General features: G+C 43.4%; 62 protein-coding genes and 1 pseudogene. 47 read left to right on the forward strand and 16 right to left on the reverse strand.

The genetic code is table 11. The annotated features are described in order from the left end of the window. Nucleotides 1-190 precede the first annotated feature (190 nt). Both narQ and OH455_RS10440 read left to right on the forward strand, forming a co-directional pair. Nucleotides 191-1924 carry a nitrate/nitrite two-component system sensor histidine kinase NarQ gene (gene narQ, locus OH455_RS10435; protein WP_269981312.1) on the forward strand — a complete coding sequence of 578 codons (1734 nt, stop codon included), beginning with the start codon at nucleotides 191-193 and terminating at the stop codon, nucleotides 1922-1924. After that, nucleotides 1911-2543: a response regulator gene (locus tag OH455_RS10440; protein WP_269981313.1), complete on the forward strand. Its 633-nt coding sequence runs from the start codon at nucleotides 1911-1913 to the stop codon at nucleotides 2541-2543. The genes narQ and OH455_RS10440 overlap by 14 nt, the downstream gene beginning before the upstream one ends. A 60-nt stretch (nucleotides 2544-2603) precedes the next feature. On the opposite strand, the gene dcuC is transcribed toward OH455_RS10440, so the two are convergent. The 3 genes from dcuC to OH455_RS10455 all read right to left on the reverse strand — a co-directional run bounded on the left by dcuC (nucleotide 2604) and on the right by OH455_RS10455 (nucleotide 5968). Then, entirely contained in the window at nucleotides 2604-3971 is a 1368-nt protein-coding gene (gene dcuC / locus OH455_RS10445) for an anaerobic C4-dicarboxylate transporter DcuC (protein WP_269981314.1), read from the reverse strand. A gap of 481 nt (nucleotides 3972-4452) precedes the next feature. Beyond that, nucleotides 4453-5241 (reverse strand): lipase family protein, encoded by a 789-nt coding sequence (locus OH455_RS10450; protein ID WP_269981315.1) that lies wholly within the window; start codon nucleotides 5239-5241, stop codon nucleotides 4453-4455. Between the two features lie 91 nt (nucleotides 5242-5332). After that, nucleotides 5333-5968: a hypothetical protein gene (locus OH455_RS10455; RefSeq protein ID WP_269981316.1), complete on the reverse strand. Its 636-nt coding sequence runs from the start codon at nucleotides 5966-5968 to the stop codon at nucleotides 5333-5335. Between the two features lie 102 nt (nucleotides 5969-6070). On the opposite strand from OH455_RS10455, the gene OH455_RS10460 reads away from it, so the two are divergent. The 3 genes from OH455_RS10460 (at nucleotide 6071) to OH455_RS10470 (ending at nucleotide 7587) form a co-directional block, all read left to right on the forward strand. Then, a complete protein-coding gene (locus OH455_RS10460; RefSeq protein WP_045976940.1) occupies nucleotides 6071-6319 on the forward strand; it encodes a DUF2164 domain-containing protein in 249 nt (82 codons plus the stop codon). Nucleotides 6320-6481: 162 nt separating this feature from the next. After that, nucleotides 6482-7021, forward strand: coding sequence for a cytochrome b (locus OH455_RS10465; protein WP_269981317.1), 540 nt, complete (start codon nucleotides 6482-6484; stop codon nucleotides 7019-7021). After that, nucleotides 7018-7587 carry a YceI family protein gene (locus OH455_RS10470; RefSeq protein WP_269981318.1) on the forward strand — a complete coding sequence of 190 codons (570 nt, stop codon included), beginning with the start codon at nucleotides 7018-7020 and terminating at the stop codon, nucleotides 7585-7587. Before OH455_RS10465 ends, OH455_RS10470 begins: the two co-directional genes overlap by 4 nt. A gap of 85 nt (nucleotides 7588-7672) precedes the next feature. Here OH455_RS10470 and focA read toward each other — a convergent pair whose 3' ends face one another. Further along, entirely contained in the window at nucleotides 7673-9127 is a 1455-nt protein-coding gene (gene focA, locus OH455_RS10475) for a formate transporter FocA (protein WP_269981319.1), read from the reverse strand. Nucleotides 9128-9352: 225 nt separating this feature from the next. Between focA and OH455_RS10480 the strand changes: the two genes are divergently transcribed. Both OH455_RS10480 and OH455_RS10485 read left to right on the forward strand, forming a co-directional pair. Further along, nucleotides 9353-10258 (forward strand): LysR substrate-binding domain-containing protein, encoded by a 906-nt coding sequence (locus OH455_RS10480; protein ID WP_045976944.1) that lies wholly within the window; start codon nucleotides 9353-9355, stop codon nucleotides 10256-10258. 164 nt (nucleotides 10259-10422) lie between these two features. Then, nucleotides 10423-10908 carry a DUF1097 domain-containing protein gene (locus OH455_RS10485; protein WP_045976945.1) on the forward strand — a complete coding sequence of 162 codons (486 nt, stop codon included), beginning with the start codon at nucleotides 10423-10425 and terminating at the stop codon, nucleotides 10906-10908. 79 nt (nucleotides 10909-10987) lie between these two features. On the opposite strand, the gene OH455_RS10490 is transcribed toward OH455_RS10485, so the two are convergent. After that, entirely contained in the window at nucleotides 10988-12619 is a 1632-nt protein-coding gene (locus tag OH455_RS10490; protein WP_269981320.1) for an ATP-dependent endonuclease, read from the reverse strand. A gap of 233 nt (nucleotides 12620-12852) precedes the next feature. Here OH455_RS10490 and OH455_RS10495 point away from each other — a divergent pair, with 233 nt between their 5' ends. The 6 genes from OH455_RS10495 to OH455_RS10520 all read left to right on the forward strand — a co-directional run bounded on the left by OH455_RS10495 (nucleotide 12853) and on the right by OH455_RS10520 (nucleotide 20746). Next, on the forward strand, nucleotides 12853-14598 hold the full coding sequence (locus OH455_RS10495; protein ID WP_269981321.1) for a bifunctional metallophosphatase/5'-nucleotidase: 1746 nt from the start codon (nucleotides 12853-12855) through the stop codon (nucleotides 14596-14598). A gap of 452 nt (nucleotides 14599-15050) precedes the next feature. Next, nucleotides 15051-16010, forward strand: a complete 960-nt coding sequence (locus tag OH455_RS10500; protein WP_269981322.1) for a TerC/Alx family metal homeostasis membrane protein — start codon at nucleotides 15051-15053, stop codon at nucleotides 16008-16010. A gap of 286 nt (nucleotides 16011-16296) precedes the next feature. Next, entirely contained in the window at nucleotides 16297-16485 is a 189-nt protein-coding gene (locus tag OH455_RS10505; RefSeq protein ID WP_006961027.1) for a hypothetical protein, read from the forward strand. Nucleotides 16486-16609: 124 nt separating this feature from the next. Continuing rightward, complete coding sequence (locus OH455_RS10510) at nucleotides 16610-17308, forward strand: DUF1223 domain-containing protein (RefSeq protein WP_269981323.1); 699 nt, start codon at nucleotides 16610-16612, stop codon at nucleotides 17306-17308. 90 nt (nucleotides 17309-17398) lie between these two features. Next, nucleotides 17399-18193 (forward strand): substrate-binding periplasmic protein, encoded by a 795-nt coding sequence (locus OH455_RS10515; protein ID WP_269981324.1) that lies wholly within the window; start codon nucleotides 17399-17401, stop codon nucleotides 18191-18193. Nucleotides 18194-18268: 75 nt separating this feature from the next. Next, nucleotides 18269-20746, forward strand: coding sequence for a bifunctional diguanylate cyclase/phosphodiesterase (locus OH455_RS10520; protein WP_269981325.1), 2478 nt, complete (start codon nucleotides 18269-18271; stop codon nucleotides 20744-20746). A gap of 317 nt (nucleotides 20747-21063) precedes the next feature. Here the strand turns inward: OH455_RS10520 and OH455_RS10525 are convergent. Then, nucleotides 21064-21342: pseudogene (locus tag OH455_RS10525) on the reverse strand (alkylphosphonate utilization protein); the annotation flags it as partial. Between the two features lie 187 nt (nucleotides 21343-21529). Between OH455_RS10525 and OH455_RS10530 the strand changes: the two are divergent. After that, nucleotides 21530-22816, forward strand: coding sequence for a hypothetical protein (locus OH455_RS10530; protein WP_269981326.1), 1287 nt, complete (start codon nucleotides 21530-21532; stop codon nucleotides 22814-22816). Nucleotides 22817-22848: 32 nt separating this feature from the next. Here the strand turns inward: OH455_RS10530 and OH455_RS10535 are convergent, their stop codons facing one another. From OH455_RS10535 to OH455_RS10570, 8 genes are all read right to left on the reverse strand, one after another. After that, nucleotides 22849-24558 carry a hypothetical protein gene (locus tag OH455_RS10535; RefSeq protein WP_171354821.1) on the reverse strand — a complete coding sequence of 570 codons (1710 nt, stop codon included), beginning with the start codon at nucleotides 24556-24558 and terminating at the stop codon, nucleotides 22849-22851. Nucleotides 24559-24612: 54 nt separating this feature from the next. Further along, complete coding sequence (locus OH455_RS10540) at nucleotides 24613-25689, reverse strand: DUF4297 domain-containing protein (protein ID WP_269981327.1); 1077 nt, start codon at nucleotides 25687-25689, stop codon at nucleotides 24613-24615. A gap of 98 nt (nucleotides 25690-25787) precedes the next feature. Next, nucleotides 25788-27005 (reverse strand): site-specific integrase, encoded by a 1218-nt coding sequence (locus tag OH455_RS10545; RefSeq protein WP_269981328.1) that lies wholly within the window; start codon nucleotides 27003-27005, stop codon nucleotides 25788-25790. Then, entirely contained in the window at nucleotides 26984-27184 is a 201-nt protein-coding gene (locus OH455_RS10550; protein WP_043010286.1) for a hypothetical protein, read from the reverse strand. The genes OH455_RS10545 and OH455_RS10550 overlap by 22 nt, the downstream gene beginning before the upstream one ends. A gap of 63 nt (nucleotides 27185-27247) precedes the next feature. Further along, nucleotides 27248-27433 carry a hypothetical protein gene (locus OH455_RS10555; RefSeq protein WP_043011049.1) on the reverse strand — a complete coding sequence of 62 codons (186 nt, stop codon included), beginning with the start codon at nucleotides 27431-27433 and terminating at the stop codon, nucleotides 27248-27250. Next, complete coding sequence (locus OH455_RS10560) at nucleotides 27430-27684, reverse strand: hypothetical protein (protein ID WP_269981329.1); 255 nt, start codon at nucleotides 27682-27684, stop codon at nucleotides 27430-27432. Before OH455_RS10560 ends, OH455_RS10555 begins: the two co-directional genes overlap by 4 nt. 199 nt (nucleotides 27685-27883) lie before the next feature. Next, the gene (locus tag OH455_RS10565) at nucleotides 27884-28147 is read right to left on the reverse strand and encodes a hypothetical protein (protein ID WP_269981330.1); all 264 of its coding nucleotides are present in this window, start codon (nucleotides 28145-28147) and stop codon (nucleotides 27884-27886) included. A gap of 133 nt (nucleotides 28148-28280) precedes the next feature. Continuing rightward, nucleotides 28281-28967, reverse strand: coding sequence for a S24 family peptidase (locus OH455_RS10570; RefSeq protein ID WP_269981331.1), 687 nt, complete (start codon nucleotides 28965-28967; stop codon nucleotides 28281-28283). A 115-nt stretch (nucleotides 28968-29082) separates the two neighbouring features. Here OH455_RS10570 and OH455_RS10575 point away from each other — a divergent pair, with 115 nt between their 5' ends. From OH455_RS10575 to OH455_RS10600, 6 genes are all read left to right on the forward strand, one after another. After that, complete coding sequence (locus OH455_RS10575; protein ID WP_269981332.1) at nucleotides 29083-29277, forward strand: hypothetical protein; 195 nt, start codon at nucleotides 29083-29085, stop codon at nucleotides 29275-29277. Nucleotides 29278-29356: 79 nt separating this feature from the next. After that, nucleotides 29357-29905, forward strand: coding sequence for a toxin YdaT family protein (locus tag OH455_RS10580; protein WP_043010290.1), 549 nt, complete (start codon nucleotides 29357-29359; stop codon nucleotides 29903-29905). A 44-nt stretch (nucleotides 29906-29949) separates the two neighbouring features. Continuing rightward, nucleotides 29950-30108, forward strand: a complete 159-nt coding sequence (locus OH455_RS10585) for a hypothetical protein (RefSeq protein WP_269981333.1) — start codon at nucleotides 29950-29952, stop codon at nucleotides 30106-30108. Beyond that, complete coding sequence (locus OH455_RS10590) at nucleotides 30105-31034, forward strand: helix-turn-helix domain-containing protein (RefSeq protein WP_269981334.1); 930 nt, start codon at nucleotides 30105-30107, stop codon at nucleotides 31032-31034. Before OH455_RS10585 ends, OH455_RS10590 begins: the two co-directional genes overlap by 4 nt. After that, the gene (locus OH455_RS10595; RefSeq protein ID WP_269981335.1) at nucleotides 31021-31440 is read left to right on the forward strand and encodes a hypothetical protein; all 420 of its coding nucleotides are present in this window, start codon (nucleotides 31021-31023) and stop codon (nucleotides 31438-31440) included. The genes OH455_RS10590 and OH455_RS10595 overlap by 14 nt, the downstream gene beginning before the upstream one ends. After that, complete coding sequence (locus OH455_RS10600; protein ID WP_269981336.1) at nucleotides 31440-32039, forward strand: hypothetical protein; 600 nt, start codon at nucleotides 31440-31442, stop codon at nucleotides 32037-32039. The genes OH455_RS10595 and OH455_RS10600 overlap by 1 nt, the downstream gene beginning before the upstream one ends. 133 nt (nucleotides 32040-32172) lie before the next feature. On the opposite strand, the gene OH455_RS10605 is transcribed toward OH455_RS10600, so the two are convergent. Both OH455_RS10605 and OH455_RS10610 read right to left on the reverse strand, forming a co-directional pair. Beyond that, complete coding sequence (locus OH455_RS10605; protein ID WP_269981337.1) at nucleotides 32173-33177, reverse strand: hypothetical protein; 1005 nt, start codon at nucleotides 33175-33177, stop codon at nucleotides 32173-32175. Next, nucleotides 33177-34877: an AAA family ATPase gene (locus OH455_RS10610; RefSeq protein ID WP_269981338.1), complete on the reverse strand. Its 1701-nt coding sequence runs from the start codon at nucleotides 34875-34877 to the stop codon at nucleotides 33177-33179. The genes OH455_RS10605 and OH455_RS10610 overlap by 1 nt, the downstream gene beginning before the upstream one ends. Nucleotides 34878-35095: 218 nt before the next feature. Here OH455_RS10610 and OH455_RS10615 point away from each other — a divergent pair, with 218 nt between their 5' ends. From OH455_RS10615 to OH455_RS10745, 27 genes are all read left to right on the forward strand, one after another. After that, nucleotides 35096-35308, forward strand: a complete 213-nt coding sequence (locus tag OH455_RS10615; RefSeq protein WP_171354809.1) for an HP1 family phage holin — start codon at nucleotides 35096-35098, stop codon at nucleotides 35306-35308. Next, nucleotides 35289-35816, forward strand: a complete 528-nt coding sequence (locus OH455_RS10620) for a lysozyme (protein WP_269981339.1) — start codon at nucleotides 35289-35291, stop codon at nucleotides 35814-35816. Before OH455_RS10615 ends, OH455_RS10620 begins: the two co-directional genes overlap by 20 nt. An 8-nt stretch (nucleotides 35817-35824) precedes the next feature. Next, nucleotides 35825-36169, forward strand: coding sequence for a DUF2570 domain-containing protein (locus OH455_RS10625; protein ID WP_095570738.1), 345 nt, complete (start codon nucleotides 35825-35827; stop codon nucleotides 36167-36169). Beyond that, nucleotides 36126-36365, forward strand: coding sequence for an Rz1-like lysis system protein LysC (gene lysC, locus OH455_RS10630; protein ID WP_052126582.1), 240 nt, complete (start codon nucleotides 36126-36128; stop codon nucleotides 36363-36365). The genes OH455_RS10625 and lysC overlap by 44 nt, the downstream gene beginning before the upstream one ends. A 306-nt stretch (nucleotides 36366-36671) precedes the next feature. Further along, nucleotides 36672-37886: a tyrosine-type recombinase/integrase gene (locus OH455_RS10635; RefSeq protein ID WP_269981340.1), complete on the forward strand. Its 1215-nt coding sequence runs from the start codon at nucleotides 36672-36674 to the stop codon at nucleotides 37884-37886. Nucleotides 37887-38315: 429 nt separating this feature from the next. Beyond that, a complete protein-coding gene (locus OH455_RS10640) occupies nucleotides 38316-38879 on the forward strand; it encodes a terminase small subunit (RefSeq protein ID WP_043010303.1) in 564 nt (187 codons plus the stop codon). Between the two features lie 13 nt (nucleotides 38880-38892). Continuing rightward, complete coding sequence (locus OH455_RS10645) at nucleotides 38893-40827, forward strand: terminase gpA endonuclease subunit (RefSeq protein ID WP_269981341.1); 1935 nt, start codon at nucleotides 38893-38895, stop codon at nucleotides 40825-40827. Beyond that, the gene (locus OH455_RS10650) at nucleotides 40824-41357 is read left to right on the forward strand and encodes a hypothetical protein (protein ID WP_171354803.1); all 534 of its coding nucleotides are present in this window, start codon (nucleotides 40824-40826) and stop codon (nucleotides 41355-41357) included. The genes OH455_RS10645 and OH455_RS10650 overlap by 4 nt, the downstream gene beginning before the upstream one ends. A 2-nt stretch (nucleotides 41358-41359) precedes the next feature. After that, complete coding sequence (locus tag OH455_RS10655) at nucleotides 41360-42823, forward strand: phage portal protein (protein WP_269981342.1); 1464 nt, start codon at nucleotides 41360-41362, stop codon at nucleotides 42821-42823. Next, complete coding sequence (locus OH455_RS10660; protein ID WP_269981343.1) at nucleotides 42753-44627, forward strand: phage major capsid protein; 1875 nt, start codon at nucleotides 42753-42755, stop codon at nucleotides 44625-44627. The genes OH455_RS10655 and OH455_RS10660 overlap by 71 nt, the downstream gene beginning before the upstream one ends. A 59-nt stretch (nucleotides 44628-44686) precedes the next feature. Beyond that, nucleotides 44687-44941, forward strand: a complete 255-nt coding sequence (locus OH455_RS10665; protein WP_269981344.1) for a hypothetical protein — start codon at nucleotides 44687-44689, stop codon at nucleotides 44939-44941. Next, entirely contained in the window at nucleotides 44938-45282 is a 345-nt protein-coding gene (locus tag OH455_RS10670) for a head-tail joining protein (RefSeq protein WP_269981345.1), read from the forward strand. The genes OH455_RS10665 and OH455_RS10670 overlap by 4 nt, the downstream gene beginning before the upstream one ends. After that, entirely contained in the window at nucleotides 45245-45862 is a 618-nt protein-coding gene (locus OH455_RS10675) for a hypothetical protein (RefSeq protein WP_269981346.1), read from the forward strand. The genes OH455_RS10670 and OH455_RS10675 overlap by 38 nt, the downstream gene beginning before the upstream one ends. Next, entirely contained in the window at nucleotides 45859-46413 is a 555-nt protein-coding gene (locus tag OH455_RS10680; RefSeq protein ID WP_269981347.1) for a hypothetical protein, read from the forward strand. Before OH455_RS10675 ends, OH455_RS10680 begins: the two co-directional genes overlap by 4 nt. Beyond that, nucleotides 46413-47078 (forward strand): phage baseplate assembly protein V, encoded by a 666-nt coding sequence (locus tag OH455_RS10685; protein ID WP_269981348.1) that lies wholly within the window; start codon nucleotides 46413-46415, stop codon nucleotides 47076-47078. The genes OH455_RS10680 and OH455_RS10685 overlap by 1 nt, the downstream gene beginning before the upstream one ends. A gap of 3 nt (nucleotides 47079-47081) precedes the next feature. After that, nucleotides 47082-47432, forward strand: coding sequence for a GPW/gp25 family protein (locus OH455_RS10690; protein WP_171354795.1), 351 nt, complete (start codon nucleotides 47082-47084; stop codon nucleotides 47430-47432). Then, nucleotides 47429-48316: a baseplate assembly protein gene (locus OH455_RS10695; protein ID WP_269981349.1), complete on the forward strand. Its 888-nt coding sequence runs from the start codon at nucleotides 47429-47431 to the stop codon at nucleotides 48314-48316. The genes OH455_RS10690 and OH455_RS10695 overlap by 4 nt, the downstream gene beginning before the upstream one ends. Continuing rightward, on the forward strand, nucleotides 48316-48867 hold the full coding sequence (locus OH455_RS10700) for a phage tail protein I (RefSeq protein ID WP_269981350.1): 552 nt from the start codon (nucleotides 48316-48318) through the stop codon (nucleotides 48865-48867). Before OH455_RS10695 ends, OH455_RS10700 begins: the two co-directional genes overlap by 1 nt. Further along, the gene (locus tag OH455_RS10705; protein WP_269981351.1) at nucleotides 48868-49827 is read left to right on the forward strand and encodes a hypothetical protein; all 960 of its coding nucleotides are present in this window, start codon (nucleotides 48868-48870) and stop codon (nucleotides 49825-49827) included. It begins immediately after the preceding gene. 9 nt (nucleotides 49828-49836) lie between these two features. Continuing rightward, a complete protein-coding gene (locus tag OH455_RS10710) occupies nucleotides 49837-50394 on the forward strand; it encodes a hypothetical protein (RefSeq protein ID WP_269981352.1) in 558 nt (185 codons plus the stop codon). A gap of 68 nt (nucleotides 50395-50462) precedes the next feature. Beyond that, a complete protein-coding gene (locus OH455_RS10715) occupies nucleotides 50463-51941 on the forward strand; it encodes a phage tail sheath subtilisin-like domain-containing protein (RefSeq protein ID WP_269981353.1) in 1479 nt (492 codons plus the stop codon). Then, nucleotides 51934-52437, forward strand: a complete 504-nt coding sequence (locus OH455_RS10720; protein ID WP_043010318.1) for a phage major tail tube protein — start codon at nucleotides 51934-51936, stop codon at nucleotides 52435-52437. The genes OH455_RS10715 and OH455_RS10720 overlap by 8 nt, the downstream gene beginning before the upstream one ends. Before the next feature lie 65 nt (nucleotides 52438-52502). Continuing rightward, nucleotides 52503-52841: a phage tail assembly protein gene (locus OH455_RS10725; protein WP_269981354.1), complete on the forward strand. Its 339-nt coding sequence runs from the start codon at nucleotides 52503-52505 to the stop codon at nucleotides 52839-52841. A gap of 115 nt (nucleotides 52842-52956) precedes the next feature. After that, on the forward strand, nucleotides 52957-54639 hold the full coding sequence (locus OH455_RS10730; RefSeq protein ID WP_269981355.1) for a phage tail protein: 1683 nt from the start codon (nucleotides 52957-52959) through the stop codon (nucleotides 54637-54639). A 15-nt stretch (nucleotides 54640-54654) separates the two neighbouring features. Then, nucleotides 54655-55044 carry a phage tail protein gene (locus OH455_RS10735; RefSeq protein ID WP_269981356.1) on the forward strand — a complete coding sequence of 130 codons (390 nt, stop codon included), beginning with the start codon at nucleotides 54655-54657 and terminating at the stop codon, nucleotides 55042-55044. Beyond that, complete coding sequence (locus OH455_RS10740; protein ID WP_269981357.1) at nucleotides 55022-55231, forward strand: tail protein X; 210 nt, start codon at nucleotides 55022-55024, stop codon at nucleotides 55229-55231. Before OH455_RS10735 ends, OH455_RS10740 begins: the two co-directional genes overlap by 23 nt. Further along, complete coding sequence (locus OH455_RS10745) at nucleotides 55219-56226, forward strand: contractile injection system protein, VgrG/Pvc8 family (protein WP_269981358.1); 1008 nt, start codon at nucleotides 55219-55221, stop codon at nucleotides 56224-56226. The genes OH455_RS10740 and OH455_RS10745 overlap by 13 nt, the downstream gene beginning before the upstream one ends. Nucleotides 56227-56838 lie beyond the last annotated feature (612 nt).

The following is a 56838-nucleotide window of genomic DNA, read 5'->3' on the forward strand; positions in this document are numbered from 1 at the left end:
ATAAATTGTCATTTAACCTCACATAAATTGTAGTTTTTGACATATTTGTATAAATAACCCTTAGGGGGTAAATGGAGGGTGTTCTTGTTCTGGATCAATAAATTTAGCCACACATCATCAGATATTGTCACTGTGGGTGTATCAAACGGTAAGTATTGATAGTTGCTAAAAGATGTGTGCAGGAGAATGAGTGTTTAAAAGTGCCAAGACATCGGTGACGAGTGCGATTGCGAAAGCAATGGTGCTCATATTGTCATTGTCGGTCGCAACAACCAGCTTTGCTATCATCACTTTAGCGTCAAGTTTAAATGATGCAGAAGCGGTTAACGTTGCGGGTTCAATGCGCATGCAAAGCTATCGGTTGGCGCATGATATTCATATCATGTCAGTTGATTACTCGTCGCATATTGATATGTTCGAGCGTTCGATTTACTCATCTTCAATGAAAGCGCTCCAAAGTTGGACAGTGCCTGAAGATATCAAGCATGACTACTCCAGTTTGCTCATACGCTGGCATGAATTAAAACAAGTACTTGAGAGCAGTGAGAGAGAACGCTACGTGGTCTTAGTGGCTGGATTTGTCAATCAAATTGATGCGTTTGTGTATAAATTACAGGACTTTTCTGAACAAAAGCTCATTAAGTTGGCTTGGGCTGGAGGCATGGGGTTGGGCGGTATCCTGATTGTTAGTATTTTTGTCGTTCATTACATTCGCAAGCAAATTGTTAGACCTCTGAATGCCTTAGTGACTGCGAGTGAGCAGATAAAGTCACGTTCGTTTAATGTTTCTCTCAATGTCTCAAGCGATAACGAAATGGGTATTCTAACCCGAACTTTTAATAATATGGCCTCAGAATTGGGTAAGTTTTATCGTGGCCTAGAGGAGGCGGTTAACGAGAAAACTCAAAAACTGCAGCATGCAAACGAATCACTAAAAGTGTTGTATCTCTCTTCTCAGGAACTCACTGCGTCTAGGATTACTCAAGAAAACTTCGAAGCAATACTTCAGCACCTAGCCAGTCTTGAAGGAATACGGTCCGTCAGATTAGAAATCAGAGAAAAAAGCGAGAAAGCTATGATTCTCACTCAGGGGGAAGAGTGTTTGGACTATGACAAGGTTTATCATCGAAAAACATTGACACTGGATGATGAGGAGTTGGGTACCTTGTATTGGCAAGTTGTTCTTCCTTGTCCAGACCCAGTGTTAATTGACAGTTTTGCCCAAATAATTTCCCGTGCTATTTACTATAATCAAGCCCAGAGGCAAGCTGAACAATTATTACTGATGGAAGAGAGAGCGACGATCGCGCGTGAACTGCATGACTCACTGGCACAAGCACTTTCTTATCTAAAAATTCAGGTTGCTCTATTAAAGCGTAGTGTGAACAAACTGCCAGATTCTGCTCAATTGGAAAAAACGCAACCGATCCTTCTTGAGCTAGATACAGGTCTTTCTTCGGCGTATACACAGCTCAGAGAGTTACTGACGACGTTCCGACTGACAATCCGAGAGGGAAGCTTCGGTCATGCTTTACAACAGATGGCGGCGCAACTGGGGGAACAAGCTGAATCAAACATTGTCTTGATCAATGAACTTTCGTCAATTGAATTGGAGGCAAACCAGCAAGTGCACTTGCTGCAATTAATTCGTGAAGCCACCATTAATGCGATCAAACATGCTCAAGCTTCAATGATAGAAATTCGGTGCAGTGAGAATGATATTACCATTACCGTTTCCGTGAAAGATAATGGTGTCGGATTTGATAAGAGTGTAGAAAAAGTGCACCACTATGGTTTAAACATTATGCAGGAGAGAGCTTCGCGTCTGAATGGAAAACTGGAAGTGAGAACTGCGCCACACTCTGGCTGTGAAATTTTATTAGAGTATCCAAAGGTTAAGGAGCATACCATTGACAGAGTGTAGAGTGCTGCTAGTGGATGACCATCCACTAATGAGAAGAGGTATTAACCAGCTATTAAGCTTTGAAGATGAGTTCACTGTAGTCGCTGAATCCAGCAATGGCACGGATGCAGTCGCACAAAATCATGAGTATAAACCTGACTTAATCTTGCTTGATCTTAATATGAAAGGCATGTCTGGGCTAGATACCCTTAAGGCTCTGCGTGCCGACGAATGCGACGCCGCTATTGTCATTCTTACGGTTTCCGATAGTCCCGGCGATATTGAAGCTATCGTCAAGGCGGGCGCGGATGGTTACCTGCTCAAAGATACTGAGCCTGATGAGTTGGTCGAACTGTTGAAATTTTCGTTACAAGGTAACAAAGCGTATAGCAAAGAAGTTGCCAAATACTTGGCTGAAAGAGAAAACATAAGTGATGTGTTTGACGACCTTACTGATCGCGAAATGCAGATTTTGAGAGAGGTCGCAAAGGGCTATCGCAACAAACAAATCGCGGATAGTTTGTTCATTTCTGAGTCTACAGTGAAGGTTCACATGAAAAGCTTGCTAAAAAAACTTAAGGTTCCATCGCGCACCGCGGCAACCGTCTTATATCTTGAGCGTTACGGCGAAATAAAATAATTGGTTTTAGACATTATCAAAAAGGGCGCTCAACGAGCGCCCTTACTGTTTTTGTCTAGGTCATGCTGACATTGGAACTAAGACTAATGTTCCTAAGATAACCGTGATTAAGCCACATAGAACGGGTACTGACGTACGTTTAACAACCTCAAATGGGCTTATTTTACCCATCCCCGATGTGGCAACAACGACACCAGATACTGGCGAAACAGTGCGGCCTAAGTTAGACGCTTGAAGCATCGGTATAATCAAGAAGGCTGGGTTTAACCCCATTTTTGCTGCAAGCGCAGGTGCTAGTTCTACAAACGCATAGAAAGGCGCGTTACCTGAACCCGTTGCGATTGCTGCGGCGACGGTCAAGCCTGTCAGTATCAGCATCAGTGCAATACCTCCAGCTCCTGCTGTCTCCGCAAGGTGAAGTAGGTTATCAATGGCTCCAACCGACATCAGACCTTGGGCGAATACACCAGCCGCAACGAGTAGCATTACCACGCCCTTAAATGCGTCGGCCATTCCTTGATAGCAAGACTCTAAGTCCTCTAGCGTCTCTTTGCCTTTGAATCGTTTGGTGACAAAGTCGACCACTGCACCAATGAAAATCGATAAAACAACAATGGTATAGATGTCCAGTTTTAGGCCCGGAATGGTTCGTCCGTTGAACAGAAAAACACCGATGATAGGCAGGAACGGCAGCACTGCGTAATACGCTGGGGAATTAACTTCGATTTCAGAAACGTCAACGCGTTCCATTGGTGAGTTATCTTTCTTATCTAGATATTTGTTCCAAAAGAATGCCGCAGCCGCCATAACGATAATGGCACAAATAGACACTGGTAGAACGGTTTGAACGGCAAACACATCCAAATCCAATCCTGACTTTTCTGCAGCGATGACGACATCGCCCGAAGTCGGGGAAAGAATGATCGCTGCTGGCGACGCACATACCGCTACCGCTGCTGGACGTGAGATCCCCATTGCTGTCATCATTGGAAAGAGGGTTGCCATTAACAGGACGCCCAAACCAGTGGCAGAACTTACCGCTAGTGACATTAGACACGCAACGATATAAGCGGCGACAAGTAGAACGTAAGGGGATTTGATGACAGAAAGAGGCTTAGAAAACTGTTTAACAACGACGTTATTAGCACCAATATGTGTCATGTAAGAAGCAAAACCACAAAGCAACATGATTTGCATCCCTAAGCCGCCACCGCGGTATTGGAGCATATATTTCACGTACTCCAGAGCATCTGTAAACATATTGCCAGTCGACGTTATTTTTGATGGTAGAACCGTGTGGCCAATGAGGCCAGTAACAATAAGTAGTAAAACACCTGCTGTTAAAAGTACACCCGCAGGTTTGTAACCTTTAACAATGAAATAGCCGACCGCCACAGTAACGACTAACCCAATGAAGAGCTCCAGCATAGATATCACCCTAAGATATGAAAATTATATAAAAACTGTTTCAAACTATGACAAGGAATGTACATAAAACTATGCTGTAGCACGAGTGCTAGTTAAACTTCTGATGATCTAGAGCAATAAATGGATAGTCTTAATTATAGTGGCGATTAATGTTGTAAAAGATTGGTGTTTTAGATGTTATTAATAGTTTGAAAGCCATATCTGGATGGTTCAATATGCCAGAATTAATGCATCTTGTGGCCTCAATATTACTTAAAGAACGACATTCATTTCTATTTGTTATCAGGTGAGTCTGTTCAATTGATGTAAGGCAAATTGCTTCTGATTTGACTAGAAAAGAGCTTGATGCCTGTCGAGCCCTATATCTTTCGTTGATTTTGTATCTCCATTCCTTCTACTGTGACTCGTTCGTGTTGCTCAATGTGAGAAACCAATGCGTCCCTAACCGTCAATATCATGCAAAAGCAGTAAGTGATAAGTGTTATCTTTCGTCAAAGAAGTCTTTGTTACGAATATATTTTGCCATCAAGTGGTATGAAAATGGGCGGATAAGCCAAGATCCGAGCGAACGGCCTAGTCTTATAAAAGTGGGCGTGTTCTCATAAATACGACCATTGTACAGCCAAAGTACTTTGCCTACATGCCAGTAAAGCAATGGTATTGGAGGAAGGAATGTCACGATATCGAGATCGCAGCAAATTCGATACGTCTTATGGCCGAGCTTGTAATTAGTTCTGAATCCGTACCCTCCAATAGACGGTTGACCAAAGGTGACAACACGTTTGATTGATTTGGGAAATTTTTCTTCAAACGCGTCGGCTAATACACATCCTATCGCACCTCCCGAAGAATGACCGGTAAAGGTGAGGCGTTTTCCCTGCTCAATAAGAGGTACTAGGACAGAAGAGAGTTGCTCGTATACGCTCGCACCGAGTTTGTCATTCTTGTGCAGCGGTAAACTCTCTTGAAACATTAGGTAGTGGTAGCCTGCATGAATGGCATAGTTGAGAGCAAGAGGTTTGCACGTTCGTTGCCACAATGCAAGATTAAGTATCCAGTCCCAAATATTATGGGAACCTTTGATAACAACAATGACTTCTTCACTTTCTTTAGACCAGAGCACGCGCATCATGGGTTTTCCGAAGCGATTAGCAATAACGCGCTGTCCGTTAGGTGCAAAGCCATATCTTGTCTGCTTAAAGACTCTTGAGTATGCCAGGTTGCATAATACGGCGTAGCGTTCATATTGATATCGTTTTAGTTTCTTCACGCGTAGCTCACAAATCGAATCACTGTATTATTATGGGCGAAGAACGTGAAATTGCGATGACACCACAATCAGTGTCAGTCAGTGAAGGTGATTAGCTTAACTGCACGACAGAGTAAAGCTGAATATATTTGCGTACCAGTTGTTGATCCGTTGAGCGTTTAATAGGATGGGTGAACTTAACGAAATAGGGGCTTAAGCCAAAGTGATGCTCTAATGAGCAAGCGAGTTGTGATTCACTTTCATACAAGCTAATTCCCTGTAACTTATATTGGTCTATCTCATCGGGTAATCGCCCTGTCCACCAGTGCAGTAACTCTCGGCTCTGCTTATTTCGAGAAATCCAATGGTCGCTGATTAATAACAAAAGATCATTGGGCTGAATAGCGAAGGCGTATTCTTGTTGCCAGTGGGTTACGGTTTTAAATAACTTTTGCCGGCAGTTGCTGCCTGCACTCAGTAAATGTGAAGAAAGAATCCAAACCGTGCCAGCGTCAGATGTCACTCTATAGTGTTGAGGCTGTTCCCTAGTCGGGAGAGACTCTAACGCAACATATTCGCAGTGGTGTCCAAATTCGGTTAACGTTCGGGACAAACGCCGAGAAAATGCCAAGCTCAGGTGGTGTTCACTCATTCCTTTGTTGTGAATTGTTGGGTAGTGTTTTTCACACAGCTTCATACAGTCTGCTTGAAATTCATTCACGCTTTGAATTAGCACATCTAAAAGCAAGACTTCTCTCCACAAGTCAATATCTACACAATGAAGATTAGCATGTGAAAGTATTGTTTAGTTACACTTAGCCTGAGAAATATTGAGTATGGTTAAGGGTTTATGTCTAAGATTGAATTTACATCACAACAAAAACAAGCGATGTCATCCGCTTTATTGCGATATTTGGAAGATGAGCTAAACATTGAAATTGGTCAGTTTGATGCGGAATTTATGATGGATTTCATTATAGAAGCCTTCGGCCCTGCATTTTATAACAAGGGGCTCACCGATGCGCAGATGGTCATGCAACGAAAGGTGATGGATATTGCTGACGAGATTGACGAGATTGAACAAGTCAGTGAGTATTAAGTTACTAAAGACGATGAGAAAGTTCCTTCAAAAATTTTGAATGACTTAATCAAATTTGCTCCGTTTTTCGAATGTAAAGAATGGTAAATAATCTGTTATGGAAATAGGAGAGACGATAGTCTCGTTGAAAAAGAGAAGTATTCAACAATTGGTATTAGCGCAATGAAATCAGAAGTTAAGAATTACAACCTTGTAGCGCGGGGAATTCATTGGGTATCAGCTATTGTCATTATCGGCATGTTTGCTGTGGGCCTATGGATGGTAGACCTTACATATTATAGTGAATGGTATAAAACCGCCCCACACTGGCACAAGTCGGTGGGGATCTTACTTGCTGCTCTGACGCTATTTCGTTTTGTTTGGAAGCACACAACACCTTCTCCAAAAGTAGAAGGAAAAGCGTATGAAATTCTCGGCGCAAAGTTAGTTCATGTAGCTATGTACCTTGTTTTGGTTGTACTGTTTGCTTCCGGTTACCTTATTTCTACCGAAGATGGCAGAGGTATTGACGTCTTCGACTGGTTTACTGTTCCAGGACTTGGTGCTTTGTTTGAGAACCAAGCCGATCTATCGGGTGAAATTCACTTTTACGCCGCCTGGGCACTTATTTTAATGGCAGCCGTTCATGCTTTGGCTGCGATCAAACATCACGTGATTAACAAAGACAACACGCTACGCAAGATGATAGGAGCTTCAAAATGAAAAAAACGTTATTTGCTACCGGACTAGCTATGGCAATGGCATTGCCATTTGGTGCAAGCGCAGCGGACTACGTAATTGACAACAAAGGCGCTCACGCCTCGGTTAACTTCAAAGTAAGTCACCTAGGCTACAGCTTTATCAAAGGTCGTTTTAACACATTTGAAGGTGACTTTTCTTACGACCCTGCAAACATTAGTGCCTCTAAAGTAGAAGTAACAATTGATACTACAAGTTTAGACTCAAACCATGCTGAGCGTGATAAGCATATCCGCAGCTCAGATTTTATTGACGCGTCGAAGTTTTCGACTGCGACATTCACAAGTACCAGTGTTGTCGACAAAGGTAACGGTAAGCTTGAAGTCAATGGTGACTTAAACCTACACGGTGTGACAAAGCCAATTACTATTGCCGCTGAGTTCATTGGTGCTGGTCAAGACCCTTGGGGTGGTGAGCGTGCTGGTTTCTTAGGCTCAACTCGCTTGGAACTTGCAGACTTCAATATTCCAGTGATGGGTGCATCGAGCTACGTTGATATGGAACTTCATGTAGAAGGTATCAAGAAATAATCCATATACTGCTTAACAACTAATTAGCCCCCAACATGCGTCGGGGGCTTTTTGATCAAGCGACTTATTTCCTGACCAAAATCTATTACGCAGATTCTAGCTGTGTGCTGTTGTCTACAATGGTTACCCTGTCACCATAGATGGTACGCAAAGCCCTTAGTACATCCTCCCTTGTTACTACCCCTACGAACTTTCCATTGTCTAGGATTGGCAAGACATGAGGTTTGTGGACCTTGATGTTTTTGGCCCGTTCCTCCAACGAGAGAGATGTTAATGTTGTTGCTATTCCAAAACTGGTCGTCGGATACAATTGCTCTTTATCGATACAAAGAAACTCGGCAACGTCAATTAACTTGTCATTTACATTGATAGCGATGACATCTCGAGACATCAGATCTACGACTTTTTGTCCCTCTACCGGGATATAGTCTTGGCACCATAAATCGACCATGACGTCATGAGCGGAAAAGAAACCAACTAGGCGACCCTCTTCATTAACCACTGGTGCACTAACAACATGTTTATCAAGTAATATATCGATGGCAGTGGGTGTCGTCATTTCAGGTGATAAGATGACTGGATTACGGTTCATAATGTCATTGACGAAGAGTAAGTTATTCATAGAGTTTTCCTTGGCTGACGTAATGTTAGTGGTTGTAGTAATACTTGAAATCGATACGACTTTGATTTGTGGTCTACGATAGATTATCCAATTGGCAAGGCCGACTAATACTGCACCGCCGACAATGTTGCCTAATGTCACCGGGATGAGGTTTGCAGTAACAAATTGATAGATATTGAGGTCACTGAATTGAGCAGATGTCGCGCCTACTTGACTCCAAAAGGCTTCAGTTGCGAAGTTTTGAATGACGATACCAAGTGGCACCATGAACATGTTTGCGACGCAGTGTTCGAACCCACTGGAAACAAACATTGCCACTGGCATTATGGTCATTACCGCTTTAGTCATAGCGTTTGCGCTGCTAAATGTTAACCAAATAGCAAGACAAACCAATAAGTTACACAAAACACCCAAAGCAAATGCTTCTACCAAAGAGTGTTGGAGCTTATGTTGTGCGATATTGAGTGCGTTAAGGCCCCATTGACCGTTGTCCATTTGATAGAGACCAGCAGCAGTAACGATGAGCAGTAACAGCATGGCTCCTAAAAAATTACCCACATACACTTTTCCCCATATGGATAACATTTTTCCTAAGCTGATTTGCTTGTTAGCCCATGCAATACTAGACAGAACAGAGCTAGTAAATAGTTCACCTCCACAAAGTACGATGAGGATCAACCCCATACTGAACGCCAATCCTCCTGCTAGTCGGCTTAGGCCCCAGCCAGACTGGACATTGCCTGTGGTGACGGTAATATAAAAAAGAAAAGCCAATCCAATAAACGCGCCAGCCATTATCGCGAGCCCCAACGTTGTACCGCTGGTTTTATTGGCTTTACTGAGTGCAAACTTTTCTGCCTCAGCCATCATTTCACTGGGCGAGAAATAAAGATTATTCGTCTGAGCTTGTTGCGCCATCGTTGCCCCCGAATCTAATAGTCATGATTACCTCCTGTGATGTCAGTGAGAAAGCCTCACTGCGCATTCAGGTTATGGTGTTCAGTCATACACGTAAAATTGATAATGTTTAAAAACCTTATCAAAATTGTTGATATGGCCTGAGAGAGAAGTAAAATGAAACAACTTGCTTATTTGTAAGCAATTTTAGTCGTTGTTATTCTCTGGGCAAAGGATTGAAGCTTAATGAGATATTCTCTTAAACAACTTGCTGTATTTGATGCCGTCGCAGATATGGGAAGTGTTAGTATGGCCGCAGATAAGCTGGCATTAACGCAGTCAGCAACCAGTATGTCACTGGCTCAACTTGAAAAAATGCTAGGACGACCGTTGTTTGAACGTCAAGGTAAACAGATGGCCTTAACGCACTGGGGCATGTGGCTAAGGCCAAAAGCTAAGCGGTTGCTGCAGGATGCGCAACAAATTGAGATGGGCTTCTACGAGCAGCATTTGTTGAGTGGTCATGTCAAACTTGGAGCAAGCCAAACACCTGCAGAACATTTAGTTCCAGACCTTATCAGTATTATTGATAACTCATTTCCTGAGATGAGAATCTCTCTTAAAGTCAAAAGTACCGATAGTGTCATACAAGGCGTTTTAGACTACAAATACGATTTGGGGGTCATGGAAGGCCGTTGCGACGATAACCGTCTTCACCAAGAGGTTTGGTGTCGTGATCACTTAACCGTTGTTGCCGCTGCGCACCATCCTTTCGCAAAGCATGACACAGTGAGCCTAGCACAGCTGGAGCAAGCAAGATGGGTATTGAGAGAGCAGGGTAGCGGCACTCGTAAGATTTTTGATAGCTCTATTCACCATTTAATCGAAGATCTTGACGTTTGGCGTGAATACGAACATGTGCCTGTTCTTAGAAGCATGGTTGAAAACGGGCAATATCTTACCTGCCTACCATACTTGGATGTTGAGCGGTTTATCGAAAACGGCCAATTGGTTGCGCTTAACGTCCCAGAGCTCAGTATGGAACGAACCTTGTCTTTTATATGGCGAGCAGACATGGTAGAAAATCCGCTGATAGAGTGCATTAAACGCGAGGGACTGCGAATGATGAAAGGCAGGCCTTCTGTTCTATAATATTTCCGATATCTGTTGAAATAGCGTTTGCGTCACAATAATTGGTTTCAATTTCATTTTGTTGCTTAATTAATGTGATCTATATCGTTTTGTTTTGCTGGCTTACCCCTTACCATGCCATCTTGTACTTTTGATGTGTTAAGAAGCACACTTAGCGAGGCGGTATGAGCACACTTGTCGCGATTTCATTAACTACGGGTATACTTTCAGGGCTTTGGGGTTGGATTGCTATCTCACTTGGCCTATTGTCATGGGCTGGTTTCTTAGGTTGTACCAGCTATTTTGCGTCTCCAACCAGCGGGCTGAAAGGTTTAGCGGAGAGTTTAGTTACCAACATGACGGGAGTATTTTGGGCGATGGTAATTATTCACGCTTCACAATTTGCTTCCCTAGAAATCCTTGGTTATGTGATCACTTCTCTCGTGGCATTTATGATGTGTATTCAGGCAAAGCAAAACTGGCTCGGATACATACCGGGTACTTTTATTGGCTCTTGCGCGACTTTCGCAGCAGACGGTGACTGGCAGCTCGTTGTTCCTTCGTTGATCTTAGGTGGTATCTTTGGCTACTTGATGAAAGCAAGTGGTTTGTGGCTACATCAAAAGTCTTCTCAAACACAATCTACTAGTGAGTTACCAACTCGTTCATGATTGTGACCCCCTGATTGATTGGTATCGTTTGATATTTGATACGCGGCCTTGGCAACGATAGGTAGCCAAGGCCGCTTTTTTATGTGTTGCCATTCGCCATTGTTACTACGCGCTTTAACGTCCATCTAATCAGTAATGGGATGCACTCTGTTCCTTTATCCTCACAGTAGGAAACAATCGCTAGCGCAAGATCGGGCTTAGCAAATTTCTTGAGTACTCTAGTCACCACTTTTTTAGCTGGAATAGGATGATCGAGTGGAATTCGTACCATATCTTTAAAAAAAGGCTCAAAACCATTGTTGTAAAGGTAGTGTTCAATATCTCGATCGGGCAGTTCAGTGAGGCGATGACGTTCTTGATCGTTTCCTAGTTGAGCACGAACTGCAGCGGCGTACTTTTTACCCGCTGCATCTCCATCTGTCACTACGTGCCAGTCGATGCCGAAAGCCTTAGCGATTTTGACTAAAGATTTGAGTCCCGATTGAGCAAACTCAATGATTTGTACCCCTTCAGCGGCCAAATTATACCCGCACTGATTCGCTAATTCATTAAATAACCAGACTTCGGTTTCACCTTCGACCAGTAACCAACATCTCGCAAACAATGCTCCAGAGCGGTGAAATCTGATATGAAAGCCAATTCGTCTTAGTTCGTCTTTACTGAATCCTTGTGCTGGAAGATAGGTAGTGATGGTTCGATCGGATTGCCTCACTAGACGCCGAATACTGTTAAGTGGTACTTGCCCCAACAAGTCACCACTATTTGTCGTCAGGATTTTTTGCATAGGAAGCAGTTGGAGCAGGCTCCAGGCTCTTGCAAGATGAGTAGGGTGCAATCGACCCTCTGGATCTTCTAGGATCAATAAAGGCCGAGCACAACGGCGGAGTTTATTGGGACCTTTCGCCTGAAGATAGGCATTGAGCAAGCCCATAAACAAGAGACGTGTCTGTTTACTTTTGGTTTCCTCCACAACTTGAGAGATACTTTTGTTGTTTGGTGAGCCACTGAAAAAGATACCATCCCGTTGTTTGCGAAGGTTTTTACGTGCATTGGATTTAAATGAAAAGTAGTGGTCAACTAATACATTCATAGAATTCAGGCTACTTTTCATTTCGCCTTTGTTTACATGGCCGGGAATCGCCATTAAGCGCCGACAGGTATTATTGATCCGTTTCTCGATGCGGTCGTTGGTATCTCCTAGGTTACCGAGCGGACGTTCGAAACGACGCGAATCTTTGAGACGAATGGCAGGGTGGAGTGTCATGAGTTCCTGCGCTAACTTTTCTGAGTGATGCAGTGGTAATGGGTTACCTTCACGATCAAGAAAAGCGTAGCGAGTAGAGACATCGTGGCCGTCTCGGCTAGCACTTAAGCGATAGATGATCTTGTTGATGCCTTGCTGATCCTGTATCCAGACTGGTCTTATTTTGCGATAACGACCAGATTTGATTTCGTTCTTATCGTTGGATACTAAGCTGATGACGATTTGTAAGTGCTGAGTTTGTGGATGTGCAATTGAGTAATCGACATGAAAATCTGTCATTTCAAATTGATAAGGTATTCCTTCGGGAGGTAAGGCGACCGATAGGGCATCTAGCAGAGAAGATTTGCCCCAAGTATTTTCACCAATTAGGGTCGTGAGCTCGTCAAAAGCGATGGATAGCCGTTTGATCCCACGAAAGCCGGAAATTTCAATCCGCTCTAGCAGCATGAAGTGACTCCGTTTGAGCTATTGTTACCTAAAGCATAATAGAAAAACTTCGAATAAGCAGAAGCTTACCTCACAAAGTTTGTGCTTACTCGGTGTAATCTGCTATCAACGACAAGAGACCTTGCTCAACTTAGTTAATGTATATGGAACGGCGTATAAAATAAAAGTGTGAAAGTTAATGAATTTGTCATAAAGGATGGGATACGATGTAGCCGAATATGAGAGAAGAAAATATGAAATATAAAAACAATAAAGCGGCTAAGATTAGGCTTGCCCACATTAACGATACCCATTCTTATTTTGAACCAACGTCGCTACAGCTTACGATTAATGTAGACGGCGAAATCCTTACTCCGTATGTGAGTGCCGGGGGATTTGCGCGTATAGCGACACGTAAAAAGCAGCTCGAAGAATCCATATCTGACAATCGCCAAATGGTGTTCCTCCACGCAGGAGATTGTTTTCAGGGCACTTTGTATTTCTCCCTGTTTAAAGGGGAAGCGAATGCGACCATGCTCAATGCCCTCAATATAGATGCGATGGCCTTAGGTAACCATGAATTGGACATGGGCAACTTACCAGTTGCTAAGTTCGTAGATAAAATCGAGTTCCCATTGCTTGCTGGCAACTGGGATCTGTCTAATGAAAATCAACAGAAAGCCTGCACGCTGAAAAATAAATTACAGGTTTACTCTTTTGTCCCTGCAAACCATTGCGCTCAATGGATAGTGAAAGAAGTAAATGGAGAGCCCATTGCTATCTTTTCCCTAGCGCTCGATAAAATGGCAGATATTTCTAACCCTGACTCAGACACACCATTTGTGAACTCGATTACAACGGCAAAACACACCGTTGAGGAAATCAGAAATCACGGTATCAATAAGATCATTTTATTAAGTCATATGGGCTATGACGCCGATTTGGATATGGCGGAGAAAGTTGAAGGGATCAGTCTTATTGTTGGCGGCCATAGCCATCGCTTGCAAGGTGATTTCAGTGCGTTGGGCCTGAAAAAGGATGATGAATACGGGATTAAGATCAATGGTACACATGTTGTCCAAGCGGGTTATCACGCTCTAAGCATGGGGCACTGTGATATTGACTTCAATGCAGAAGGTGAGATCGTCGCCTTCAATGGGAGAAATGAACTTTTGCTGGGTCGTCGATTATTCCTTGACGCAAGCATGAGTCAAAGCACGAACGAATTACCCTATAACCTAGCCCGACGGTTTATTGATGAACACCCTAACGTGCTGGTGTGTAAAAAAGATAAGCAAGTACAGGACGTATTGAATGAAAAGTACGTATCACGCGTTAGAGAGCTACAACGTCAGGTGATTGCTTGCGCCGATAAGCCACTACGTCATGTCAGAGTCCCTGATGAGGTTGGTGCCAGCGAGTTGGCTCCGTTGGTCGCTGAGTCCTTTGTGCACTCAATGAATAAGCTGGGACACAATGCAGAGTTTGCCATTCACAACGCCGGTGGTGTTCGAAATTCGCTCAATGTTGGCAATGTGTCCGTCGCCGATATCGCGGGTAAGCTGCTACCATTTGCCGTTCCGATCGGTGTTTATCAGCTTAAAGGGAAGGACATTGCCGCTGCGCTTGAGGGGGCAATAAATAACGCCACTAATAACGGCGTGGAAGGGACTGGTGATGGTTCTTATCCTTACACCTACAACCTGAGCTTTGAATATCTTCCGGAAGCGGAAAAAGGAAGTCGAATTCGGAGTCTCAAGATCTACAGCTTGGCGTTAGGTTGGCAGGAAGTGTCGAATGAAAAGTACTACACTGGAACGTCTTCAGCCTATACGATGAAAGGCAAAGAGGGCTACGAAGCCATGCTAAATATGTCTGGCGAAGGTATAGTGACGGCTACCTCTATGGCAGATTGTTTTATTGAATTGTTAACTGACGCTCCTGAAACATTAAACAGACCTCGGGAAAGAGCTCAAATATGGTGGCACAAAGGTTGCTAATTTATTCTTCGAGTTAATTGGGTAAGTGAATATTACTCGGAGGAATCTATGTGGAGTAGAGACTGGATCGACGTTGCGGTCGTGATTAGCTGGATAGGCGTTTGGTCTGCATTAGTATACTTTATCCCTGTTGGGGGAGTATAGCTTAGCGGTAAAATCAACGTTTAATGTAAAAGGAGCCCATTGGGCTCCTTTTTTGATCTTTGCTATAGACGAATTGTTAGTGCCAGAATACAATCTTAATTGTTTGGGGAGTAGTCGCCTCTGGTTTACTTATCGTCATCTCGTTAGACGTTGTTCTATCCGGTAAGTATAAATGTTGCCTTCTTTTTACGGCATCTATTTCGACGAGACCAACGCAATCAAGTAACCAATGTAAAAAAACATTGGATTGGTTTGTTTGCGGGGGGATCGTCAAAGCACTGTTCTGATCCCTCCGCTCAGGAGGAATAATGACCCTATCTATTTATCTCGGTTTTGGTTTGCTAACGCTATCTATGGTGGCTTTAGATATATGGCAAACTCGTGGCGGCAACATCACTATCAAGAAAGCGACAGCTTGGAGCTTATTCTGGTTTTTGATCGCGTTCATCTTCGCTGCTAGCATCTATTTCTTGTGGGATGTTTATGCTCCTGCCAGCAGTTACAGCGCTGAGAAAGCGACCGTATCATTCATAACCGGCTATCTACTAGAAAAGTCACTGAGTGTTGATAACCTGTTTGTGTTTGCCATCATCTTCCATCAGTACTTAGTACCAGAACACTTACGTCCACGAGCATTACTCTGGGGTGTGATTGGTGCGCTTGTCCTGCGTGTCATCATGATTGCGGTTGGTGCTCAGTTACTCGCTCAGTACCACTGGATTCTCTATGTCTTTGCTGTGTTCCTCATTTGGACGGGTGTACAGCTGGCAAAAGACAAAGGAGAAGATGAGGTAAACCCATTACCTGAAAAGTTAATACGGAAGTGGGCGCAAGTCACCGATGACTTTCGTGGTAACGCATTGACCGTTGTCGAACAGGGCAAACGAATGTTAACACCGATGGCGATCGTGACTAGTGTAATTGCATTTATGGACGTCATGTTTGCGCTCGATTCTATTCCGGCAATCTTTGCTGTCACGCAGGAACCATTCCTTGTTCTGGCAGCTAATGTATTTGCCCTGTTAGGTCTTCGGTCGTTGTATTTTGTTTTACAAGGCATGATGGATAAGTTTATCTACCTGAAAACAGCGCTGGCTTTTATCATGATTTTCATCGGAGTTAAGATGATGCTAGTTGGATCAAGTTGGGAGATTCCCACTCCGTTGTCATTAGCTATATTGCTGATTACTATGTCTATCGCAGTTGCGGCATCAGTAGCTAAACAAAAGAGATTGGCATCAGAAGTTGAAGTAAGTATCGATAAATAAACTAATTTAATCGAGACAAATTACCAGCTTGAATATGTGCAAGGTTGTAAAATATTTGTGACTTTAAGCGTGTTTTTGAGTGGTCAATAAATAGTAAATGCAATCGAAGTGGATAAATAAGCAATATATCTAGTTTTGCTTGCATTTTTTTTAAACTGCCATGTTAATGGTTTGTTTTATTAGAAAAACTAATGTCAAAAAGCAAAATTTGTCATTTTTTGAACAGTAATTTATTGCTTAATATCCCCTCAACGAAACGAATTACACGATTTATAGAGAGGCAATCATGGCACAGGCAATGCACATCGGAACTATCAACGCTCCAATCTCTATGGACAAAAAAACCTACTCGGTTACTTTCAAAGGATTGATTGCACATCTACTAGATATTCTTTTCACAGACAATACACCTCGCGCTTACTACGCAAGTGACATGTCTGGTCACATCCAAAAGGATATCGGTCTATATCGTTAATAGACGTACATTTACAGACTGTTAAGCGCCAGCAGAAATGCTGGCGCTTTTTTTTGTTTTATTTTAATGAAATAGAGTCAGCATTAGGTCGGTCATAGTCAGTAGTACATCAGAGGATCTGTCTATGAACACATTATTAGCGATATCCGTCGCCTCAACCTTCTCTAGTGGACAAATCTGGTCACACGAAGGTCAACCTGCTCAGGTTATAGAGTTATTTACGTCAGAAGGTTGCTCCAGTTGCCCACCAGCGGACAAGTATTTATCAACATTTGAAGAAAGTGATCGGCTATGGAAGGATATTATCCCAGTGGCTTATCACGTCGATTATTGGGATTACCTTGGTTGGCAAGACGACTTTGCTAAACCTGAATACTCCCAACTCCAGCGCCTTTATCGTGCATACGATGTAGTGGGTAGCGTCTATACGCCAGGATTCATTGTAGATGGTAAAGAATGGCGCGGTTTCTTCAATTGGGTTAACCGCGAGCTTCCTGCTTTAGAGCCTAGAAACGCAGAGAGACTGACACTTAGTCGCAAAGGAAATAAATTCATTCTTAACTTCGACAAATCTGGACATCTCGACGCGACGATTGTGTTTCTTGCTAACAATCGAACCACCATAGTGAAGGCCGGAGAAAACAGAGGGAAGTCACTTGAACACGATTTTATCGCTAAGGAACGTCAGCAAAGCCGCTCAAATACAGGTCAGTGGCATTTTGAGCTCACTAACGAGCTAAAAGATATTGACGCCGTTGTCGCTTGGGTTACACAGCCTGGTAGTTTTGAAAGAATTCAAACGGTTGGCGGTAAGATAGAGTAGGTGATGTTGCAATATGTTACATTGTATCACTTGAGGTGCTGTTACTTTTGTACTAAGAAAATTTAGAGGATTTGTTTTCAGGGCATCAATATGGGTGTTGTTAGTTATTTCGCACGTGTACCACTTTTATCATTGATGTTGCTGGCTTATCCTTTTCAAGAGGCTTCTGCGAAAACAGTAACATTTGTCACTGATGTTTGGCCTCCCTATGTACTTGATGCATCCAGCAATCAGGGCAAAGGCTTTTTTGTTGATCTTGTTGTGGAAATGTGTGAGAGCGAAGGGCTTAAAGTCGAGATTACTTATGTTCCATGGCTCAGAGCGGAAACTATGGTCAAGCATGGTTCTGCTTTCGCCGCTTTTCCTTACGCGGTTACACAAACCAGAAAACAGTTTGCTGATTTTTCGAAAGCTTTAACTCAGTCGGCGAATCCTCCGCGTATATTTTATTATTTACCTCTTGTTCCTAAGGCTGAATCCATCAGCCTGCAAGAACTCATGACCTATCGAGTAGGTACATATCTTGGCTATTACATTAAAGAAAAGCTTGATGAGATGGGTGAGGAGTACGTTCTAGCACAAACAGAAGAGCAAGCCTTTAAATTGCTTCAAAAAGGCCGGATAGATTACCTGCCTGCAGACCCTGAATCTGGATGGAAATGGATTGCTAAACTCTTTCCTGATTCTGTTGATCATTTTGATGTTTTACCTGAACCTTTTCCCGGTACGTCTCTTCATCTGATGGTGTCTCGTTCATACCCTAATGCTAAAGAAATTCTTGCTCTATGCGAATCAGGATTTCGAAGTATGATTGAATCAGGGAAGTATTATGAAATGTTGAACAATGAGGGAAAATTGAAATATGCGATCCCCAGCACCAAGTGATCTTTTAATCGGAAAATTGGTTAACAATCAATGACTATAATTAAGAGATTGTAATCAGGATGAGAAGATCATTTTATGGCAAATGATTCAGAATTATGGCTATTGAGATGTATCAAAGTGTTGCCAGTAACACTGACTATGACAGTCATGCTTGCCATAACTCTGATCTTTGTTGGAGAGGAGCAGAGAAAAATTGATGAGCTGATTGATGGCTTCAGGCAAAACTTTTTGACTAGCCAACGTGAGCAAGCGAAACGTCAACTGGATAATATTCATCAACATTTACTCTTCGAAGCCTCTCAAGCCGTCGGCGTATTAAAAGCGGATATTCGAGAACGCATTTATGAAGCGCATAGCATTGCCAGTGGATTGTATCGCGCTTTTCCCAATAGAGAAGAGGCAGAACTCCAATCCTTAATCTCTGAAGCATTGAGAGAAGTAAGATTTAATGAAGGACGAGGCTACTTTTTTATTTTCTCGATGGAAGGTATCAGCGTCATGCATGGGTTGCTCCCGCATATTGAGGGAACGTCCAAAATTGATGCAAAAGACAGCAAAGGAACATTGATTTTAAAACAACATATTGATCTCATTCGACAATCAGCCAACGGTGAGGCTTTTTATCAGTGGTGGTATAGGAAGCCAGGACAAGGTGATGTCGAGTTTGAAAAAATAGGTTTTGGTAAGAGATTTGAGCCTTTTGATTGGTTTATTGGTACAGGGGAATACGTTTCTGATGTTGAGGATGAAATAAAGCAAGACCTTCTGGAGTGGCTAACATCATTAAGATATGGAGAAGATAACTACGTATTTGTGATGGATATGAAAGGCGTAACATTAGCGCATAAAGATCCCGACCGAATCGGAGACCCAGAACCTGATCTCCTTGAAATAATTAGAACAACATTAAATGGTGAACTGTCAGGGTTTGTCGAATATCAAAGCCCTTATGTTCCTAAAGGGATATTCAATTCAAACAAGGTAAGTTATGTACAGGTATTGCCGGAATGGGGATGGATCATTGGGACGGGTTTTTTTACTGAACATGTTGAACGTGTCTTAAGCCCCCAAGTGGTCAAGTTGAAACAGTCCCATTCAGAAGATCTCCTTCGTGTGATTTTGATCTTATCTGGATTAATGTTGCTTCTTGTCACTTTGTCGTTTTGGGCCAGTAAGTTGGTAAAACGACGTTTTGATGACTACCAGCAAAGAATCGAAGATGATATTAAACAACTCGAGATAAGCCGCGTACAACTGGAAACGTCGGCCCATATCGATTCATTGACAGGCATTCCCAATCGCAGTCAACTGGATGAGCAATTGGAGCGCTGCATTGAGCAATGCCGGATCGAGAAGTCGAAGTATGCGGTCTTATTTGTTGATTTAGATGATTTTAAAAGGATCAATGATAAATATGGTCATCATGCTGGTGATGAGTTGCTTAAAGCCGTCAGTACAACATTTTCAAAGCTCAGACGTGACGATGAAATACTGGTTCGTTTCGGAGGAGATGAGTTTGTTTTTGGCTTTCCAGTCATTGAAGAAGAAGAGGCAATGCTCAGAGCGGAAAGAATTCAAGAATCGATTGCTATCCCTATTCTGTTTAATGGTGTTCAGTTATCAACCAACTGCAGTATTGGTATCGCTATGTTTCCCGATCATGGCGCTAATTCTTCGGAGTTATTGTCTCACTCAGATGTTGCGCTTTACACTTCCAAGGAACAAAAAAAAGGTCAGATACAGCTATTCACTAAAAGGATTAGTGAGGTACTGGAGTATCAGTTTGCACTAGAAGAGCAGCTGAGCCTTGCTTTGGCGAGAGAAGAAATAAGCGTTGAATACCAGCCTAAAATCAATGCGGCAAGTGGTGAGCTGATCGGAGTTGAGGCCCTATGCCGCTGGCACTCATCAGAACTTGGCTACGTTCCTCCCGATGAGTTTATTGAAGTCGCTGAAAAAAAAGGATTAATTATCGAAATCGGGGATTTCGTTATGAAACAAGCCTGTAAAGATATCGTTTTGTTTAATCGATTAAATCATAGCCAAATAAGTGTCGCGATAAACATTTCGCCGCTGCAGCTTCTTCATAAAGATTTTGAATTGAAAACCAAAAATATCCTCACTTCGAATGAGTTGGCCAATCAGCTTGTTACTTTTGAAATTACAGAGAATGTCGTCATTGAAGATACACACAGAGTCAAAGATATATTGACCAAGCTAAGCTTGGAAGGTTTTGGCGTTTCTCTTGATGATTTTGGCACGGGTTACAGTTCTCTTCGATATGTCAATGATCTGCCAATCACTGAAATCAAAATTGATCGACAGTTCATTCTTGATATCAATGATGACAACTACTTGGATAGTTTAGCGAATACCATCATAGCAATTGGACACTCCAATCAGCTCAATTTAGTGGCGGAAGGGGTGGAGACTAAGCGTCAAGCAGAATTGCTCAATCAAATGGGTTGCCAAGTACTTCAGGGCTACTATTTTGATAAACCGCTGCTCTTCAAACAGCTATGTGACAAGTATATTCAACGAGAGCGAGCGTAGCAAAGTCGTGGTGAATTGTTTGTTGAGTCTAAACAGCACAAAAATAGCTTAATCCATTGCCCTTTGTTTTCTGGCGTTAGTCAGGGAATCGAAGCTAAGACGGCCGCTCCTTTCCTCCCAACTTCAGCGACGACACTCTTGCTGCTTTGCGTGTTGCTATTTCTGTACGGAGAAGCTCGAAAGCTCAGTGAAATTTTTATTAATTTGCTAACCGTGAATCATTATGAATTAGACTTAATTGAGAAGCCTTGGTGTGAAATTAGAGCGCATTAAAAAGGGCGCTGAATAGCGCCCTTAGGGAAATCATCAATTCATCACTACTTCTTACGGCAGTATTCCGCGATGACGTACATAGATTGGCCGCCGTTCGCTTTACCAGAAACAAGCTTAGGATCGTCGCCAATGCTGATACCACGGATAACCGTGCCTTGTTTGATGACTTGGTTAGTGCCTTTAACTGGTAGGTCTTTGATAACCGTTACGTCGTCACCTTTTTTCAGTTCGACGCCGTTGCAATCAAGTGGTTTGTCATCAGCAGACATACCAATCATGGCCCAGTTCATTTGTTCTTCTTCCATGTACATCATGTCTAGTGGGTTATGGATAAAACTATAAATAATCAAATAAAACATTGGCTTAGTTCGTGATACAAAAAACTTGGGGCAGTAATGGGACGTTTATTCAAGTAATTTGTGAACTTCGATCTATTTATGATTCTTATAATTTGCGTAAAGCAATCTCTATATGGAATAAATTACAGTATTCGATATATAGGAGAAAAGAATGGATCGAGCCTTCAATACTGTCACCCAATCAATCGAATACGCATATCAAATAAAGCAGCGAGGTGATGCGTATGTTCGAAAGCATAAAGAACACTATCAATGTGCTAACCCATATTGTCGTATGAAGGCGATACCATGTGCTTGTAAACAAAAAAGGCTAGTTGATGGTGTGCTACAAGACTATAAACAGCAACCGCACTTCAAGTTTCCTGAACATATCCAAAGCTGTATTTTCAGCAAGAACTTTGGTGGTGAATGGAAAACTGATGGGAAGGGTAACAAAACTTGGGTGCTTCCATACGTAACAGAGATTACACATCCAAATAGCAAGGGCGAGCCCAACAAGCTGAAGAATGGTCAATCATCTCCTAAGCCAAATGGTCAGGTTTCATCAACAGGTCAAGGCACAGGTGCAGATACTAGTCGTACTTACCAGCGAAGTAGTTATGTTTCTGCGGCGGCTCTATTTTATCTCCAAGATCCAATTACTAATGGTGAATTAGCATTAACCCTCTTAGGCAAAAAGAAAACGTACAGAGCACTATTTCAGGAGTTAAGAGAGTTCAAAAACGTCCGTTACAAAGATGAATACATCTTCTATAAAGCACTTCGCTATTTAGAGGAGCCAATTTATACCAAAGACTACGTTTCTATTCAGCTATTTCAAAAAGAACCACATACAGGTGAGTTTTTTGAACTGCGCCTTAATTGGTCTGATTGGTCCAATAGACACCGAGAAGCGATTAAAAGTGAACTCGTTGCGGCGTTAAATGCAGCTAGAACTTCATCCAAACAAGACAAGCTAATTCCAACTGCGTTTTTTATTGGTAAGCAGGATAGCGGAACACGAAATATATTCCATTGTGATCTAGCTGAGTTCTTTTTCTTGCATGTAGGAAAACCAGTCGACTTACCATTTAATAAATTTGGAATGGAAGAGGAGAATATTCTCGTAAAGAGCCAAGCACCAGTAGCGACAGAGCCGTTAGTGGGTGAGGCCCGATATCGTTCCTTAGCAACAGCTAAACCTACAACTAGCGAAGTTAATCTAACACCTCAGCCTAGACTCACGGACAACGTCTCTCCAAGCTCTCTAGAAGCTAAGGCTGCAGATCGAAGTATGCCAAAAGTTCCATTGGAACAACCAATACATGAAAAGCCCCCAGAAGCTAGATCGGAAGCTACACCTCAATCGCGTCCCAAACCCAAGTCAGTAACGGCTAAAAAAACGTTCGTTGAGAAGGTTATACATTCATTGAAGTCTCTGATACCTTTTAAAATATAATAAAAAGGCTACCAACTGGTAGCCTTGACTATTTAGTTATTTAGTATGACTTGTTCATACTCTTTTCGAAGCGATTCGTATGGCTCGGGTTGAAGTAGACGATTGCCATCAAGTTCGATCACATGAGCATCTTGCTTATATGTTGAAAGAGCTTCGTTATCCATAGCGCACAGAATTACTTGATAGCCTTTAGGGATGTTTTCTGTTACGACGTCCATTACTTGTTCATATCTATGCTTAGCCTGCTCTTGTTGATTTGGTGTATCAATAACAAAAGGGGCTATCTCACATGGGTTTGCATGATCAATTTGGCGAAGAACAGCTAGTTGATAGGCAAGTGTTCCGCGTGTCCCCTCAGCAGCACCACCACCTAGAATCTTTTTGTAATCCATTGGCGCTTTTACGCCATCGAGGTTTACACCAGTGGCAGACAAGGAATTGATAGATTCAACTAGGTTGCCTATAAAAAGCTCATTTAGTTCATCACGAGTAGCTTTTTTGACCAACTTTCTTTGTTCCTTCTTAATTTCCTTTTGTTGTTCATTGGCTTGTTTTGATTGAAGCTGGCAGCTTTCTTTTTTGTGCGTTACATTTTGATTAACCTTATGCTGTGATACGGCATGGATAGCTTGCTCAAACTTCTCTTGTTGCTCCTCGGAGTCTTCCTTTAAGTATTTTTCATTGATACGTTCAATCTCAGCGGTAACAAAACTGATCTCTTGGTTGAGAGCTTCGCGCTCCTGATACTTAGTTTCGAGTAGAGATTTTATTTTATCTGCTTGCTGTTCAATACTTTCTTTATCAGCTAAAAGCCCTGCACGACTTAGCAGAGAATTATCATGTTCTATGCCGCATAGAGGACACTCAAGAGAGTCTGATGGTATGTTTTCGACAGCGAATGTATAGTCATCATCTAATTCTTTAGCTGAGGTACTAGCGATTAAGTGCTGTTGTTCTAGTTCATGAATCTCATTCGCTAAAATAGATTGCAGCTCGTAGAGGTTTGATTGGCTTGATGAGAAACTAGCTAATTCTTCTTCTATCTCACGTTGAATGCTTTGAAACTCTTCCGAAGTAATTGCTACGGTTTGATCTGGAGCGATTTCTTTAAGAAGGTCTATTGCTTCTGTTATCCGAACAACTTGTTGATTAGCTTCTTTTTCAATTGCTTTCTGCTCGAAGATTTCTTCTTCAAGATCAAAGTGCTCTTTAGGTAAGTAGCCACCGAAATATTTGATCAGATTCTGCTTAAATCGTGCATATTGCCCAAGTCCTTCAAAACCATTCCATGGCTCATCCCAGCTCTTTTTCTGATCTATATAAAATGGTAGGAAATAGAAAGCGGGAGGAGGGCAGTCAATGCCTTCCGTTCTATTGGCCAGCATTAAATCAAAGCCTACAACTTCAGCAAAATCTTCAGCGAATTTACCGGTTACTTTTGAGTATTTAGTTAATGGTGAGCCCTCTAAGCCAAAGTAAATACCATCAGCATAACGGCTAATGATGTATTTATTCTGATTTACTGTGAAGTACAGAATTGCTTTTACATCATTAGATTTCCACTCACTATCAAAATGAGGAGCGCAACCAATAGCCCAATATAGGCTTTTGACTAGCGTGGACTTACCAATACTATTGTCGTTTCCTGTAACGAGATTTAATCTCTTCGGAAAGCTGAACTGATTCGCCGTTCTTTTCGAATCGGACAGTAGAACTAGACGTTGAAATTGTAAGCCTTTCATTTTTATGATTCCTAAGATTTCTAATCAATAATTTGTAGTTTTTTGTTGTTTTCATCATTGAGCCTTTAATAAGCAGTAGATGATCTCTAGTAACAGCTCATCCTCATTATTAACTCGAGCTAGTAGGCCATCTGCAATTGCTTGGGTACGCAGTGCTTCAAGGTATGTTGTATCATCCGAGTAATTTTCTTCGTCAATCTTGTCGTGCGAAGCTTGAAACAAGTTAGTGAGCTCAATGTCTAAAGAGGTCATAAAGCCAGCTCTACTCAAAGCGATCAAAGCTAGCTTACTCTTGAAGCCTCTCTTTTGTTTTGCTTTCCACCCTAGGTCACTTGCTAAGTCATCGAAGTCATTTTTCAAGTCATCTACGCAAGGGTGTTTTGTATGTTGGATAATCACGTCATGTACTTGAGTTGAAGTTAGCGACTTGTTTTCTAGAAGCCGGGTCCATTCTTTGTAGTCATATTCAATACGACCAATTCGTCCCATTTCATCAATGACTGAACGATAGATATTTACTGGATTACATAAAGCTCCGGGAAACAGCTTGTCTACTAAACGCGCAAAGTGCGACAGAACGTAATCTTCTTGATTTTTAAGCTGTATATTTGGAACGATAAACTGTAAATTCTCAGGCAGAACTGTAATTCCTAGTTCACTACGGATGTTATCGGTTAGTGTTGTAAGATCATCTTCAGTGATGTCACCGACCTTGATAACATCTAGTTTCAAATCTCTATCGGTCTTAAGCGAAAAACCACTAGAAGAAACTAAACCAATTTTGGTAATTTTATCCTCATACTGTGTATTTATACAGGATTCTAGTAATTTTCCAAGTACAGAACTTTTTAGTTTCTCGTTACTGCCTTTTTCCCGCTTAGTTAGGTTTGCTGGTGTAAATTTGGCAGATTTATTTTTAACCTGATAAAACTCAAAAGTCGCACTTGAAGCATTCAAGCCTTCAGCAATAACTACATCTTCATGATGCTCTATAAGTAACGCATATTCCTTTTGCTGTTTATGTTTTTCAATAATTTCACATAAAGCCCAGTGAAACTGGAAGTTATACTTACCAAATGTGCTCGCTCCAGCGGATTCGCGCTGAGCTTCTGCGAGTGGATTATCTGCCATATGACCTATACCAACTAAAAGTGATTTGTACTTTTTAGGTGCATGTTAGCATATGTCTTAAATTTGAATCAGAATATCTAATTGATCTGGCTCATGATTTATTTAACTCCTTTCAACGCCTCCCAGGCCTTTTCACTCTCTGACATATTCGTGTTCTTCATCCACTTGCCGTAGACATTGGCGATCATCAAAAAGTTACTGTGGCCCATTTGTTGGGCTAGGTAAGCGATGTTTACGTTCGCGTAGCTCAACATCCATGATGCGTAAGTGTGACGCAGCTGGTACACATTGCGGTATGGAATGCCAGCACGTGCACAAATGTTCTTCCACATCTTATTGGGTGCCGTTTTACTGAAATAGTCATACGGCGTTTTTGCATTTAAGTTCTCAGTAGCCTTTGGGTTAAACACGAAACGAATGTTGTCTATACGAATCGTTTTGTCGGCCAATTCCACTTCGTGTTCATTTCTTGGGAAGAACCAACTCAACTTCTTTTGCGATTGTAGGGCCTCTAATGCTGGTGGCATTAAATCGACTGTGCGCTCACGATCAGTCTTTGGTGTCTTTAGGCCACGAGCCTCAAATGTTGCTCTGCGAATCGTCAGCGTCTTATTCTCAAAATCCACATCTTCCCAGGCTAAGCCGCACAGCTCGCCCGTTCTTAACCCCGTATAAGCGAGTAGGGTTATCATGTTTTTGTGTTGCTCTTGCATACAGGCTTCAAGCGCCTTGGCTATTTCATCCATAGTAAATGGATTGATGTTTCTTTCTGGCGCTTTTACACCTGGCAAAAACTCAGCAAAGTTTCGCTCTACAAACTCCATCTTATGCAGCCAAGCGAAAAACGAGTTAATAGCGCGAAAGTAAGTGTTAAGCGTTCTTGCGCCTCGGCCTTTTGATAACTCCGCTCTTAACTCTGAAACCGTCTCAGGGCTTAGCGTGTTGCAGCTTCGATTACCCCCATAGGTTTTCTTGGTAATCTCGAACAGCGAGACGTACTTTTTAAAGGTCGATGATCTTAAATCGGCTTGCTTGAGCTGCAAATACTTATCAACCATTTCGCCAAAGGTGCCAGCTTGAGGCTTACCCGTTGCATGAGGCGAGTCAGGGAAATGAGCAGCATAGCGAAAGATACCAATCTTAATCTCGTACTGAATTGCTTCACGCTTTTGTGCGGCAAACTTAATATTCTGCTTAGTTGGCGCAAGGCCAAGAGACTCACGGCGGCGTTTACCTTGATAAGTAAAGTTGAGCCGTAATGATTTACCATGAACCTCTACACCAGTCGGGAGCTTTACATTTTGGCTCGATGCCATCGGTTCCATTCCTCTGTATCTACCATCCATGTGCCGTTGATCTTGCTCATAACCGTAGACGGGTAAATGCCTTCATTGGCTTTTTCGCGCAGTGTTTTGGTACTTAAACCAATAAGGTCTGCAGCTTGCTTCAACGTCACGATGGATATTTTTGCCAATTTAGGGTTTTGGGTGCGCATGTTACTAAAACCTCATTAGTAGAGGGTGATTGCTCATAATCACCCAGTTCGAGAACGGGAGAGTTAACACTCATCCATAAAGTCTTCAGGTTTACGGGTAATCTTAAGCTGCACTTGAATTGGCTCGTTACCTGAAAGCAGTGTACCGAGTAAGACTTCATTATCTGGGTGGTTCCCTTCAAACATCTCTATAAGCAGCTGTTCGATATAGTCTTTAGCCTCGGCAGCTACAGCTTGTGCTTCACTCATTTGTTCACCTTGCGCTTACGAGTAGACGCTTTCTTCTTTACGGGAGAGAGCAACTGCCTTGCACGAGACAAGCAGTAATCAAAGCATTTGCCCCCGCGGCCACCAAATGAAGCAGTGGTTCGATAAGTTTCGATAGCAAAGTCAGAGGCGCGGCGAACTTCAGACTGTTCATAGCCTTCGCCAGATAAGATTTGAGAAATGTTTTTGTAGATAAACTCCTCTTGGGAGTTACGGCATAGTAGTGTACTCATTGCACAAAATTCCTTTGGTTTCAGTGGGGTGAAACCTCGCACTCAGCCTTACTACTTGATTGGGTGGTCAGCCCTGTATATACTGAGTTCGAGGCTTGGTTATCTAAGTTCTCATTGCACAAAGAAGCCCTTATTGGTTTGGTCACCGATAGGGGTTTTCTCTTTTCTGTTTCTTAGAAAGTCTCATTACACAAAGTTCTCAGATTGCATTCATAGCCGCTAACTTGTAGCTCAGTTGGTCAGACAGAGCGTTAAAACGGTTAATGAGTTCTGCATCTTCAGGCTTTACTTGAATCTCCAAGTTCTCGCATTGCTGGCTCAAGTCCATTAGTTGAGCGATCTCGTCATGGCACGGGTCTTCTTTCGTTATGTTACATAAAAGGCTCTCGAAGTCCGCTCGATGTAATTTGATTGAATCCAAGTTGAGAATTGCTCTAGTTAAGTTTCTAGATGATACCTTCATAATAATCTCTCCTTGTTAAAGTATCTTAATGGTACATATTTTAAGTGCGGTTTGTAAAGTTTGGTATTAGAAATAATTTGAAGTAGGTACAAAAAAAGCCGCATATAGCGGCTTTCTTAACTAAGAAGTAATCTTAAAGGTTCATTATTACCTGTTTGACATAACCCACAATTCGACAGTTTCCATTGATTGGAATAGGGTCATATTTAGGGTTTAGCGGTACTAAAAACTTATGGGGACCATCAATTTCTAGCTTTTTAATCGTTGCTTCAGGTGCGTCATTTAGCGTGGCTACGACTATTTTTCCGTTGTCTGGACAGTTACATGGTTCGACTACAACTATAGAACCTGCTGGTATTGATGGAGAACCATGAGGATTAGTCATTGAGTTTCCTGTGACTCTCATTGCAAATGCCTCATGGCTTATGACTGCAGAGGTTATTTGCCACTCAACATCATCATCTAGGATATTGTTTAGTTCTACCTCGCCCCATGCCCCTGCTTGTACTTGGCTTATGATTGGCACTTTACGATGAATAACTAGATCTTCTTGTGAAAAAGGTGCCATTTTGGGGAAATCAGATTTTGTCTCAAGATGCTCTATTGAGTGATCTTTATCCAACCAACCTTCAGGCTTTCCAAAGCATTGTTCTATGTGTCGAGCCATTCTTGGCCCGATAGAGCGCGTAGCTCCTTTACCCATAAAACGACTAACTTGTGTTTGAGCTCTGTCAATCTTGTCTGCGAATGCTGTAATGCTGCCTAGAGTTTCTGCTAAGCATCGAGCGTTCTCTCGTCTTATATCTTCAGCTAATTTCATTACATGCAACTTAGTTGTTGAAACTTGACCTAATTCTAATGTCTGAACCAAAAAGGTACAGATCCTTGAAGATACTATTTAGATCGAATAGTATTAGTATCAAGGAGGTACTTATATGTACAAGTCATACTGGCGTAAATTGCCCGATGTTAAAAAAAAGCTATTAGCTGAACGTTTACAAACTAGTACGGAATATCTACGGCTGGTGGTTACGGGGCACAAAAAGCCCGGCGCTGCATTTGCCAAAAAGCTACACGATGTAACTGAAGGGGCGATCGATAAACATCAACTTCGTCCAGATATCTTTTAACAACAATACAAGTTTAAACAAACGAACTGATTTAGTGTGATAACGCACGATCTGTATAAATAACCAGTAAGGGGAAAAGATGCAACCAAGCTTAAAAAGTGTCATGCATAACGCTGTTGTAGCGTGGCGTAGTGATGCAACTAAAGAGCAAATTGCAGAGTTCATTGCTCGCAATTACCACAAAATGAAGATCTTCGAAGAGGAAGACTGCCAGCCAGAGCCTATTTTGAAAGTGCCGTCTGCGCACAACAACCCAAACAACACGCAAAACCTATTTCGTTATGTAAGCCGTACGAGCATTGAAGCAAAAGCCAACATTATGGACTTGCTTCCTGCGGTAATTGCAGCAATGCCAAAGGCGAGGGCAACTGCGGCGCTTAACCAGTTTTTGAACCCGCTTGGTTTTTCTGTGGCTGCCATTGGCGCTTGCAATAAGAATGCTAACCGCGATCAGCTGCTGGCTGACTTTAGCAAAGAGTCGTCCGAGGCCTTCCGTTCTGTACTTCTACTCAGTGAACACGCGACGCATGACCAACTTCGCGATGCTTACCGAGAGCTACAAGAAAGTGCAGGTTCGCACGAACCACTGCTGCATTACATCGAAACATTAATGGCGCAAAAGGGCTGACCACCCAGATGCAATTTTTAACCTATCTAAGAGAACTTTGTGCAATGAGTCTTAGCTTACAAAACTACTACGGCTGCCTAGTGTGGGTAGCCAATAACGGATCATGTCGTTTTATCGTGTCTCGAACTAAAGCTGCCGAGCTATTAACAGTGATGAAAGAAAAGGCGTTGGAAGCCAATGATAAGGCGGTATCTTTGTTATGAGGTTTTCACTTTATATCAATCAGGTCAAAGCACTGGAATGGGGGCTGAATGTTCAGCAATCCATTCTATTTAGCTACCTGTATGAGTTACCCAGTTGGGCCAAATGTGAAGTGATTGAGGGCAAACCTTACTGGTGGTCTGGCAAAGACAAGATCATCAGTGAACTGCCTATTTTGACTGACAAACCAGATACGGTTAAACGTCATTTAGCTGCACTTGAAAAGTTGGGCCTTATCGAGCGTATCACATATCAAAATCACCCTATGGTACGAATTACTGAAAAGGGGAAAAAGTGGAACGAGAAAGAGTTAGACGAGGGGAATGGTTCACCTGAGGTAGGGAAAATTATCCCTACTAGGTCGGGAGAAAAATCCCCCCTAGGTAGGGAAAAATCTCCCGCATATAAGTATACCAATGATCAGAGTACCAAGATCCAAAAGAACATTGTGCCTTGCGACTCTGAAATTCTATTTGAACAGCTTTGGAAAGCTTACCCAACCAAGAAGGGCAAGAAGCAAGCTCTGAGCAAATTCAAATCCATTTTGAAGGGGCTAACGGAATCGCCAGAAGAATTTGTCAATTCGCTCGTTGCTGATATCAACGAACGAATTCGTAGACGGCAATTTGGATTCGACAAACTTCACCTAACGACCTATTTGAATCAAGAACGATGGAATGACGACCATGAAGCAACTCAGCCAAGCAGTACTCACACAAGCACTTCGCCAAACCGAATTGAGCAGCACAACCAAGAGCTGCTTCAACGCTACGGACACACTGCCACACCAATTGCAGGGCACTGTGATTCAACTGCCAATTCCAGAATGGATCCAGGCAAAGTTCATGGAAGCGTTCGGCAGCAAGTGGCCGTACCAGAGCCTACCATCGACTTGGACTCAAGGGATTTCCACTATGTCGATAAGTGAGATTCGGATTGCGGTTAGCAAAGCGTTGTTGCGTGGCGATGCTTGGCCACCAAGCCTTCCTGAATTTGTCGCTCTTGGTGATGAGTATGAGATCGATTTTGATGAAGCATTTGACCGAATGATTCGCCAGAAAACCAAAGGGGATATTGAATATTGGGTGAATCAAGAGGTGGGCTTTTCTTGTCGTCGTCAGCTTAATGATCGAGACGCGAGAGCCAAGCACCGAAAAGCATTACTCAAATATCGCGAGAAAGACAAACAAGGCAAGTTACCACCTCGCAATTTGGTGAGACTTGCAGATAAGTCGCAGGAACGACAGCTGAAAGATTTGAAACGCCCAACACCATCTCAGTTCAAACAAGGGTCAATCTTTTCACGAGTCGCTGAATTAGGGAGAAGAGCATAATGCGAATAGAAAAGTTACTCGCAAAGTTCAACGTTAGAGGGATTAACTACGAGCCATCAATGGGTGGTAAGGCGTTACTGTCGTTAGATGAGCAACTAGCGGCGGTCGGGATTACCTGGAAGGAATCGCCAGTTGGCTTCATGATCTTGTTCGTTGAGTGTTTAGCAGATAAACCAGCTTACAAGTCTTTGTGCCAAGCCACATTGGTTGAAGCGAATAACTTGATGGAAGTGTGGCGCGGCCCATACCCAGACAAGGCTTTAGAGGCCTTAGTGATCACCGCAATTGCAGAAGCAACGCAGCAGTTTGGCCAAGTCTGCCCAGAGTGTAACGGCAGCGGTAAGTACATCGCTAAGAACCGAGCAAGAAGAACCTGCCCATGTTGCAATGATGGCCGTATTGGCTGGACTCAAGAAACCCGCTTTGCGTTCTTCTGCCAAAAGTTGCCTGTCACGTTCTCACGCTTTAAGCGCTATGAGCAGGTTTTACGTAAGTTAGTCACTTGGTTAACTGGTAAGCGTAACGCCGCTGCGTTAGCTTTACAGGGCAGGGTAGACAAGGAAGAAAGTATGGCAAAAGTATTAGAGGCTGAGGCGTGACACGAAGGTTTAGCTTGGAAGAGTAGCGCAGTCAGGTTGTTTCTGGTGTTATACATGGACTGACGCGTTTACTTTGTAGATTTCTACACTTTCGCTTGTAAAAACCAAAAGCCCCCGAAAGGGGGCTTTGGGTTCAAGATGAAAAACATAAACATGTATGGGTGCAGTGGAAGTTGTTTCCGTTAATTTGACCATTTTGGGAAAAAGACCTTATTGTTTGATAATCAGAATTTCGGTTAGTGATAGTTCCAAACTGTACCTCGCCATTGAACTGTGTACTCTCAAGAGCTGAAACAAGAGATTTATAACGTTCAAAGAAAGCATTAAAATTATTTGGGTTACCAGTGTAATACACTACAAGGTGTGTGTTTACTAATCCTAAAGGATTGTAGTTATCGATTAGTTTATTATAGTGAAGTAGTATATTTGACGTTTCAACGCTTCCTAGTCTCAATGGTTCAATTATAGTTACCCAATTATTATTATGCTTCACAATTAGATCTAAGTTTCCAATATTTAATCTAGAAGATGAAGAACCAAGTCGAGTTTGATCATATATATCATATCCTTTGAACTGTAATAAATCTCTTAAGTGATCATTGTGTTCATTTTCTAGTTTGTTTGCTCTGGTTGCAGAAACAAACGAAAGTGCTAACAACATATCAGAGTAGAAGTTACTTGGCGTATATAAAATGGTTTGGGATTCTATGGTAGAAGACGCTAGGAGATTACTTTCAGAAATAATACTTACACCATGGACAGATAAATTTGAAATACCATCTATATATTGATTGTTATTATTGGTGACCAAATGTTTTTGACAAGTCACTGGTGCTAGTTCAAGGATGCTACAAATGTCTTGTGCATCTACAGGACTGGTTATATCTACACTTGAGTACAGTGTTTTGTTTACGTGATTTTTAAGCAATAGATCCCAGTTCGACAAGTTCTGATACGCAATTGTATCATTTTGAACTTGTTCCAAATAACTTAACCATAATTCCTCATTGTGGTCGAGCAATAGGTGGTGTGGTGAATTGACCGTAGATGGAATGAGTAAATTGCAGAAAAATAAAGGATCAGAAATTCTCTTTGCTATTAATTCAGGGCAAAAGCAATATGCATTAAAATTAAACATTATGCATCTCTACTATTTTTGATTGCTTGAACTTTCAAACGTTGGAGTTCGATGGCATCATTAATCTCAGTTTCTAAGAAATCTTTAGGCCAAGACATATCACCAAATTCGTTTAGAGGGACGTGGTATAGTGAAGTCCGTCCTGGTTTAGTTCGCTCTAAGTGAAACATATTAACGTTACTTCTATTCAGAGATGATTCTGGGTCGAGCATGAGGATCTGCAATCTTTTTATAATTGTGTCACTATGAGTTTCTATTAAAAACTTCTTGTTCTCTGACACAGAAATCTCTGTTAGCACGGTAGTTAACCATGCCTGCATCTTGGGGTGTAAGTGGATTTCGGGTTGCTCAATAATAGTGAGAGTGTTATCTGGGCTTAAAAGAGCTTGAACCAAAATAGGAAGAACTTGAGATATACCAAAACCAACATCTGTAAGCTCTACTATGACGCTGTCTTGTTTAACCGTAATTCTATGAATAATATCATTAGTTTTCGCTGTAGATATATTAATGCCAAATACTTTAAAATAAGAATTAACTTTCTTAAGTATCTTAGGGTTATTCTTAAGTATCTCTGCTAACTGCGAGCCATCTGTTGAGTTTAGAACATTATGTTGAGCAGACTTCTCAAGTAAATAATATCTTTGAGGAAATGCACGTAATGGGCTGATGTGGTTGATGTTCGTATCAGATAGTTTTGACAAAAAATATCTTGAAACATTAAATATCATCTGTCTATTGAAATTAGCAAATGGATTAGTATCATTTATAGTGAATTCTGCATCTTCATATAAAGATAGGTTGCTTAAATTCATATCTCTGACAATATCTAGCCTAGAGTTATTAAGACGTGTATTACATGATATTTCGGTATTTAGTTCTATCTTTTTACTATCTGTTATTGCTACTGTTATTATTTCAAAACCATCTTCAGATCTTATTGATAGTCTCTTAAATTCACATTCATTTAATCTCTGATTATATTTTATCTCATACTCGATATTTGTGGGTCGTATTACTTTTTCTCTATATTCATGAGCATGATTAATCAGATCATTAATTTTAGAAATTGATATTTTGTTTAGTCTTTCAATGTGTTTATATTGGTTGTCAGGAGATGTTTGGTCCGCTTTTAACTTGCTCATCCTTAACTTAGTTACATTCTTATTACATATTCGTAAGTATTTCCCCAATCTGGATTTTAAATATTCAATTTCAGTAATTTCCATTTGACTTTCGTCGTTAGAAACAAATATGTCGAAAAAAAATGCAGAGCTATCCTCTAAACAATCCCTTAGCTCAATGAGGTGTTTGTTATTCTGAGGGTATGCCCGTCTTGCATACCTGTATACGGTTCGAATATAGTCTTCGACTTGTGAGCATATATTTGAAACTGTAAGCTTTCTAAATGGTGATGAGGCTTTATTTTTGTCAGTGCTCCAGCCAAATGTTACTGTTTTAGATGGATCCTTATCTGGAAAAATGTTAATCGATTCACCCATGCTGGACTTATCACCGTTTAGGCGCAATATGCTTTCATATGTACTGTTAGTGTCAGCAGTTTGAGAAAGCATTAAAATTAAATTTAGAATTGAGCTTTTTCCGCAGCTATTGGCACCGAGCAAGACATTGATGTTGTCGATATTGATATGTAGTTCAGGAAAGGATTTATAGTTCTTAGCATAAAATGAATCGATCATGGGTTTGTTTTCATGAGTTTATCTTGTGTGCGAATCTATCATAATATGCCCATGTTTTGATATAAAACTATCTGGTTTTATTGACATAGTCTCTGTCAAGTAGCATAATTTTCATATTGCAAAGCCTCGCCCAACCGGCGGGGTTTTCTCGTTTTACGAGTTTAAACAGACTTAGCGCCTAACTTTTATAAAGTCAGGCGCTTTTTTGTGGGTGCTATATGCAAGAGAAAATCAGTTCTTTCGTTTCATACTTCAGTGCCGGTACCTTTGCAGGGCTTGGTGCACTCACATTCCAAGACTGGATGAGTGCTATCGGCTTGTTTTTCGTCATATTGACGTACTTCACTAACCGCCATTACAAAAAAAAGACGTACGAGCAATTCAAAGCTAACCCTGACAAGGCAGCTGCTTATGAAAAACTTATCGACTAAAGTCATTTGTTCAGTCGGCGCTATCCTAGCTATTGTGTTTAATACTTCATCCGATCTAACTACTAGCCAGCGTGGTCTCGAACATATTGCAAATCTTGAAGGGTGCAGAACCAAAGCTTATCAATGCAGCGCTAAAGTTTGGACGCTTGGGCTAGGGCACACATCAAACGTTAAACGTGGTGATACCGTGAACAACGAGCAGATTGCGCGAAACTTCATTGCTGACGTTCAGTCGGCAGAATCTACCGTCAACAAACACCTAAATGCTGAAATTACACAAGCTCAGTTCGATGTGCTTGTCAGCTTCGTGTTTAACCTTGGCGCTGGTAACTTCAAACGTTCAACCATGCTTAAGCTGTTTAACCAAGGAAAACATGAAAAAGCGTGCTTGGAACTGCAACGTTGGGTCTATGTTAACGGAAAAGATTGTCGTGACCCTGATAGTCAATGTTCAGGGGTAGCAAAACGCCGTTTGATGGAAATGGATACGTGTCTAAACGGTTGGTAGGGTAAGTTATGAATAAGCTAGGAATTGGCTTTCTAATAGCTGTACTTGGGATTGGTGGCCTTTACATCGGCAGCCTTCAAGACACGATTCGTAAGCTACGAGCTGATAAGGCTGAACTACAGTCTGAGCTTGATACTGCGGTGTTGATAAACGAATCATTAGGAAAAACAATCGAGCAACAGAAACAAGAAATCACCCAAGCACAAACTGCAGCTGATGAGATCGAGTCTTCTGAGTCCGACCGGCGAGAAATTATTGTTAAAGAAGTAGTAAAGATAGAAAAGGAGTTGGTTCATGAGGAGTGCGCTAATGTTCCTATCCCTGGTAGTGGTGAGCGGGTGTACTACAACTGAGTTTGTTACTGAATACAAAGAGCGTAAAGTTTTACCTCCTTCGGCCTATCTGACCAAATGTGAGCAGCCATACTCAACCGCTCCAGAAACTTATGGTGAAGCGGTCGCAAGAGACCCAATATGGTATGAAGCGTGGAAAAACTGCGCAGAAAAGATTGATTCACTGCGAGAGTACTACGGGTACGAGGCCGAATAATCAAACCATTTTCTAAGGCACCTAAGTCAGGTGCCTTTTTTATTACCGCAACTAAGAGCAAACACTTCAAATGCACAACTATTTGCCTGGTGTTCACAGTGGCGACCTTTTAGCGTTTGGTTTCTCGCTGTCTTTCTTGTTAGCCGTGATCATGGCAGTACTCGCTGCATCCTTACCATGTTAGCGCAAGTTAAGAATCGAAAAGAAGCAAGCAACACTCAGTACAGTGACATTAAGGGTAACGTCAGCCTTATGCGAAAAAGGGGCGTGACACTCGGAGAGACGGGACAAGATTAAGCTGATGTTATGACTACAGTAAGAATTCGAATATCAGATGCCAATATAAAAAAGCATCTAAAGAGTGACGTTGTCACTAGGTTGCGGGATGAAAGATACGCACTAGAGCTTAGGTTTCATAAAAGTCGTGAGAGTGCGACTTGGTGGCTAATAGATAAACGCAAACAGAATGGTCACAACGGAAAAGCTAAATGGGAAAGGCTAGGTGTATGGCCTAGATTATCTGCTAAAGCATTGTTCGAGCTGTTACCGCAGAAGATTGCGCGTATGGCGACACAGTGCGATGAGGTGGTTTCAGACTGGAAGACATTCGCAGACTGCCTTATTTGGTATGAAGAGCATGTGAGTTCAAGCAGCCATATCAGCACTGAGCGTAAATCGACAGTTAAGTCGGTTATTCGGAAACACTTGCTTCCAGCTGTTGGTGAGTTGCCATTAATTGGGGTGCGAAAGCATCAAATTAAACAAGATCTTCTATGGCCGCTTCAATCTCAGTATGAGCTAAGAACAGTTAAGAACTACTTTGCAGTGTTAAAGGCGGCGTTTAATCAAGCCGTTCGCGAAGAGCACATCGAAGTGAACCCAATTCATTCTATGTACTTCAGTGATTTTATTGCTAAGAAGCCACAACCAAACGAGGGCAAGCTGCAGCCTGATATGGTCAGTTCGTTGTTTAAACAATTGAAACGTTTACCGCTTCAAAAACAAGTGTTCGTTTTAATGCAATTAGGACATGGTACCCGTATCACAGAGACGCGCTTAGCACGCTGGAGTCATATCGATTGGGACGAAGGAGTTTGGCGCATTCCCGCTAAGCACACAAAAACCAAAGAGTCGTTAGTTTTACCGCTTACCTGGCAGCTAAAAACATTGCTAAAACGCTACAGGGTAACGCTACGTAAGAACCAGAAGTATCTATTTCCCAGCCCAAAAGGGAGTAGACCTATCTGTAAGGATACGGCTCATAGAATTTATTCAGAGCTGAGTAATAATCATTGGACGAGTCATCATTGTCGCAAGTTAGCTCGCAGCCGTTTAGCTGACTTAGGCGTAGATAAATTTGTTGGTGAGAGGATCTTAAACCATAAGATGTCAGAACTTGACCAATCATACATTCATACAACGACAGAATCCTTAAAACTCAAGGCCTTGCAGAGCTACCACACATGGTTAGATCTGCAGGGTTTTTTATTTTTCCATGGGAAGACAGAGGGAAGATCCTAAAATGTGATCATATGCTCTCAGCCCTTATCACATAAAGCTTTGTTAACTCATTTGCGATTTATCCTATAGAACAATCGCTAAATCATGGGGTGATTGCTCATTTTAGCCTTTTGGATGGCTAAACAAAGAAAGGACTAAATCAGCGATTTTCGGGGTTTTCGCCAAAAAGTGGTCCTTTCTTTTGGCCAAAAATCACCTCGAAAAATTGGCTTTTAAAGTCTGCTGTACGGTCTTGATTCTCAAACTTCGATGAACTGAGTGATAACAAAGGCTGCCAGCTTTTTGGGTCCTTCCTGAGAAATCGTTTTTTAATGGGCCTCAGACTCGCCGTTTCTGCCTCATTTAGAAAGGACTAAGTTGGTCCTTTCTCCAAAGGCAAAAAGTAAGGACTAAATTCGCTTAGTTTGAAAATCAACTTTGGGGGTGAAGATGACCACGGTGAACAAAACAGAGTTCGCCAACATTCTTGGCTGCTCTGCAAAATGGGTTGGTCAGATGATGAAAGAGGGAATGCCAGCTCAAAGTAATGGCCGAGGAAAGGCCGTCACCATTGATACTGAAATTGCTATCAAGTGGATGATTGACCGGGATGTAAAAAAACAAGTTGGTCAAATCATGGAAGAACATGATGGGCCGAAAGCCGGCACTAAGGACGGTGAAGACCTATTGCTGACTCAAGCGAAACGACGCAAGGCTGATGTCGAAGCGAAGAAAGCCGAAGAACGTGTGATGGATTTAGACGACTTAGCTCAGTTTCTTTATGCGACAGGGACATTATTCGCAAATGAGTTAAACGGTTTAGGCGCTCGAATTGCTTCGGAGGTGGCGACAATCAATGACCCAGCTAAGTGCAAATACTTCATCGACAAAGAAGGCCGACGTATCCGTACTGCCACCGCTGACCGGATCAGTGAGTTCGTTGCTGACTATATTGCGGCAAACGATGGAGATGGTGCGAGCGAAGCCTTTGAGGAATGCAGCGAATTGGGCTAACGAAAATCGAATAATGCCGCCAGGCTCACCAATACCTGGTCCATTCGATACAACCTCAACCCCTTACATGATTCCTGTATGTATCGCTTTTGCATTGCCGGATTACTCTCGCGTTACCTTCGTTATGGGAACGCAGATGGGCAAGTCAGCGACGATGCAGAACATTATTGGTTGGCGCCTTGATGATGAACCGGCGCCAATCATTTACGTAGGACCAACAGAGTCGAACATCAACAACGTTGTTGAACCAAAGTTCATGGACATGTTCCGTGAGGCCAACTCGTTAAGACTCAAACTTGATCCTAAAAGTTCTAAGCACAAGAAAATGATTGCGGGTGTGTCTTTGCGTTTTGCGTGGGCAGGCTCGGCAACAGAACTTGCGTCTGACTCTGCAGTTATCACATTGGTAGACGAGTTAGACAGACCTGGTGAGAACTCAACAGGTGAAGGTTCGCTAGAAGAAATCGCAGAAGCGCGGGGTGATGCTTACATTGACTCGAAGCTTGGGTTAACGAGCACGCCGACGCACGGAAAAGTATCAACATTTGTTGATTCAAATACGGGGTTAACGCATTGGGCGGTTGCTCCAAAGGGTAAAGTTTCAAGTCCTATATGGCTACAGTGGCAAGAAGGTACGAGACATGAATGGTCAGTGCCTTGTCCTGATTGTAATGAATACTTCATACCAAGGAGTGAATTACTTTGGTGGCCAGGGAAAGGAACCGAAGACGAATGTACGCCAGCCAAAGCCGTTCGTGAGGCTAGATTAATTTGCCCCCATTGTGGCTCTCAAATTTCTGACCATCATCGTAAACACATGAACTCTCGAGGTGTGGCGTTGGCTCCTGGTCAATCTGCGACACCATCGGAGTGTGGCCAAGTTGCTATTGAACAAGACGGCCAAAGTACAATTGTCCCTTATCACTCAATGATTCCAACACTTGATGGAAACAACCATTTCAGTATCTGGGTTAGTGGGTTGTGTTCATTCTCAGGTAAGAAAAGCTATGGCTACCTAGCAAGAAAGCTACTCATCGCACTAAACAGTGGCGATCCGAACAAGTTGTTATCTGTGTACAACACCGGGTTTGGTGAGATATATGCAGCAACAGGTGAAGCACCAGAGTGGGAAGAGGTTTATTCACTGCGATCTACCTATTCGGTCGGTGAAGTTCCCGAAGGTGTAGATACCTTGATCTGTACGGTCGATGTCCAGAAAAACCGATTGGTTTATATCATACGTGGCTGGATGGACGGGATGAGTTCTCGCCTTATAGAGTTTGGTGAATTGTGGGGTGACACAGACAAACCCGAAGTATGGGGTGAACTTGATGACCTGATGGAGCAAAAATGGGGTGGTCTTGAGATTCGTTTGTGTGGCGTTGACTGCGGTTACAGACAAGATGAAGTTTTAACGTTTATTCGCCGACATCGTTCACGAGCAAGGGCATTGATGGGCTTTCAACATCTCCCTAAGCCGTACCGCATGATCAAACTTGAAGTCGACACCAAAGGTAAGGTGCGAAAGCAAGGTGATAAACGATGGGACTTTGATGCATCTATTGCAAAATCTTGGGTTCATAATCGTGTTCGTTGGAATCGCGGTGCAGTTGGTGATTGGTTAATCCCCGCTGACGTTTCAGAAGACTACTGTAAGCAGATCGTTGCCGAAGAGTTTGATGATGAAACGGGAAAATGGACTCGAATCAGCAAGGATAACCACTTTCTAGATTGTGAAGGCATGAACTATATGGCTGCTCGAATGTTGCGCCTGGACAGAAAAAAAGGCAGTAAAGAGCCCGTACCTGAGCCAGAGCAAGCCCCGACGACTACGCAAGAGGAACAAACTGAGTCTGTCAAAGTAGTTAAAGAGAAAGAGAAACCCCGTAAGAAAAGCCGCCGCCGAAAAAGTGGTAAGGCTGGATTTGCTAAACGGTACCGATTATGACAATACCAACCCAAATCAGTGCCGGTACCAGCGTAAGTTGGAGCTTTGAGCACGAACTGGCAGATGGCACATGGCAGTTTACTTACTGTTTGCGTGGTATGCCTGAGCCCATAGACATTGAAGCCGCCTCAGCAGGTGGCTGCGTTAGTGTCACGAAAACCGCGAAAGAAACAGAGAATTGGAAAGCCGGTACCTATGAGTGTCGGCTTTTTGCTTCCAAGGGTGATGATAACCAGTTAATTGAGATAACCAGGGTTGTGATAGACCCGGATTTTTCAAAGTTAACAGCAGGGCATGATCCACGTTCGCATGCTGAGCGAATGCTTGAGTCTATCGACAAAGTGTTAGAGGGCCGTCCTCTTTCCGATCATGAAGAGTACAGCATTGAAGGGCGCTCTATTAAGCGTATCCCAATCAAAGAGCTGCATTCACTGCGTAAGGTTTATGCCCAAAAGGTAAAGCGAGAGAAGAACGGCGGCAAATTGTCGATCGGTAAAATCGTTCATCGCTTCCGAAGCCCTAGGAGATAACGATGGCAAAGCGTTACTCAGTAGCGAAACATCAATCAGCCCACTACGGCTTGGGATTCAGTCCACTGAGCACCAATGAAGAAATTCGCCGTGATCTTCTTTCAATCAAGCGAGCCTCACGCAAAGCAGGTAATGATGACGGCTATGTGGTGCGCTTTCTTGGTATGTGTGACACCCATATCGTTGGACCCGAAGGCTTTAAGTACCAGAGTAAAGCAGAACTTCGTTCAGGTAAGCCCGATAAACGAGCGCAGAAGTTAATTGAAAAAAACTTTGAAGAGTGGGCGAAACGAGGCAACTGTGATGTGACAGGCCAGTACAGCTGGCAAGACATTCAAAGCCTTTACATCCGCTCTGTGGCAGAAGATGGTGAGCTATTAGTTCGAATGGTTGAAGGTTTCCCCAATGACTGGGGCTTTGCCGTTCAGCTGCTTGATAGTGCTCACCTAGATTTGAACTACAACAGCCAGCTTAAAAACGGTCATGAGATCGTAATGAGTGTGGAAATTGATAATTGGAAAAGGCCGGTTGCTTACCACGTTCTAACTAATCACCCGGGTGAAAGAACGTATTACAACGGTAAGACACGCTATGAACGCATCCCTGCAGATGAAATTATGTTGGGTTATTTACCTTTCCGAGTTGGCCAACTTCGTGGTGTTCCTTGGGCACACGCTGCCTTGCTAGAAATGAATCATCTTTACGGCTACCGAGAAGCCGAGATGATTGGTGCTCGCTTGGGTGCCTCTAAAAAATATGCCTATGTAGCAGACTCTGAGAACTTAGACCCAGATGATGCTGAAGATGCGTATTTTGAAGAAGAAGTGGAACCAGGTGAAGCCACGGTTGTTCCTTTTGGTTACGACCTTAAAGAGCTGAACTTCACTCATCCAGGTTCCAATTTTGGTACCTTCATGAAAGAGGGCAAACGAGGTGCAGCCAGTGGCCTTGATGTGAACTACAACACCTTAGCCAATGACTTGGAAGGCGTTAACTTCTCCAGTCTTCGCCATGCGGTTCTTGAAGACCGAGACAGCTGGAAGAAGAAGCAGCGGTGGATGCGTCAATCTCTTTGTGATCAGGTTGCTCCGCGCCTACTCAAAATGTCCATGCTCATGGGCAAGCTTGCCAAATTAGCGTTCAGTGAATACGAACGTCTCAATAAACACAAATTCCAAGGTCGCCGTTGGGATTGGGTAGACCCACTCAAAGACGAGAAAGCGAATACGGAAGGTCTGAAGAACAAAACACGTTCACCACTGCAGATCATCCGAGACCGCGGGGATGACCCTGAGGAAGTGGTAGAAGAGATCGTTGAGTTTGAAGCCATGCTTGCTAAGGCTAGAGAGAAAACTCACGGCCCAAAGAAACCTAACCAACCGAAAGAGGTAAAGAATGAGCAATCCAGCCCAGAAACTGAAGCTGGAGCTGAAGCCAATGGAGCGAACCCTGACGCTGAAGCGTGAGGCCATCAATGTTGATGAGCGCACCATTGAGCTGAGTTTTTCCAGTGAACACCCCGTTGAACGTTGGTTTGGTTACGAGATTCTGGGCCATGAACCAGGGGAGTGTGATTTATCACTTCTGAATAACAACGGGGCATACCTAATGGACCATAACCCACGAGATCAACGTGGGGCGATTCAGGATGCCTTTATTGATAAGAAGAAGGGCCGCGCGGTGGTTCGCTTATCTAAGAACGCCCGAGGCGAAGAGCTTCTTCAAGACATGATTGATGGTATCCGAACTCATGTAAGTGTTGGTTACGACATTCAAGAGATCATTCACATCAAGCGTGATGAAAATGAACGTGACTGGTTCCGCGTCACCAAGTGGCAACCTTATGAGGTTTCTTCCGTGTCTGTTCCTGCAGACCAAACGGTAGGTATGGGCCGAAATAAGGACGACACCATTGAACCAAAAATCTTTAATGTACAGTTAAGAGGAATTGATATGGGTGATAAAGCAGCCCCTAAAAAAGACGGTGATAACACTACAGTTACGCCGCCAGTAGACAATGGTGAGCGTGGCCACGAAACCCCATCACCAAAACCACTGGATGCAGCAGGCATTCGAAAGAATGAGCAGCAGCGATGTGCGGATATTCACGAGATGGGCCAGCAATTTGGTCTAGAGAAAGAAGCAGTAACAGCCATCCGTGAAGGAACTCAAACAGATGCTTTTCGCGAGCAAGTGTTAAGCGCGGTTCGCACCAAACAGGTGACACCAACCGGCACCGACATGGATCTTGGTTTAACTGAAAGCGACGTTCGCAGTTACAGCCTGGTTCGTGCAGTGCGAGCCAGTGCGTCTGGTAAGTGGAAAAATGCAGGCTTTGAGCGTGAAGTGTCAATGGCCTTGGCTGATAAGATGGGTAAAGACGCTCGTGGTTTCTATGTGAACTACGAAGTGCTTTCTCAACTTGGCCAACGTAATAAACAGTCCACCGCGGATGGTGTGGGGAGTGAACTAGTCGCAACGGAGCTTTGGAGCAATCAATTCATTGATATGCTTCGTCCTCATTCTATTGCTTCTCAGTTAGGTGTTCGCTTTGCTACGGGCCTTGTGGGTAATGTAGACATTCCTAAGATGATGTCAGGCGCATCCTTCTACTGGATTGATGAAGACGAAGACGTAACGGATTCTGCTATTGGCCTTGGTATGGTGAAGATGTCACCAAAAACCATTGCAGGCGCGGTGCCAATGACGCGCCGTATTCTTCAGCAGTCTACGCCAGATATTGACATGATCATTCGTGATGAGCTGCTTCAGGGGATCGGCTTAGGTATCGACCGTGCGGTGTTTTTGGGTACGGGTACTGGCGCAGAGCCGCTAGGCATTAAGAACCAAACAGGGGTTCATGCTATCCAAGTGCCAGCAGGCGGTTTTGATTGGAAGACTATTGTGGACTTTGAAACCGCGGTTGCTGAGTCTAATGCGCTTTCTGCAAACATGGCTTACGCAATGCGTCCTTCGATGCGTGGCGCACTAAAAGTGACTGAGAAGTCAGCAGGCACTGCTAAGTATCTATGGGAAGGCAATCAAGTGAATGGTTACCCGGGCGTGGTATCGACTCAACTTGAGCAGAAAGCAATTCTTCACGGTGACTTTAGCCAGGCATTAGTGGGCATGTGGGGCGCTCTAGACCTCATGATTGACAAGTCAACCAAAGCGGCCAGTGGTGGTACCGTTCTACGTGCATTCCAGGATGCAGATGTGGCAGTTCGTCACGGCGCGGCGTTTGGTTACGGTAAAGTACCAGCGGCTTAATCAACGTTCACAAACAAATAAAGGTCGCTCAGGCGGCCTTTTTATTTAGGAGAATATTCATGGCGAATAAAAAAGTAAGAATCATTGCAGGTGTGATGATTCAAGGTAATTCAGTCTTCCCCGGTACCGACCACGAACCAACAATTGTAGAAGTTGATAGCAAAGATGCGAAGATCATCTTGTCTAACAAGCAAGGTGTTCTTGTTGATTCGTCTACTAAGCCAACGTTTGAGCTGAAGAAACCTGAGTCTGAGAGTGATGATTTAGACGCAATCTTTGGTCCAGAAGATGAAGAAGAGGAAGAAGACGAGTGATCGGTAACGATGACTTTGATGTCTTCTTCAATACCCAAGATTTTGGCCACCAAGTGACGTATGAGCACGAAGGTGAGACGCATACATTTAACGGTATTTTCGCCAATCCAGCAGCCTTAGCCGAGGTTTCTGGCGGTGGCTATATCGATGCGAGCACACCAACCGTGAGCTGTAAAGCCAGTGATACGGTTCATTTGAAGGTGAAAAGCATAATCTCTGTAGATGGTCAGCAATGGAAGTTGGTTAAACCTCCAGAGAAAGATGGCACAGGGATGGCAAAGTTAATCCTGGGACAAAGCGACGATGAGCAATCCAAGTCAAAACTTAATCTTCGATATTGATGTTGAAGAGCTTGATGCCATCCGCATGATTCATGGAGCAACCGAAGCTCAAATGCGTGCGGCTTATAACCGAGCCATAAGCCGCACGAGTGTCACCTTGAAAAAGTTGACCGCGAAAAAATACAAAGATGCTCTGCAGGTGAAAAATGCAAAGCTCATCCGAAAGAGACTCCAACAGTTTCGAATCAAATCACCCAGCAAGCAGCGAAAGCTTGATGAGTTAAAACTGTGGTTTGGTTTGAATGATATGCCCATAGGTCACCTTAAAGGTCGAGTGCAGAGAGTAGGCACGAAGAAAAGCCCACAAGGCGCTACCTTCACCCCTAGAGGTGCAGCGAAAGCTCAGCATTATAAAGAAAGTTTTGTGGCCAAGCGTTATGGGCGCCGCTCTATCTTTACTCGAACGACCAAGAAAAGTTACCCAGTGAAAGAGGCTAGGGTGTCTATTTCGGATGAACTTTCAGAGGTGATTGAAGACGATATCTTCAGCCAAGTCCCTGAGATTTTTTTACACCACTACGAAGCCGACATTAAAGGCCGTGTTCGTATGGGTCTTAATAAGAACGGTTGGAAATCATGAGCCAAAGTATGACTTTAGATGAATACCATGATGCCGTGGTGAACTGGTTTAAGTCGAATGAAAAGTTGACCTGGATAAAAACTGTAGCGGTTTACCCAGAGCTTGAATCAGGTTTTAAAACTCCAGCCGTATTCTTTGGCATTCCGAACTGGTCTAAGGCAGAGAATCAGAAAACCAATGGTCAGAAAACCTATGAGCTAGATTGTCAGGTGCTTTTGGTTATGGACATGAGCCGAGAGGCAGTTCAGAAAGAGATTCGTAATGCCGCCATGTTGCTCAACTATGAGCTAGATGATCAAAGATTTGGTTTGAAAGCAAAAGGCTCTCAAGTGACTTCTTCAGAAGAGGACGCTTTTAATCCCGAGCTTGATGATTATGTGGTGTGGTCAGTGCGCTATACGCATGAGGTTGAAATAGGCGCTATTGAAGGCGCGCTTCTTGCTGAAATATTCGACCCAACCGCTAAGCGCATGGTCGGCTACGCGCCTAAAGTGGGCAGTGCTCATAAAGATGATTATGAGCAGGTATATCCAGAGCCAGAGGTTAAGTGATGGGAGTTGATCTTCTCTACGAAGTCTCACAGATTCAGAGGCGGTTAGCGAACTGTATCCGAGAAGGACGAATTCACGCGGTCCAGTATGACCCACCGCGGGTGAAGGTCGAGTATGACAAAGACGATAATGGCAAGCCAGTACATACGTGCTGGCTTCGTTATTTTGAAGAGCGCGCAGGGCATGTAATCAAATGGAACCCACCGAAAGTGGGAGAGAGCTGTATGTTGTTCTCGCCTGGTGGTGACCTCCGTCTTGGCGTTGCCGTTCTGGGCTTAAACAACATGGTCAATCCAGCTGCAGACGTTAATCCTAATGTTCATAAATATCTGTTTGATGATGGCACAAATTTTAGTTATGACCGTTTCCTTCATCACTTGGCCATAAACCTTTTAGCCGGCACTGCAGAGATTAACGGTGACACGCTGACGCTGAATATCGATATCGTCCATAACGGTGATTATCTCCATAACGGTAACATGGTTCAGTTTGGTGATACAGACCGAACCGGTGCATTGACCGTAAGCTCAAACATCACATCTATGGCTACAGTCACAGGCAAGACCGTAACAGATGCTACTGGCACGATGCAGGCAATCCGAACCATCTACAACGGCCATAGGCACAATCTTAATGATCCAAAACCTGATAAACAGATGAGGTGAATCATGCTAAGTGGCACAAACCGAATGACTGGCAGGCCACTCTCAGGTCTTGACCATTTAAAGCAGAGCGTTGCAGACATTCTTAATACACCAATAGGCTCCCGGGTTATTCGAAGAACCTATGGCAGCAAACTGCCAAGGCTGATTGATGCGCCTTGGAGTCCAGACTTAAAGCTGGATGTGATTGCGGCAACTGGTGAAGCGCTTGACCGTTGGGAGTCACGCATTGAAGTGACCAGAGTAGCGACTTACCACACCTTTGAAGATGGTAAGGCTCAGGTCATAGTGGATGTGGAAGGGAACTACTTGCCAACGGGTGAACCTATCAAACTGGAAGGAATTAAGATCTTATGAGTACTTATGACTTTCGTAACCTTCCACCGCCAGAAGTCAAAGAGACGCTTGATGTCGAGGTCACCTTTCAAGAGAAGAAGGCCAAGTTTAAAGAGCTTTACCCAGACTGGAATGCGGAAGTCGAATCCGATCCATCCATGAAGCACTTAGAGCTGTCTGCATATGATGAAGTGATCCAGCGTCAACGTGTTAATGATGCTGCCTTATCTGTCATGATCCCTTGGTCAAAAGGGACGGATTTGGAAGGTACTGCTGCTTTCTTTCGGTTAAAACGAGAAACCATCCAAGAAGGTGATGACACAGTTAACCCACCAATTGAACCCGTCATGGAGAGTGACGATTCACTGGCAGGGCGTTGTGTGTTGTCCTGGCATGGCTTATCTACGGCAGGCGCTCCTAAGTCCTATATCTATCATGCTCGCGCAGCCTCTCCCTTTATCAAGGATGCCAAGCCTCACAGAATGGATGGACGTAACGTCAAGATTGTGCTGCTTTCTCATGAAGGCAACGGAATCCCGACCGAGGCAACGCGAAGTACGGTACAGACTCACTTTGAAAGAGAGGATGTGAGACCGCTTTGTGTCACGCCTCATGGCGTAGCAGCCAACATTCAAGAGTTTGAGCTTCACCCAAAGCTGTACATCCTTTCTGGCCATGTCGAAGACACCGTGCTGAAAACAGCATTGAAGAACACCAAAGTAGAGTTGGATGCAGCACACAAGATTGGTGGCAAGGTAACTCATGCTGCTCTGTACAAAGCACTGAAAGTGGAGGGCGTGGATGATGTGGACCTAAACGGCTTTGAGCCAATCGTCTGTGACCAGTTTTCTGCGCCTTACTGCACTGCTTTAACAGTTAACAAGGCTAAAGAGGAGGTGACTTAATGAGTCTACTTCCTCCTGGTTCCACCGATTACGAGAAAGCATTAGAGCAAGTGACTAAGTCGGACATGAGTTCGTCTATTCGGTACCTATGGAACCCGAGAGAGTGTCCTGTAGAGCTGCTTTATATCCTAGCGATTACCTTTGATGTGGATGAATGGGATGAACGCTGGCCAGAAGAGTTCAAGCGTCAAACCTTAGTTGATGCGTACCTTGTTCACAGCTTGAAGGGTACGCCAGCCTCCGTTCGTTTGGTGCTGAAAAACGCAGGCTATCAAGAAGTTATATTGATGGAAGGGCTCAATATCAACAAGCGAGACGGCAGCCGAATGCGCAATGGTCATTTTTATTATGGCCATGAAGATGCTGAAAGTTGGTACCGCGTTTATTTGCAGCGGCCAATCACTATTGAGCAATCAAAGCAGGTCACCAGAATGCTGAATATTGTTGCTCCATTGGAATGTGAATTAAAAGGTCTGCACTTTGAGCAGGCACGGTTTTTGTACAACGATGAGATGCCAAGAGATGGCTCTTACACACGAGGGGTGGCGTAAATGGCTGCATTAGAAGAACAAGAGACCTGGGAAGATGAAATCTACCAGTTGGAAGAGACTGACCCCGTGAAAGGTGGTCCCCATGGTGTAGACAATACGCCTCACCGTCAGCTAGCAAACCGAACCAAAGCCCTCAAGAAGTGGCAAGAGGAGCATGTTGTTCAAGCTAAGCAAGCAGGGCAAAACCCTCACCCTCAGTACTTGCTGACACAGCACGCATCACATATGCGCTATGACCCAAATACAGTGTATTTGACGGGAATGATTTGCTGGGATGTGCTCGATGGGAAGGTGGTTTACTTTGAGTGGTATTCAAACCAAGAAAACATAAAAGGTGTAGACCCTAAAGCTCCGACTAATCGCCACGAACAGTGGCCACATAGCGACAAACCATTCTATTGGAATATCTATACAGGTCGTCAGGTAGGTATGCCGTTTTACTGGTTAAGTGAAACACCGCCAGAATGGGCAGTAATGGAGGTAAACGTTGACTTACCTATTGCTGTGTACTGGCGTTTAGCAGAGCAATATCCGCATCTAGTCACAGGAGATACAATCAACACTGGTGAAATTCGCGGTGAATTCTTGCGTGTTTTAGACCAAGGGCGTGGTGTGGATGAAAGCCGAATTAATGGAAGCCATCAGTCTGGTTCGGCGGTTATGTTAGAAGACGGTAATGATGGGGGCGGATTAGTTAAGGGGTATTCGACAACGAACTCTAATACAACAACCACCACCATGAGCCATGACGAATTGGGTTACGATAAACTTGATTTTAGTGACTACAATGAACTGCCTTTTTATTTGTTAACTACAGGCTCAAATAGGCACCCTATGGCAAATGGTACATCAGATAGTAATTGGTTTAATCATAGGCAGCACGCATATGATAAACTATCAGACTATTGGGGTGGCACTCGCCCGCGAAACGTAGCTCGACCAATGGCCATCGCATTTTAAGGAACTATCATGAGTCAAAATCAATATTGGCCTGTTGATGGTCAGACAAAAGAAGTCAGTAAAACAGCTATTAAAGCTCGTATTGCAGGCGGTATTGCCCATATTCCACGTACAGCACTAAAGATAAAACCTGTTCAACCAAAAGAAGGCTTTGCAGTGGTTGCCACCTTTGACGACAAGGGTTTTGCTATTGGTTCTGAATACATTGAAGACCATCGCGATTCAATTATCTATGACGAATCTGATTGCACTAAATCAGAATCAATTTCTGAGCTTGGCCCGGTCAAAGAAGGCTATACATTAGATAAGCCAATCACTGCATTTGATAAACGAATTAATGGCGCTTGGGTAACAGATGAAAGCGCTAAATACATTTTTGAATATGACCAAGTTGATTCAATTCGCCGCGAACTGTACTCACAAATGAGTGACCCTTTACGCCTTGAAGCCCTTGTAAAAAAAGAAGAGGGCAAAGTTCAAGAGGCTGCCGAGTATATTCAACAAGCCCAAGCTGCTCGCCAGAAAATCCAAGCCGAAAACCCTTGGCCAGAGCCACCCACTGATTAACACACCTAACACTACCAACCCAGCCATTGCGCTGGGTTTTCTTTTGCCTAAATTTTACGGAGAACCTTATGCCTAAATGGTTACATGGCTCAGAGGTGATTGAAATGGATGACGGCGTTCGTGCTATCACATCGACCAAAATGTCGGTGATTGGCATTGCGCTTGAATCTGATGATGCAAGTCCAGCAACAAAGGCGACTTTAACGGTTGGTGCTACAGTTTTGGGGGATGACCTCATGTTTACTGCAGTATCTGCTGGTAAAGATGGCAATGCTATCAGCATCACCATTCAATCAGCTACTGATGCAGACGCAGAGGCAAGTGTCGCTGTACTTGGTAAAGCGATCACAATTACGTTAGCCACGAATGCCGACACCCTACCGACCACAAAAGTTACTGATATTCCGGCCTTAATTGAAGGCAGTAATGAAGCGAAAGCTTTGGTGCTTTGTACCACCACAACCGATGAAGAAGATGCAGGTATTCCAGACATCTTCAATAAGAGCTTCCTTGAAGGCGGTTTAGATGAGCCGTTTCCAGAGCTAAAACCTGTTCTTATTACTGGTAGGCTTAGCCGGGCTAAAGGTCTTGGTGTGACCTCAGAGGCTTATAAGTCAATGAGAAGTATCATGGACCAGACTGGAGCTTTAGTCGTCGCTGTACGTGCGAAGAAAATCACCGCACCAGAGAAAGCCGGCTCAAACATCATTGAAGCCATTAACAAATTCTCTGAAGCGAAAGCAGAAACTCAATACAAACCGCGTATTTTGATTGCACCGCGGTTTTCTCACATTGATGGGGTAGCCAAAGCACTCGAAAGCCAAGCCGCTCGTTTACGTGGTTTTGCTTATGTCGATTGTGAGCAGACAGCTACCTACATTGATGCAATGAAACGCGCTAAGTCGTTTGGTGGCCGTGTGGAAGTGCAGTGGCCAATGATGAAAGTGCACGATACCGACCTTAACCAAGAAGTGCCACGTCCAACCTCAGAGTTTGCCGCAGGTCTTCGTGCTCGTATCGATGCTGAAAAGGGAGTGCACTGGTCGAAGTCTAATCAAGAGATTTATAACGTAGTGGGTACCTGGGTTCCAGTCGAGTGGGAACTCAGTGATGAAAACTGCATAGCCAACGTGCTCAACCAGAACAAGGTCAGCACGGTGATTCGTGAAGGCGGTTATCGTTTCTGGGGTAACCGAAGCTGTGCAATCGATCCGAAATGGACCTTTGAATGTGTTCGTCGTGTGGCAGACATGATCAATGACAGCATTGAGTCGGCTCACCTTTGGGCGGTGGATATGCCTGGCACCACGCAGTATCTACAAGATGTTATCTCAGGGGTTAAGTCGTATATGGCGCAGCTACGTTATGAAGGCGTTATTCCTGGGGGTGATGCATGGCTTGATAAAGAGCTGAACACACCAGAAACCATGTCAAAAGGTATTGTCTATTTCGATTTTGATTATGGCGTTTACTACCCAATGGAGCACTTGATCTTCCGTTCTCGTCTTAATATGGGTTATTTAGAAGAGGTAATTTCGAATGTCTAATTGGGTACGAAAAAAATACGGCCTTTACATTGCTGGCCGTGACAAAGTCGGTGCTATCGTAGACCACACGCCGCCAGTCCTGGAGGTTATCACAGAGGACTTTGTGTCAGGTGGTATGGATATGCCTATCCCCATGGATATGGGCATGAATCCTATTTCGACATCATGGACGATGGGTGAAGACACGGATACATTGCGCCTGTTTGGTCTTATTCCAGGGAAGAAAGTCACTGTCTTTGTTCGTGGCCTGCTTATGGACGATGAATCAGGCGACACCAAAGAGGTGATTGAAGAGTACCGTGGCATCTTAACCAAGATTGACCGAGGTACCTACTCACCCAATTCAAGCGCCCCTTACACCTATGAGATGAAGCTGAGCTATTACCGCTATGAGGTTAATGGTGAAGACATTCATGAAATCGATCCTAAGAACATGATTCGTAAGATTGATGGTGTTGATCAGTTGGCTGCTGCGCGTAAAGCGTTAGGTAAATAATTCCTCTTTTATAATTCAATGGGCTGCTTAGCTATCTGAGCAGCCTTTTTTAATGCGAGAACGTTATGTCTGAGACACAAAAATTCAAAACAGAAGAAAAAATTCGCTTAGCTTTTCCTTATGAGTATAACGGGGAACAAATTACGGAATTGGTCATGCGCCGTCCGAAGGTTCGTGACCAAATAAAGCTAAAAGGTAAGTGTGGTACGGCTCATCAGCCGAAGGTTAAGCAAGGCTCGAAAGAGTTTTATGATAACTTTGACCGTGATGTCGAAATGTTTTCGATGCTTTGTGATGTTCCCGTGGATCTATTCTATGCGATGGATAATGGTGATTACACAAAGTGTTCAAGCGCCTACATGGAGTTATCACAGCCTTGCTCAGTTACGACGAGCGAGACCTAGATAGCGTCATCTTCAAACTTTCCTCCATGACGGGTTGGACACTGACCGAGATTGAAAATCTTGACCTCGTTCGCTTCAACCGTTTTATCGAAATGATCCCCAAAAAGAGTAAGTGATGAGTGCAGTTCAAAACTTAAAAACGGTCGTCACATTAGGTGGCACGGTTGATAGCTCTTTTGCCCAGATGGGTGGAGTTGTTGATAAAGAGTTAGGGAAAGCGACTAAGCAAGTCAAAACTTTAGAAAAAGAGCAGAAGCAGCTTAACAAACAGATTAAGCAGGCGAAGTTAGCCGGTGCGGATGTGTCTTTGCTGACTAGGCGCTATCAAGAGCTTGATGCTGAAATAGCGGATGCGACTAAAAGTGCTGAAGGTTTTGCTTCAGCCCGTAACTTTTCCGCTAGTTTAGTTTCAGGGGCCAAAGCTGCAGTAGCGACTACCGCCGCGGTTGGTGGTCTTGCTGCAGGTGTCGTTACGCTCACCACAGTAACCAACCAGGCGACAGCAGAGCAGAATGCGTTAGCGAAATCTTACGGCATGAGTATCCAAGAATTTACTGCTTGGGGCGCAGTTGCTGCAGGTGCTGGTCTGAATGCTGAGAATGCCGGTGATCTGGTTGAGGAGCTTAGTAACAAGTTTGGTGAGTTTAAAAGCTTAGGTGAACAAGGGACGGTTTCAGATGTCTTTGGCGCACTTGGCGTGGATGCTGCAATGCTTGAAGGCATGTCAGCGGTTGAGCAATTTGAGTTCATCATGAGGCGCTTAGAGGCGGTTGGAGATATCCAGCAGGCTTCCAGTTTGGCTGACATGCTTTTTGGTGGTGAAGGCGCGAAGATTGTCACTTACCTCAAGAACAGCGGAAAAAGCCTAGATTCAATCTTTGATAAGCAGAAAAAGATCAACAACCTCACCCAAGAGGGTGCTGATGGTGCAACGGCTTACAATACTTCCTACACCGCATTAACCACGGCCATGACTTCTTCTTGGCAAGAGGTAGCAGGTGTTGTGGGTGGTGAAGTCGCTCCAGTTGTAGATGACTTAGCGCTGCGTGTGAGTGCTTTTGCCAGAGAGCACAAAGCAGAGATCGTTAGTTTTCTGAAATCAGCCGTTGAAGGATCTATTGCCTTTGGTGGTGCTGTTGTGGACTTAGGCGGCTACGTAGACGGCTTGGCTCAGTCGATAGGTGGCTGGGATACGGTCATGAGTCTCGTCATCGGAATGATGGCAGGTAAGGGGGTGATGGCCGTGGGTACCATGGGTATGCTACTCATGAGCATGGTAAAAACATTGGGCATAGTGAAGACCACCATGCTAGGTGTGAATGCCGTTATGGCCGCAAACCCGATTGGCGCTGTAGCGGTGGCCGTTGGAGCCTTAGTTGCTGCAGGTATCGCGCTTTATCAGAACTGGGAAGAGATTGAAGAGTGGGCTAAGCCTTTCTTTGATTGGATTTACGGCATGTGGGAAGGGTTGGTTGATGTTGCTATGTCAGTGAAAGATGCTTTCACCTGGGATGACGATGAAAAGAAACCTGCACCGAAAACCACAGGATACGCTGCTTATAGACAGCAAAGTGCACCTGCCTATCAAGGCTATGGTTATGGCAACTTAGCCGCAAGAGTCAGTGAGATTGATTCAGAGACTGCACCTGCAGGTAAAGGAAACACCGTCCATCAAAACGTTGAGAAAATTGAGATCGTCACTCAACCAGGGCAGAGCAATCAAGAAATAGGCGGAGAGGTGGCGAATCAACTATCGAACAAACAAGAAGCTGCGATGTATGACACCAACATAGGGTAAAAAATGGAAAGGATCATGATGATGTGGGGAGACATTAAGTTCTCCATTGATACGTTGGCCTATCAGCAGTTTACCACGACATATGGGTGGGTTTGGGCAAGTCAGAAACGATTCGGCCAAACTGATTCGCTGCAATATACAGGTCAAGAAAACCCTAAAGCTAACTTGAAAGGGGTAATTTTTACCCAGTTTGAGAAAGTTGGAACAGGGCAAATTGATAAGGTGGTTTACCAGGCTAATTTAGGCAAACCGCAACTATTGATATCGGGCACCGGCGATATCATGGGGTACTGGTGTCTCACTAAGCTTCAGGATAGTAAAAGTAAATTTATGCAGGCTGGTTTGGCCAAGAAACAAGACTTTACGATGGATCTTATTTTTTATGGGAAAACCTTATCTAACTAAAGACGGCGATGTGCTTGATCTCCTTTGCTTTGAGGAATATGGAACAGAAAAAGCAGTCCCTACTGTGCTTGATGCCAATCATCACCTTGGGGAGTATGGGGCAGTATTACCAGGTGGATTAACTATCGTTTTTCCTGATTACGAACCGCCCGTTGAAGATGATTCGGATACGTTATGGAGCGAGTAAATTACGCCCCGGAATATCGCATCAAAGCGAATGACCAGGACATCACGAACAGTATAAAAACATCCTTCCTTTCAATGACGATTACGGACAACGAAGGAGGAGAAGCTGATACTGTTACGATCACTTTGGATGGCACCAAGATAAAGAAACTGCCGACTAAAAAAGCAAAGCTTCAAATAGCCTTAGGCTTTGAAGATACGCTTTATCCTCAAGGTACTTTCACTATCAGTAACTTTTCTGAGAGTGGCTTTCCAGAAAAAATTATCATATCAGGTACCTCTATACCCATGGGAGGTTCGAGTGCACCAGAAAACATTCAAACCCAACGAACTCAGATGTGGGAGTCCATTACTTTAGCTGACCTTCTTCATATCGTAGCCAAGCGCAACGGCCTAACACCTTTGGTTAATGATGAGTTAGGCGCTCAGGTTCTTGAGCATGTGGACCAGACAGCTGAATCAGACATGGCATTGATGACGCGCATAGCCAAGCAGTTTGGGTTAATCAGTAAGGTATCCAATGATAACTGGATGATTTTAAAAGAAGGTGAAGGTAAGAATGCGAAAGGCACCAAAGGCTTTAAACAGTCCATTCTCAAAAGCGAAGTATCAGATTACAACTTCAGCTCTTCAACCAGGGAAGAATCCTCTGTTGTTGAAGCCAAGTGGCAAGATGTTCAGACAGGCGAAAAGGGAACGGCACGTGCGGGAGCTGGCTCAGCTGTTTTTCAAATTGCGTACACTTACCCGAGTAAAGAAGAAGCTCAGCAAGCTTGTAATGCAAGAGCGCAAGCGAAATCCTCCAGCAATGACACCTTTAGCTTTACAACCTCTGAGCGTAGAGAACTTATTAAGGCATTCTCTACAGGTCACATAACGCTAATAGGTTGGCGCTCTGAGATTAGTGACCACACCTGGAAAACAACAAGCATATCTAAAACCATCGACAAAAATGGTGGTTTAGCCGTGAGTGTTAGTACAAATAAGGTGGCCTAATTAAAAAGAATGTGACTCAGTTCGAGAGAAGAAACTAAAGGGTAGTCAATTCTATAATTCTCTCGCATAATCAGACTTAATGCTAAGGCGGTGAAAAGCTTGTAATAACTGCCAGTTACGCGAAAGCACATAAATATGTATCTCAGACAGTTTACTGTTGGAGCCGCGCATGAAAGTCCGACTTTCTAAATAACCCTGTTTAGCCGGAAACAGGTGCCATTTAGCCAGACAAGCTAAACCAAGATACTCCAAAGTTTCGCTCTCAAGAGCGATTGTCACCAGTAGGATTCGCTCCTACCTCCTAACGCTTATAAGCGACCCTTTAGATGCTACTTCCAAACGGCAGGCGGATTAACGTCTAGATAAAATAAAAGATCACTTAAATCAAACTCTCAAACGGAGTTAAAACTTTTCGATCAGTACTTTGCCTGCCTTATCTTTGGAGTATTTATGAATAAAAAAGGCAATCTAGCTAACGCGAAAGCCACTAAGGCCCTAAGCTGCTTTGTTCACCGTGACGAAATTGAACAGTCAATAGTTGTCCTACGAGCAGTATCAAGTACATTGTGCATATCGTTAGAAAGTATCGATAGGAATTCTGAGGAGTTCTGG

This window comes from Vibrio sp. T11.5, from assembly GCF_027587155.1.
In the GTDB taxonomy this organism is placed as follows: domain Bacteria; phylum Pseudomonadota; class Gammaproteobacteria; order Enterobacterales; family Vibrionaceae; genus Vibrio; species Vibrio neptunius.

Bases quoted from the DNA above. Each gene is read 5' to 3' on its own strand.
- dcuC (WP_269981314.1), bottom strand. From the start codon at position 3,971: ATGCTGGAGCTCTTCATTGGGTTAGTCGTTACTGTGGCGGTCGGCTAT.
- OH455_RS10460 (WP_045976940.1), top strand. From the start codon at position 6,071: ATGTCTAAGATTGAATTTACATCACAACAAAAACAAGCGATGTCATCC.
- OH455_RS10465 (WP_269981317.1), top strand. From the start codon at position 6,482: ATGAAATCAGAAGTTAAGAATTACAACCTTGTAGCGCGGGGAATTCAT.
- OH455_RS10470 (WP_269981318.1), top strand. From the start codon at position 7,018: ATGAAAAAAACGTTATTTGCTACCGGACTAGCTATGGCAATGGCATTG.
- focA (WP_269981319.1), bottom strand. From the start codon at position 9,127: ATGGCGCAACAAGCTCAGACGAATAATCTTTATTTCTCGCCCAGTGAA.
- OH455_RS10480 (WP_045976944.1), top strand. From the start codon at position 9,353: ATGAGATATTCTCTTAAACAACTTGCTGTATTTGATGCCGTCGCAGAT.
- OH455_RS10485 (WP_045976945.1), top strand. From the start codon at position 10,423: ATGAGCACACTTGTCGCGATTTCATTAACTACGGGTATACTTTCAGGG.
- OH455_RS10490 (WP_269981320.1), bottom strand. From the start codon at position 12,619: ATGCTGCTAGAGCGGATTGAAATTTCCGGCTTTCGTGGGATCAAACGG.
- OH455_RS10495 (WP_269981321.1), top strand. From the start codon at position 12,853: ATGAAATATAAAAACAATAAAGCGGCTAAGATTAGGCTTGCCCACATT.
- OH455_RS10500 (WP_269981322.1), top strand. From the start codon at position 15,051: ATGACCCTATCTATTTATCTCGGTTTTGGTTTGCTAACGCTATCTATG.
- OH455_RS10505 (WP_006961027.1), top strand. From the start codon at position 16,297: ATGGCACAGGCAATGCACATCGGAACTATCAACGCTCCAATCTCTATG.
- OH455_RS10510 (WP_269981323.1), top strand. From the start codon at position 16,610: ATGAACACATTATTAGCGATATCCGTCGCCTCAACCTTCTCTAGTGGA.
- OH455_RS10515 (WP_269981324.1), top strand. From the start codon at position 17,399: ATGGGTGTTGTTAGTTATTTCGCACGTGTACCACTTTTATCATTGATG.
- OH455_RS10520 (WP_269981325.1), top strand. From the start codon at position 18,269: ATGGCAAATGATTCAGAATTATGGCTATTGAGATGTATCAAAGTGTTG.
- OH455_RS10530 (WP_269981326.1), top strand. From the start codon at position 21,530: ATGGATCGAGCCTTCAATACTGTCACCCAATCAATCGAATACGCATAT.
- OH455_RS10535 (WP_171354821.1), bottom strand. From the start codon at position 24,558: ATGAAAGGCTTACAATTTCAACGTCTAGTTCTACTGTCCGATTCGAAA.
- OH455_RS10540 (WP_269981327.1), bottom strand. From the start codon at position 25,689: ATGGCAGATAATCCACTCGCAGAAGCTCAGCGCGAATCCGCTGGAGCG.
- OH455_RS10545 (WP_269981328.1), bottom strand. From the start codon at position 27,005: ATGGCATCGAGCCAAAATGTAAAGCTCCCGACTGGTGTAGAGGTTCAT.
- OH455_RS10550 (WP_043010286.1), bottom strand. From the start codon at position 27,184: ATGCGCACCCAAAACCCTAAATTGGCAAAAATATCCATCGTGACGTTG.
- OH455_RS10555 (WP_043011049.1), bottom strand. From the start codon at position 27,433: ATGAGTGAAGCACAAGCTGTAGCTGCCGAGGCTAAAGACTATATCGAA.
- OH455_RS10560 (WP_269981329.1), bottom strand. From the start codon at position 27,684: ATGAGTACACTACTATGCCGTAACTCCCAAGAGGAGTTTATCTACAAA.
- OH455_RS10565 (WP_269981330.1), bottom strand. From the start codon at position 28,147: ATGAAGGTATCATCTAGAAACTTAACTAGAGCAATTCTCAACTTGGAT.
- OH455_RS10570 (WP_269981331.1), bottom strand. From the start codon at position 28,967: ATGAAATTAGCTGAAGATATAAGACGAGAGAACGCTCGATGCTTAGCA.
- OH455_RS10575 (WP_269981332.1), top strand. From the start codon at position 29,083: ATGTACAAGTCATACTGGCGTAAATTGCCCGATGTTAAAAAAAAGCTA.
- OH455_RS10580 (WP_043010290.1), top strand. From the start codon at position 29,357: ATGCAACCAAGCTTAAAAAGTGTCATGCATAACGCTGTTGTAGCGTGG.
- OH455_RS10585 (WP_269981333.1), top strand. From the start codon at position 29,950: ATGAGTCTTAGCTTACAAAACTACTACGGCTGCCTAGTGTGGGTAGCC.
- OH455_RS10590 (WP_269981334.1), top strand. From the start codon at position 30,105: ATGAGGTTTTCACTTTATATCAATCAGGTCAAAGCACTGGAATGGGGG.
- OH455_RS10595 (WP_269981335.1), top strand. From the start codon at position 31,021: ATGTCGATAAGTGAGATTCGGATTGCGGTTAGCAAAGCGTTGTTGCGT.
- OH455_RS10600 (WP_269981336.1), top strand. From the start codon at position 31,440: ATGCGAATAGAAAAGTTACTCGCAAAGTTCAACGTTAGAGGGATTAAC.
- OH455_RS10605 (WP_269981337.1), bottom strand. From the start codon at position 33,177: ATGTTTAATTTTAATGCATATTGCTTTTGCCCTGAATTAATAGCAAAG.
- OH455_RS10610 (WP_269981338.1), bottom strand. From the start codon at position 34,877: ATGATCGATTCATTTTATGCTAAGAACTATAAATCCTTTCCTGAACTA.
- OH455_RS10615 (WP_171354809.1), top strand. From the start codon at position 35,096: ATGCAAGAGAAAATCAGTTCTTTCGTTTCATACTTCAGTGCCGGTACC.
- OH455_RS10620 (WP_269981339.1), top strand. From the start codon at position 35,289: ATGAAAAACTTATCGACTAAAGTCATTTGTTCAGTCGGCGCTATCCTA.
- OH455_RS10625 (WP_095570738.1), top strand. From the start codon at position 35,825: ATGAATAAGCTAGGAATTGGCTTTCTAATAGCTGTACTTGGGATTGGT.
- lysC (WP_052126582.1), top strand. From the start codon at position 36,126: ATGTTCCTATCCCTGGTAGTGGTGAGCGGGTGTACTACAACTGAGTTT.
- OH455_RS10635 (WP_269981340.1), top strand. From the start codon at position 36,672: ATGACTACAGTAAGAATTCGAATATCAGATGCCAATATAAAAAAGCAT.
- OH455_RS10640 (WP_043010303.1), top strand. From the start codon at position 38,316: ATGACCACGGTGAACAAAACAGAGTTCGCCAACATTCTTGGCTGCTCT.
- OH455_RS10645 (WP_269981341.1), top strand. From the start codon at position 38,893: ATGCCGCCAGGCTCACCAATACCTGGTCCATTCGATACAACCTCAACC.
- OH455_RS10650 (WP_171354803.1), top strand. From the start codon at position 40,824: ATGACAATACCAACCCAAATCAGTGCCGGTACCAGCGTAAGTTGGAGC.
- OH455_RS10655 (WP_269981342.1), top strand. From the start codon at position 41,360: ATGGCAAAGCGTTACTCAGTAGCGAAACATCAATCAGCCCACTACGGC.
- OH455_RS10660 (WP_269981343.1), top strand. From the start codon at position 42,753: ATGAGCAATCCAGCCCAGAAACTGAAGCTGGAGCTGAAGCCAATGGAG.
- OH455_RS10665 (WP_269981344.1), top strand. From the start codon at position 44,687: ATGGCGAATAAAAAAGTAAGAATCATTGCAGGTGTGATGATTCAAGGT.
- OH455_RS10675 (WP_269981346.1), top strand. From the start codon at position 45,245: ATGAGCAATCCAAGTCAAAACTTAATCTTCGATATTGATGTTGAAGAG.
- OH455_RS10680 (WP_269981347.1), top strand. From the start codon at position 45,859: ATGAGCCAAAGTATGACTTTAGATGAATACCATGATGCCGTGGTGAAC.
- OH455_RS10685 (WP_269981348.1), top strand. From the start codon at position 46,413: ATGGGAGTTGATCTTCTCTACGAAGTCTCACAGATTCAGAGGCGGTTA.
- OH455_RS10690 (WP_171354795.1), top strand. From the start codon at position 47,082: ATGCTAAGTGGCACAAACCGAATGACTGGCAGGCCACTCTCAGGTCTT.
- OH455_RS10695 (WP_269981349.1), top strand. From the start codon at position 47,429: ATGAGTACTTATGACTTTCGTAACCTTCCACCGCCAGAAGTCAAAGAG.
- OH455_RS10700 (WP_269981350.1), top strand. From the start codon at position 48,316: ATGAGTCTACTTCCTCCTGGTTCCACCGATTACGAGAAAGCATTAGAG.
- OH455_RS10705 (WP_269981351.1), top strand. From the start codon at position 48,868: ATGGCTGCATTAGAAGAACAAGAGACCTGGGAAGATGAAATCTACCAG.
- OH455_RS10710 (WP_269981352.1), top strand. From the start codon at position 49,837: ATGAGTCAAAATCAATATTGGCCTGTTGATGGTCAGACAAAAGAAGTC.
- OH455_RS10715 (WP_269981353.1), top strand. From the start codon at position 50,463: ATGCCTAAATGGTTACATGGCTCAGAGGTGATTGAAATGGATGACGGC.
- OH455_RS10720 (WP_043010318.1), top strand. From the start codon at position 51,934: ATGTCTAATTGGGTACGAAAAAAATACGGCCTTTACATTGCTGGCCGT.
- OH455_RS10725 (WP_269981354.1), top strand. From the start codon at position 52,503: ATGTCTGAGACACAAAAATTCAAAACAGAAGAAAAAATTCGCTTAGCT.
- OH455_RS10730 (WP_269981355.1), top strand. From the start codon at position 52,957: ATGAGTGCAGTTCAAAACTTAAAAACGGTCGTCACATTAGGTGGCACG.
- OH455_RS10735 (WP_269981356.1), top strand. From the start codon at position 54,655: ATGATGATGTGGGGAGACATTAAGTTCTCCATTGATACGTTGGCCTAT.
- OH455_RS10740 (WP_269981357.1), top strand. From the start codon at position 55,022: ATGGGAAAACCTTATCTAACTAAAGACGGCGATGTGCTTGATCTCCTT.
- OH455_RS10745 (WP_269981358.1), top strand. From the start codon at position 55,219: ATGGAGCGAGTAAATTACGCCCCGGAATATCGCATCAAAGCGAATGAC.